Source organism: Gilliamella sp. CG13 (assembly GCF_046635805.1).
Lineage (GTDB): Bacteria > Pseudomonadota > Gammaproteobacteria > Enterobacterales > Orbaceae > Gilliamella > Gilliamella apicola_I.
In genome coordinates this window covers 57,672-115,342 of sequence record NZ_JBIDFM010000001.1, presented here as the reverse complement: position 1 = coordinate 115,342, position 57,671 = coordinate 57,672, and the positions used below count along the sequence as shown (strand labels likewise).

At 33.8% G+C, this 57,671-nt stretch carries 49 protein-coding genes, 1 tRNA gene, 1 other RNA gene and 1 pseudogene (2 of these 52 cut by a window edge); 27 read left to right on the top strand and 25 right to left on the bottom strand.

Annotated features, from left to right (window positions below):
* On the top strand, positions 1 to 5 hold the final stretch of the coding sequence (locus tag ACGH6R_RS00555; protein WP_411598592.1) for a metallophosphoesterase. It extends 1,138 nt beyond the left edge of the window; the window shows 5 of its 1,143 coding nt (coding positions 1,139-1,143); the start codon falls outside the window, past its left edge; the stop codon is at positions 3 to 5.
* Positions 6 to 15: 10 nt separating this feature from the next.
* On the top strand, positions 16 to 1,098 hold the full coding sequence (gene rnd, locus ACGH6R_RS00550; RefSeq protein WP_267359729.1) for a ribonuclease D: 1,083 nt from the start codon (positions 16 to 18) through the stop codon (positions 1,096 to 1,098).
* Positions 1,099 to 1,177: 79 nt separating this feature from the next.
* Here the strand turns inward: rnd and ACGH6R_RS00545 are convergent, their stop codons facing one another.
* Positions 1,178 to 1,870 (bottom strand): 5'-methylthioadenosine/adenosylhomocysteine nucleosidase, encoded by a 693-nt coding sequence (locus ACGH6R_RS00545; RefSeq protein WP_267350916.1) that lies wholly within the window; start codon positions 1,868 to 1,870, stop codon positions 1,178 to 1,180.
* Between the two features lie 98 nt (positions 1,871 to 1,968).
* Here ACGH6R_RS00545 and ACGH6R_RS00540 point away from each other — a divergent pair, with 98 nt between their 5' ends.
* Positions 1,969 to 2,739 (top strand): SDR family oxidoreductase, encoded by a 771-nt coding sequence (locus ACGH6R_RS00540; RefSeq protein WP_411598591.1) that lies wholly within the window; start codon positions 1,969 to 1,971, stop codon positions 2,737 to 2,739.
* Positions 2,740 to 2,766: 27 nt separating this feature from the next.
* Positions 2,767 to 3,636: a thioredoxin family protein gene (locus ACGH6R_RS00535; RefSeq protein ID WP_267350917.1), complete on the top strand. Its 870-nt coding sequence runs from the start codon at positions 2,767 to 2,769 to the stop codon at positions 3,634 to 3,636.
* Positions 3,637 to 3,694: 58 nt separating this feature from the next.
* Here ACGH6R_RS00535 and map read toward each other — a convergent pair whose 3' ends face one another.
* Positions 3,695 to 4,483 (bottom strand): type I methionyl aminopeptidase, encoded by a 789-nt coding sequence (map, locus tag ACGH6R_RS00530; protein ID WP_411598590.1) that lies wholly within the window; start codon positions 4,481 to 4,483, stop codon positions 3,695 to 3,697.
* Positions 4,484 to 4,701: 218 nt separating this feature from the next.
* Between map and rlmC the strand changes: the two genes are divergently transcribed.
* The 4 genes from rlmC to ACGH6R_RS00510 all read left to right on the top strand — a co-directional run bounded on the left by rlmC (position 4,702) and on the right by ACGH6R_RS00510 (position 9,199).
* Complete coding sequence (gene rlmC, locus ACGH6R_RS00525; RefSeq protein ID WP_411598589.1) at positions 4,702 to 5,850, top strand: 23S rRNA (uracil(747)-C(5))-methyltransferase RlmC; 1,149 nt, start codon at positions 4,702 to 4,704, stop codon at positions 5,848 to 5,850.
* A 211-nt stretch (positions 5,851 to 6,061) separates the two neighbouring features.
* Positions 6,062 to 6,586, top strand: a complete 525-nt coding sequence (locus ACGH6R_RS00520; RefSeq protein ID WP_411598588.1) for a HugZ family protein — start codon at positions 6,062 to 6,064, stop codon at positions 6,584 to 6,586.
* Between the two features lie 265 nt (positions 6,587 to 6,851).
* Entirely contained in the window at positions 6,852 to 8,411 is a 1,560-nt protein-coding gene (gene gshA / locus ACGH6R_RS00515; RefSeq protein WP_267359739.1) for a glutamate--cysteine ligase, read from the top strand.
* Between the two features lie 5 nt (positions 8,412 to 8,416).
* Positions 8,417 to 9,199, top strand: a complete 783-nt coding sequence (locus ACGH6R_RS00510) for an endonuclease/exonuclease/phosphatase family protein (RefSeq protein ID WP_411598587.1) — start codon at positions 8,417 to 8,419, stop codon at positions 9,197 to 9,199.
* On the opposite strand, the gene ACGH6R_RS00505 is transcribed toward ACGH6R_RS00510, so the two are convergent.
* From ACGH6R_RS00505 to rnhA, 3 genes are all read right to left on the bottom strand, one after another.
* The gene (locus ACGH6R_RS00505) at positions 9,177 to 10,433 is read right to left on the bottom strand and encodes a transglycosylase SLT domain-containing protein (RefSeq protein WP_411598586.1); all 1,257 of its coding nucleotides are present in this window, start codon (positions 10,431 to 10,433) and stop codon (positions 9,177 to 9,179) included. The genes ACGH6R_RS00510 and ACGH6R_RS00505 overlap by 23 nt on opposite strands.
* Before the next feature lie 42 nt (positions 10,434 to 10,475).
* Positions 10,476 to 11,204, bottom strand: a complete 729-nt coding sequence (gene gloB / locus ACGH6R_RS00500) for a hydroxyacylglutathione hydrolase (RefSeq protein ID WP_267378695.1) — start codon at positions 11,202 to 11,204, stop codon at positions 10,476 to 10,478.
* Positions 11,205 to 11,284: 80 nt separating this feature from the next.
* Positions 11,285 to 11,758: a ribonuclease HI gene (gene rnhA, locus ACGH6R_RS00495; protein WP_267350932.1), complete on the bottom strand. Its 474-nt coding sequence runs from the start codon at positions 11,756 to 11,758 to the stop codon at positions 11,285 to 11,287.
* 181 nt (positions 11,759 to 11,939) lie between these two features.
* Between rnhA and dnaQ the strand changes: the two genes are divergently transcribed.
* Both dnaQ and ACGH6R_RS00485 read left to right on the top strand, forming a co-directional pair.
* Positions 11,940 to 12,680, top strand: a complete 741-nt coding sequence (dnaQ, locus tag ACGH6R_RS00490) for a DNA polymerase III subunit epsilon (protein WP_267350934.1) — start codon at positions 11,940 to 11,942, stop codon at positions 12,678 to 12,680.
* Positions 12,681 to 12,792: 112 nt separating this feature from the next.
* A tRNA-Asp gene (locus ACGH6R_RS00485) sits at positions 12,793 to 12,869 on the top strand.
* Between the two features lie 64 nt (positions 12,870 to 12,933).
* On the opposite strand, the gene ACGH6R_RS00480 is transcribed toward ACGH6R_RS00485, so the two are convergent.
* Together ACGH6R_RS00480 and ACGH6R_RS00475 are read right to left on the bottom strand one after the other, a co-directional pair.
* Positions 12,934 to 13,797, bottom strand: a complete 864-nt coding sequence (locus ACGH6R_RS00480) for an HNH endonuclease (RefSeq protein WP_267378698.1) — start codon at positions 13,795 to 13,797, stop codon at positions 12,934 to 12,936.
* 1 nt (position 13,798) lies between these two features.
* On the bottom strand, positions 13,799 to 15,388 hold the full coding sequence (locus ACGH6R_RS00475) for an ATP-dependent nuclease (RefSeq protein ID WP_267350937.1): 1,590 nt from the start codon (positions 15,386 to 15,388) through the stop codon (positions 13,799 to 13,801).
* 277 nt (positions 15,389 to 15,665) lie between these two features.
* Between ACGH6R_RS00475 and ACGH6R_RS00470 the strand changes: the two genes are divergently transcribed.
* A complete protein-coding gene (locus ACGH6R_RS00470) occupies positions 15,666 to 16,034 on the top strand; it encodes a YbaN family protein (protein WP_267359753.1) in 369 nt (122 codons plus the stop codon).
* Between the two features lie 63 nt (positions 16,035 to 16,097).
* Here the strand turns inward: ACGH6R_RS00470 and ACGH6R_RS00465 are convergent, their stop codons facing one another.
* Complete coding sequence (locus ACGH6R_RS00465) at positions 16,098 to 17,150, bottom strand: dihydroorotate oxidase (protein WP_411598585.1); 1,053 nt, start codon at positions 17,148 to 17,150, stop codon at positions 16,098 to 16,100.
* A 504-nt stretch (positions 17,151 to 17,654) separates the two neighbouring features.
* On the opposite strand from ACGH6R_RS00465, the gene ACGH6R_RS00460 reads away from it, so the two are divergent.
* The 3 genes from ACGH6R_RS00460 to ACGH6R_RS00450 all read left to right on the top strand — a co-directional run bounded on the left by ACGH6R_RS00460 (position 17,655) and on the right by ACGH6R_RS00450 (position 22,953).
* Positions 17,655 to 20,426: a flavocytochrome c gene (locus ACGH6R_RS00460; protein ID WP_411598584.1), complete on the top strand. Its 2,772-nt coding sequence runs from the start codon at positions 17,655 to 17,657 to the stop codon at positions 20,424 to 20,426.
* 16 nt (positions 20,427 to 20,442) lie between these two features.
* Positions 20,443 to 21,408: an FAD:protein FMN transferase gene (locus tag ACGH6R_RS00455; RefSeq protein WP_411598583.1), complete on the top strand. Its 966-nt coding sequence runs from the start codon at positions 20,443 to 20,445 to the stop codon at positions 21,406 to 21,408.
* 81 nt (positions 21,409 to 21,489) lie between these two features.
* Positions 21,490 to 22,953 (top strand): DASS family sodium-coupled anion symporter, encoded by a 1,464-nt coding sequence (locus ACGH6R_RS00450; RefSeq protein WP_411598582.1) that lies wholly within the window; start codon positions 21,490 to 21,492, stop codon positions 22,951 to 22,953.
* An 80-nt stretch (positions 22,954 to 23,033) separates the two neighbouring features.
* Here the strand turns inward: ACGH6R_RS00450 and ACGH6R_RS00445 are convergent, their stop codons facing one another.
* From ACGH6R_RS00445 to ACGH6R_RS00430, 4 genes are all read right to left on the bottom strand, one after another.
* Positions 23,034 to 24,503 (bottom strand): exopolyphosphatase, encoded by a 1,470-nt coding sequence (locus ACGH6R_RS00445; protein ID WP_411598954.1) that lies wholly within the window; start codon positions 24,501 to 24,503, stop codon positions 23,034 to 23,036.
* A gap of 66 nt (positions 24,504 to 24,569) precedes the next feature.
* Positions 24,570 to 26,630 carry a polyphosphate kinase 1 gene (ppk1, locus tag ACGH6R_RS00440; RefSeq protein WP_411598581.1) on the bottom strand — a complete coding sequence of 687 codons (2,061 nt, stop codon included), beginning with the start codon at positions 26,628 to 26,630 and terminating at the stop codon, positions 24,570 to 24,572.
* A 125-nt stretch (positions 26,631 to 26,755) separates the two neighbouring features.
* Positions 26,756 to 28,168: a pyruvate kinase PykF gene (pykF, locus tag ACGH6R_RS00435; protein ID WP_267350949.1), complete on the bottom strand. Its 1,413-nt coding sequence runs from the start codon at positions 28,166 to 28,168 to the stop codon at positions 26,756 to 26,758.
* 334 nt (positions 28,169 to 28,502) lie between these two features.
* A complete protein-coding gene (locus ACGH6R_RS00430; protein WP_267359761.1) occupies positions 28,503 to 28,922 on the bottom strand; it encodes an META domain-containing protein in 420 nt (139 codons plus the stop codon).
* Positions 28,923 to 28,995: 73 nt separating this feature from the next.
* On the opposite strand from ACGH6R_RS00430, the gene hrpA reads away from it, so the two are divergent.
* Complete coding sequence (hrpA, locus tag ACGH6R_RS00425) at positions 28,996 to 32,877, top strand: ATP-dependent RNA helicase HrpA (protein WP_411598580.1); 3,882 nt, start codon at positions 28,996 to 28,998, stop codon at positions 32,875 to 32,877.
* Between the two features lie 46 nt (positions 32,878 to 32,923).
* On the opposite strand, the gene ACGH6R_RS00420 is transcribed toward hrpA, so the two are convergent.
* Positions 32,924 to 33,982, bottom strand: a complete 1,059-nt coding sequence (locus ACGH6R_RS00420) for a YdgH/BhsA/McbA-like domain containing protein (RefSeq protein WP_267350954.1) — start codon at positions 33,980 to 33,982, stop codon at positions 32,924 to 32,926.
* Positions 33,983 to 34,045: 63 nt separating this feature from the next.
* Positions 34,046 to 34,759: a helix-turn-helix domain-containing protein gene (locus tag ACGH6R_RS00415; protein WP_065557746.1), complete on the bottom strand. Its 714-nt coding sequence runs from the start codon at positions 34,757 to 34,759 to the stop codon at positions 34,046 to 34,048.
* Positions 34,760 to 35,791: 1,032 nt separating this feature from the next.
* Between ACGH6R_RS00415 and ACGH6R_RS00410 the strand changes: the two genes are divergently transcribed.
* A complete protein-coding gene (locus ACGH6R_RS00410) occupies positions 35,792 to 36,190 on the top strand; it encodes a phage/plasmid replication protein (RefSeq protein WP_267359769.1) in 399 nt (132 codons plus the stop codon).
* A gap of 288 nt (positions 36,191 to 36,478) precedes the next feature.
* Here ACGH6R_RS00410 and ACGH6R_RS00405 read toward each other — a convergent pair whose 3' ends face one another.
* The 10 genes from ACGH6R_RS00405 to thrS form a co-directional block, all read right to left on the bottom strand.
* On the bottom strand, positions 36,479 to 38,416 hold the full coding sequence (locus ACGH6R_RS00405) for a peptidase U32 family protein (RefSeq protein WP_411598953.1): 1,938 nt from the start codon (positions 38,414 to 38,416) through the stop codon (positions 36,479 to 36,481).
* A gap of 138 nt (positions 38,417 to 38,554) precedes the next feature.
* A complete protein-coding gene (gene htpX / locus ACGH6R_RS00400; RefSeq protein ID WP_411598579.1) occupies positions 38,555 to 39,424 on the bottom strand; it encodes a protease HtpX in 870 nt (289 codons plus the stop codon).
* A gap of 177 nt (positions 39,425 to 39,601) precedes the next feature.
* An RNA gene (gene ffs / locus ACGH6R_RS00395) (signal recognition particle sRNA small type) lies at positions 39,602 to 39,697 on the bottom strand.
* Between the two features lie 140 nt (positions 39,698 to 39,837).
* The gene (locus ACGH6R_RS00390) at positions 39,838 to 40,131 is read right to left on the bottom strand and encodes an integration host factor subunit alpha (RefSeq protein ID WP_065557741.1); all 294 of its coding nucleotides are present in this window, start codon (positions 40,129 to 40,131) and stop codon (positions 39,838 to 39,840) included.
* A 5-nt stretch (positions 40,132 to 40,136) separates the two neighbouring features.
* Positions 40,137 to 42,524: a phenylalanine--tRNA ligase subunit beta gene (gene pheT, locus ACGH6R_RS00385; RefSeq protein ID WP_411598578.1), complete on the bottom strand. Its 2,388-nt coding sequence runs from the start codon at positions 42,522 to 42,524 to the stop codon at positions 40,137 to 40,139.
* 16 nt (positions 42,525 to 42,540) lie between these two features.
* Positions 42,541 to 43,524 (bottom strand): phenylalanine--tRNA ligase subunit alpha, encoded by a 984-nt coding sequence (gene pheS, locus ACGH6R_RS00380; RefSeq protein WP_267350965.1) that lies wholly within the window; start codon positions 43,522 to 43,524, stop codon positions 42,541 to 42,543.
* Positions 43,525 to 43,740: 216 nt separating this feature from the next.
* Positions 43,741 to 44,094 carry a 50S ribosomal protein L20 gene (rplT, locus tag ACGH6R_RS00375; protein WP_024496189.1) on the bottom strand — a complete coding sequence of 118 codons (354 nt, stop codon included), beginning with the start codon at positions 44,092 to 44,094 and terminating at the stop codon, positions 43,741 to 43,743.
* 32 nt (positions 44,095 to 44,126) lie between these two features.
* Positions 44,127 to 44,324, bottom strand: coding sequence for a 50S ribosomal protein L35 (gene rpmI, locus ACGH6R_RS00370; protein WP_065557738.1), 198 nt, complete (start codon positions 44,322 to 44,324; stop codon positions 44,127 to 44,129).
* A gap of 85 nt (positions 44,325 to 44,409) precedes the next feature.
* Positions 44,410 to 44,949, bottom strand: a complete 540-nt coding sequence (gene infC / locus ACGH6R_RS00365; protein WP_065557737.1) for a translation initiation factor IF-3 — start codon at positions 44,947 to 44,949, stop codon at positions 44,410 to 44,412.
* 27 nt (positions 44,950 to 44,976) lie between these two features.
* On the bottom strand, positions 44,977 to 46,902 hold the full coding sequence (thrS, locus tag ACGH6R_RS00360; RefSeq protein WP_267350967.1) for a threonine--tRNA ligase: 1,926 nt from the start codon (positions 46,900 to 46,902) through the stop codon (positions 44,977 to 44,979).
* 244 nt (positions 46,903 to 47,146) lie between these two features.
* Between thrS and ACGH6R_RS00355 the strand changes: the two genes are divergently transcribed.
* Positions 47,147 to 47,602 (top strand): YaiI/YqxD family protein, encoded by a 456-nt coding sequence (locus tag ACGH6R_RS00355; RefSeq protein WP_411598952.1) that lies wholly within the window; start codon positions 47,147 to 47,149, stop codon positions 47,600 to 47,602.
* A 23-nt stretch (positions 47,603 to 47,625) separates the two neighbouring features.
* On the opposite strand, the gene recO is transcribed toward ACGH6R_RS00355, so the two are convergent.
* Positions 47,626 to 48,318, bottom strand: a complete 693-nt coding sequence (gene recO / locus ACGH6R_RS00350) for a DNA repair protein RecO (protein ID WP_267359779.1) — start codon at positions 48,316 to 48,318, stop codon at positions 47,626 to 47,628.
* A 159-nt stretch (positions 48,319 to 48,477) separates the two neighbouring features.
* Here recO and ACGH6R_RS00345 point away from each other — a divergent pair, with 159 nt between their 5' ends.
* The 10 genes and pseudogenes from ACGH6R_RS00345 to artQ all read left to right on the top strand — a co-directional run.
* Positions 48,478 to 50,106, top strand: a complete 1,629-nt coding sequence (locus ACGH6R_RS00345; RefSeq protein WP_065557733.1) for a Na+/H+ antiporter — start codon at positions 48,478 to 48,480, stop codon at positions 50,104 to 50,106.
* Positions 50,107 to 50,619 carry an SCP2 domain-containing protein gene (locus ACGH6R_RS00340; protein ID WP_267350973.1) on the top strand — a complete coding sequence of 171 codons (513 nt, stop codon included), beginning with the start codon at positions 50,107 to 50,109 and terminating at the stop codon, positions 50,617 to 50,619.
* Positions 50,620 to 50,896: 277 nt separating this feature from the next.
* Entirely contained in the window at positions 50,897 to 51,904 is a 1,008-nt protein-coding gene (locus tag ACGH6R_RS00335; RefSeq protein WP_411598577.1) for an alpha/beta fold hydrolase, read from the top strand.
* Between the two features lie 340 nt (positions 51,905 to 52,244).
* Complete coding sequence (sbcB, locus tag ACGH6R_RS00330) at positions 52,245 to 53,678, top strand: exodeoxyribonuclease I (protein ID WP_411598576.1); 1,434 nt, start codon at positions 52,245 to 52,247, stop codon at positions 53,676 to 53,678.
* Positions 53,679 to 53,758: 80 nt separating this feature from the next.
* Entirely contained in the window at positions 53,759 to 54,214 is a 456-nt protein-coding gene (locus tag ACGH6R_RS00325) for a CidA/LrgA family protein (RefSeq protein WP_267350977.1), read from the top strand.
* Entirely contained in the window at positions 54,211 to 54,900 is a 690-nt protein-coding gene (locus ACGH6R_RS00320) for a CidB/LrgB family autolysis modulator (RefSeq protein WP_267350978.1), read from the top strand. Before ACGH6R_RS00325 ends, ACGH6R_RS00320 begins: the two co-directional genes overlap by 4 nt.
* A 1-nt stretch (position 54,901) precedes the next feature.
* A pseudogene (locus tag ACGH6R_RS00315) lies at positions 54,902 to 55,537 on the top strand (vancomycin high temperature exclusion protein); the annotation flags it as partial.
* A gap of 173 nt (positions 55,538 to 55,710) precedes the next feature.
* Positions 55,711 to 56,439, top strand: a complete 729-nt coding sequence (artP, locus tag ACGH6R_RS00310) for an arginine ABC transporter ATP-binding protein ArtP (protein WP_411598575.1) — start codon at positions 55,711 to 55,713, stop codon at positions 56,437 to 56,439.
* 23 nt (positions 56,440 to 56,462) lie between these two features.
* On the top strand, positions 56,463 to 57,197 hold the full coding sequence (locus ACGH6R_RS00305) for a transporter substrate-binding domain-containing protein (protein ID WP_267350984.1): 735 nt from the start codon (positions 56,463 to 56,465) through the stop codon (positions 57,195 to 57,197).
* Positions 57,198 to 57,328: 131 nt separating this feature from the next.
* On the top strand, positions 57,329 to 57,671 hold the start of the coding sequence (gene artQ / locus ACGH6R_RS00300) for an arginine ABC transporter permease ArtQ (protein ID WP_411589893.1). It continues 389 nt past the right edge of the window; the window shows 343 of its 732 coding nt (coding positions 1-343); it begins with the start codon at positions 57,329 to 57,331; the stop codon falls past the right edge of the window.

The window sequence follows — 57,671 nt, the reverse complement described above, 5'->3', positions numbered from 1 at the left end:
AATAGGTAATTAATATTGACTTATCAATTTATTATAAATAATGAACAACTCGCTGATTATTGTTCAAAAATCAAAAATAGTGCAGCTATTGCATTGGATACTGAATTTGTTCGAACTCGAACTTTTTATCCTCATTTAGGCTTACTTCAGGTATTTAATGGTGAATTTGCTGCCTTGATCGATCCTATTGCAATCACCGATTGGCAATGTTTAATCGACATTTTTCGAAATGATGCCATTGAAAAATATTTTCATTCTTGCAGTGAAGATATTGAAGTATTTATGCATCATTTTGATTGTGTCCCAACGCCAATCATTGATAGTCAAGTCCTTGCATCTTTTTTAGATAATCCATTAAGTAGTGGCTATGCCAGTTTAGTTAAAAAATATCTCAATATTGATCTTGATAAAAGTGAAACCCGTACAGATTGGTTGAAACGGCCATTGACAGACAAACAGTGTCAATATGCGATTAATGATGTGATATACCTGTTTCCGTTAATGCAAAAACTTAAATCACAATTAATCAGCAACCATTATTTAGTTGCCGCTTATCAAGAGTGTCAAATGGTTATTGGTCGCAAATGTGAGGTGATCAATCCAGATGATGCTTACCTGAGTATTAAAAATAGCTGGCAATTGAAAGGTAAGAGTTTAGGGCAGTTATATAAATTAGCGAGTTGGCGCTATCAATTAGCTAAGCAGCAAGATATTGCTGTAAACTTTGTGGTCAAAGAAGAGGTGTTGTGGAAAATAGCTCGTTATTCACCCTCATCCTTGTCAGAACTCGATAAATTAGGATTGCATGGAAAAGAGATTCGGTTATATGGCCAACAGATTCTGAATATTTTATCGGAACCTATTCCAGACATTCCAGCAATACGTCGTATTAATAGTTATCCTGATTATAAGGTGATTACAGATCAACTAAAAAATGCAGTTGTCAAGATTGCCTCACAAACAGGGCTTAATGCAGATTTGTTACTATCCAGACGATTAATAAACCAATACGTGAAGTGGAAGATTGATAAAATAGGGCAGGATCCAGAAATTTTATCAGGCTGGCGAAAGCCTTTATTTGAACCCTATTGCCAATAAATGTTGCTAATGAGCAGATCATATCTGCTCATTTAATATGACATGTTTTTCAATTATCAATGTCTAAATTTGACAACAATTAAGCAAGTTCAGTTAGCATTGATTCGACAATCAATGAAGATTGTGTTGCAGCCAATTTTAAGAAAGATTGGAAATCAACGGCTGATTCACTATCACCATTATCCGAAATTGCTCTAACCACCACAAAAGGTATCTGATATAACCAACAAACATGACCAATAGCAGCCGCTTCCATCTCAACAGCGATAGCATTGGGAAATGTTTGCTTAATTCGTTCCAGATTGGTTTTTCCATTGATAAATGCATCACCACTACCGATCGATCCTTCAATAGCGTTGACCCCTTGTTTTTTAATACACTCTTTGGCTAATGTTTGGTAAGTTTCACTTGCCTCAAATGCAATCGGGCATCCTGACATTTGACCTGGTTGATAACCAAACGCAGTCAAATCCACATCATGATAAAATACATTTTTCGATACCACGATATCGCCAATGTTTAATGCCGTTGAAAGTCCACCTGCTGAGCCAGTATTGATAACCGCATCAACTTGATAATTATTTAATAATAGGGTGGTGCCTGATGCTGCTGCGACTTTTCCAATGCCTGATTGAAGAAGTACAATTTCACAATTGGCTATTTTTCCAAGATGAAAATCGCAATTTAGATGGCGTTCCACTCTATAATGGGTAATTTTACTTTTTAATATCGCAACTTCTTCTTCCATTGCGGCAATGATAGCGATTCTCATACGATCCTCATGACTAACGTTAAGTAACTTAAATTAAGATGTGATATCATAATTGCTATAGGCTAACTTGACAACATACAACTATCTGGAGAAGAGAATTGCGCACAATATTTATAACGGGCTGTTCAAGTGGAATAGGGCTGATTTCGGCTGTTGCACTCAAACAACGAGGATATCGTGTTATTACTTCTTGCCGTAAAGACGAAGATCAAAAAAAACTTATTGAGCAAGGATTTGAAGCAGTGATTCTTGATCTCAATAATCCTGAATCTGTCACTCAAGCTGCTAAGGAAGTGTTAGCATTATCCAATAACAAGTTATATGGTTTATTTAATAATGCTGGATTTGGTGTATATGGTCGATTAAATACAATCAGTCGTGAGCAGTTAGAATCTCAATTTGCAACTAATTTTTTTGGTGTTCATCAATTAACTCAACTGCTCTTACCCGCCATGATTGAACATAATGAAGGACGAATCATACAAACCAGTTCAATCGTTGGTATTATTGCAACACTGGGACGAGGTGCTTATTCAGCCAGTAAGTATGCTTTAGAAGCCTGGTCGGATGTATTAAGACTTGAATTAGCCAATACAAATATTAAAGTGTGTTTGATTGAACCCGGTCCATTAACAACAGCTTTTTCAAAAAATGTCAATCAAACAGAAAAAACACATCGGATTGAAAATCCGCTGATAGCTAAACGATTTACCTTACCGCCCGAGGCCGTTTTGCCATGTTTATATCATGCCCTTGAACATCGCAAACCTAAAATACGTTACAGGGTAACAAAAGTAACCCAGTTAGCGGCGATAGGCAAACGTTTGCTTCCGGATAGATTAATGGATAGAATTTTACTCAATAAATAATGAATCTCAATATTCATAGGACATAATATGCAAAACCCTTTTATTTTTGATGTTAATGAACAAAATATTCAAGAAATTTTAGAAAAATCAACTAAACAGCTTGTGTTATTTTACTTTTGGTCACCAAGAAGCCCAAATTATGAAGAAATGACACAAACATTGACTAAATTAGCTGATGAATATCATGGTCAATTTATTTTAGCGAGTGTCAATTGTGATGAGCAACAGATGTTGGCTGCTCAATTTGGGTTACGTGCCATTCCGACCGTTTATTTATTCCAAAATGGCCAACCTCTCGATGGTTTTCAAGGGCCTCAACCAGAAGAAAAAATTCGTGAATTACTTACTAAAGTGTTGCCTAATGAAGATGAACTTAAGTTAATTGAAGCACAAAATCTATTTAATGAAGAAAAATACGAAGAAGCTTTGCCATTATTAAGACAAGCATGGAAGAATTTAAAGGATCATTTAGGTAAACCAAGATCCGATATTGCATTCATGTTAGCCAAAGCACAGATAGCATTAAAGCAGCTAGCGGAAGCAAAAGATGTTTTAGCTTCTGTTCCATTGCAAGATCAGGATACTACCTATCATGGTTTACAAGCTGAAATTGAGTTATTGGAACAAGCTGCAAATTCTCCCGAATTGCAATTATTACAAGCTGAATTAGAAAAACACCCGGATAATGTAGAGTTGATGATCCAATTATCATCGCAATTAATGCAAGTAGGACGGCAAGAAGAAGCACTTGAATTACTATTTAAGCCTCTTACTCAAGATCTTAATGCAGGTGATGGACAAGTTAAGAAAACCTTACTTGACCTTTTAGCAGCGTTAGGCACAAGTAATCCGTTAGCGGCTTCTTATCGTCGTAAACTTTATACATTACTTTATTAAGATGAATTAGAGAAGATAATCATGATTCAACAATAAATTTATTGTTGAATCATCAGTTTTAGTGTTCGATTACTCGAGGGAAGTTTTCATTACTGCGTAGCGTTAATACTTCAACACCATTATCTGTCACTAAAATAGTGTGTTCATATTGAGCAGAAAGTCCATGATCTTTGGTTTTTACGGTCCAACCATCTTTCATTGTTCGAGTACGCCAATCACCTGTGTTTACCATAGGTTCTATAGTGAATGTCATACCCGGTTTTAAAATAACTCCACCGTCATCAGCATCATAATGCAGCACTTGCGGTTCATCATGATAAACTTCACCGATTCCATGGCCACAATACTCCCTAACAGATGAAAAACCAAATTTTTCTACATATTTTTGAATTGTTTTACCGATTTCTCTTAATCGAATACCTGGCTGAATAATTTTAATCGCTTCATACAAGCTATTTTGTGCCACTTCACACAACTTTTCGCCAGCAATGGTTGGTTTTCCTGCAATATACATTCTTGATGTGTCACCGTGATAACCGTCTTTGATAACAGTGACATCAATGTTAAGTATGTCACCATCTTTTATTTTTTTATCAAAACTTGGGATACCATGACAAACAACGTCATTGATTGAAATACAGCTTGTATGTTGATAACCGCTATAGCCGATATTTGCAGGGATAGCTTTTTGAACATTGACAATATATTCATAGCAGATTTTATCCAGTTCACCTGTCGTAATACCGGGCTTGACATAGGGTTCGATCATTTCTAATACATCGGCAGCAAGTTTGCCAGCGATACGCATTTTTTCGATTTCTGTTGGCGTTTTTAACTTAATAGACATTAAATTGTTCCTGTAATGTTAATGGCTATATCCTATCATATAGCGCTATGACGTCAAACCTTGGTAATGAAATAATTAAATATCTTTTTGATAAATAATTAATTTTTATTTTCAAAAAGTCAATATCAGGCTGTCTTTTGTGGTTTGGCTTAAAATAACTAATCTTTGAAACAATTTAATTATATAATAACTTATTATAAAACGAGGTTATGACTATAATGCAGTGTCGCTATTATCAGCAAAAAAAATGTTTATCATGTAACTGGATCAAGTATTCTTACGCCACCCAACTTCAAGAAAAACAGAGTAATTTATCAGAAAAAATAACGGAGTTTAACCCTAAAGAGGTTAAGCCGCCCGTAGCTAGCTCAGAAGTAGCTTTTCGTAATAAGGCAAAAATGGCCGTACTTGGCACTGTTGAAAAACCGATATTGGGTATGGTAAATGGTAATGAAGCTATTGATCTTTGCGATTGTCCGCTTTATACCACCAGTATGCAAAATATTCTTAAAATAGTACGAACGTACATCCGTAAACAAGGTTTAGTTCCTTATAATATTAATAAGCGAAAAGGGGAATTGAAGTTTGTCATCATTACAGAAAGTACCACCGAAGAAACAAATGGTTTTATGATTCGATTTGTGATGAGATCACACAAGTTTGTTGAGAAAATCAGAAATTCACTTCAACAGCTTCAAAACAAAATTGAAAATTTACAGGTTGTTTCAATAAATATTCAACCTAATCATTCAGCTATTTTAGAAGGTGAAGCAGAAATTGTTCTTACCCAAAATAGTTATTTGAATTTTACATTGAATCACATTCCCCTTTATATTAAAGCTAAAAGCTTTTTTCAAACCAATACCAATATTGCTAAGAATCTTTATCAAACAGCAAGTGATTGGGTAAATAATTTAAAAATAAGCTCCATTTGGGATCTGTTTTGTGGGGTAGGCGGATTTGGTTTACATTTAGTCAATTCTTCAGATAACAAGAATATAGAATTGACGGGAATAGAAATTAGCCAAGATGCAATAGAGTGTGCTTCACGCTCAGCACATGAAATGGGTTTTACTCATCTTACCTTTAAATCATTAGATGCAACCCGGTATAGCATTGGACAACAGAATATACCTGACTTAGTATTACTCAATCCACCCAGAAGAGGGGGAGGTGAAACATTAATGCAATTCTTAGCTCAAGTTAAACCTCATTATATTTTATATTCTAGCTGCAATTTATCATCATTAGTTGAAGATATACGCTTATTATCGGATTACCAACTTAATAAAGTTCAATTATTTGATATGTTTCCTCATACAGCGCATATGGAAGTATTAGTTTTATTGGAAAGAAAAGACGGATAGGGTATGATTAATCGCCTTTACAAATAGTTAACAACTTAATGCTAATTGAGTAATGCCTATAAAACAATAGGGCTACACAGTGCACCCAATAACAATGATTAAAGTTATGACTCTATATTCAATTGATTAACTGATTGATCAAATAACGATTAAACTTTAATCTATCGAACTAATTAATAAAAAATAAATTAAAAAGTTAAAGGAGATTTTTATGGCTGAGTCCAACATTGAGATAGTTCAAAATACAATAAATAGCCTTCATGAATCCGTTTTATCGGTCATATTGTCGACCATTAATTCAAATGGCGATGTCGAAACAAGTTATTCACCTTATTTTTTTGATGGTAAGAATTACTATATACTTATTTCTGATTTAGCCCCACATAGTCAGAATATCAAAGCTAATGCCCATATCTCAGCTTTTATTATTGAAGATGAATCTAAAACGAAGAACATTTATGCTCGTAAACGTTTAAGCTTTCAAGCCACTGCTAACATGATTGAAAAAGATTCCGAATTGTTTAATGCTATTATTGAGCAATTTGCTTTGCGAGTCAGTAAAATGGTTTATATGTTGTCAGAAATGAAAGACTTTAACTTATTTAAAATTTCACCAATGCAAGGCAGACTGGTTATTGGATTTGGTAAAACCTATCAAATCGATCATCAAACTAATAGTATAATACAAGTTGATGAAAGCTATATTGCCAATCAAAAAGCACAACAACAGAGTTAAAACTTTGTTAAATTGATGATATCTAATTGTTTTACATTAAAAGGAATGCGGATGATTACCCATTCCTATCCATGAAATAGACAAGATTATTAAATGTCGATTCATGACCTAACTATCAATAATAAATAGTATTATTGAGTGTTTTCATCTTTGAAATCAGTTCTAATCTGATAAAGCATGAGTGAAAAGCCAAAATTACCAATAGAAGCTTGTAAATTATGATAATATTGAATATATAAAACTCAATTTAGGATAAATAAAGATTATGATACCTGATGTTTCTAAAGCACTTAATTGGTTAGAAAAACATTATACTATCTTACAAGGTATTCAACGTGGACTGGAACGAGAGACCTTACGAATTTTACCCGATGGTTCTTTATCTAAAACGCCTTTTCCCAATAAAATTGGTTCAGCCTTAACACACCCTTGGATCACAACTGATTTTGCTGAGTCGATGCTTGAATTTATAACACCGGTCAATACGAACATTGATTATATGCTCACGTTTTTGCGAGATTTACATCGTTATGCCAGTATTAATATTGGTGATGAAATGATGTGGCCACTCAGTATGCCGTGTTTTGTTGCGAAAGAAGACGATATTATTTTAGCGCAATATGGTTCTTCAAACGAAGGGCGTTTAAAAACACTGTATCGTGAGGGATTAAAAAACCGTTATGGTGCAATGATGCAAACTATTTCAGGTGTCCATTATAATTTTTCTTTACCGACAGCATTTTGGCAAGCAAGAGACGGGGTAAAAAATACTGAAGAGGGTAAAGACGTTATTTCAGAAGGCTATTTCACTTTAATTCGTAACTATTATCGCTTTGGTTGGGTAATCCCGTATCTTTTTGGTGCATCACCATCAATGTGCTCTTCATTTATCCAAGATCCCGAAAAAGCGAAAGCATTCATTGAACAAACTAACGGCAACTGTTATTTACCTTATGCCACATCTTTAAGGCTTAGCGATATTGGTTATACCAATAATGCTCAAAAGCAATTGGGTATCACTTTTAATCATTTGAATACTTATGTCGAGGGATTAAAACGCGCAACTAAAACACAATCCCCCGAATTTAGTCGCTTAGGCATTAAAGTTGATGGTCAGTATCGTCAATTAAATGATAAAGTCTTACAAATTGAAAATGAGTTTTATGCACCGATTCGTCCTAAACGTGTTCCTAGGGCAGGGGAATCTCCTTCAGATGCATTGCTACGTGGTGGAATTGAGTATATCGAAGTAAGAGCTTTAGATGTTAATCCATTTTCACCAATCGGTATTACAGAAGAACAGATCCGATTTATCGATTTATTTTTAATTTGGTGTGCATTAGCACCGGCACCTGAAATGAGCAGTCAAGAGCTAGAGTGCGCAAAATTAAACTGGAATCGAGTTATTTTAGAAGGTCGGAAACCGGGGATTGAAATAACAATGGGGTGTGGAAGTTATCATGAACCAATGGCCAAAGTAGGTCATCAATTATTTAAGGATTTACTACGTGTTGCTGATGTTTTAGATCATCATGATGAAAAACAGCACTACCGTAAGGTTTGTGAGCGACTTGATGTTATGTTTGATTATCCAGAATTAACTTTATCAGCAAGAACATTACAGGCGATAAGTGATTTGGGAACAGCTAAATTTGGTTTAGCTTTAGCAAGTCAATATAAAAAACAGTTATTGTCAGAACCTTTAGCCGTGTTAACCGATAATGATTTTGTTCAACAGCGCTATATTTCACTCGAAAAACAGAAAAAATTAGAAGAAAATGATAAAGTATCGTTTGATGAATATTTAGCTCAACAAAATAAATAGTTAATATGTTTAAACATCGAGATTATACATTACGATATCGGGCAAATAATGAAGTAGAAATTATTTTGCCCAATAGTCAATTGATAGTAAATAAACCATTAATTGATAAAACTACTTTTACAATTATGGTTTGGAATATTTTTAAACAAAAAAGAGCCGACTGTATTCAAATTTTAGAACATTATGCAGATGAAACTAAATTGATATTATTACAAGAAGCGCAAACCACACCACAATTATTGAACTTTATTACCCAACAAAATAAGATAGCAGACCATGTGCCCGCTTACTGCTTCAATAATATTTATGCTGGTGTGATGACAATTACAGATACATTACCTATCTCTATCTATTCATTTAGAGAAAAAGAACCCCTTATTCGCGTTCCAAAATCCGCTTTAATCACGATATATCCTATTTATAACTCAACTCAACAATTGCTGGTTGCGAACATTCATGCCGTTAACTTTAGTATTGGTGTGAAAAGTTATCGGCAACAAATGCATATGCTATTAAATCGAATCAAGGAGCATAATGGACCGGTGATCTTAGCGGGTGATTTCAATGCTTGGAGTCAACAGCGGTTAAATCTTTTATATCATTTAGTAAGTACAATCGACCTCAAACCGGTGAATTTTTCAATTGATATTCGAAAAACATTTATGGGAAGACCATTAGATTTTATATTTTATCGAGGATTACAATTAGATACAGCAAAAATAATTAGTACTTCGGCATCTGATCATAATCCTTTATTGGTCAAATTTAGATTGGATTTGCAAGATTAATGGTTAATACATCACCTTCTTTGATATCCTGATCGGTCAAATTATTCCAAGTTAAAATATCTGTAATTTTAACACGATAATTTTTAGCTATAGTTACTAAATCATCACCTGCTTTAACTTGATAAGTGATCTGTTTATTGGATTTAGTATGAAGCGTTTTATTCTTATTATTTATTCCACTTGACACTTCGGACTTGATTGCTACTGTTTTGACTTCCAAAGGCATAGTGTTATGAGGCACATCTTGTAAAAGTTCTGTGATTTCGGCTGAAACAAGATTTTGTGCTTGTAGCTTTTTATGTAAATCTTCCGCATAAGAATACGGAACCAGTAAATGGAATGGTCCACTTACAGTTTGTTGTAAATAGCCTGCATTAAAACTTTTTAAGTCGTTAATTGGTATCCCGGTATATTGAGCAATTTTAGCTAATGAAATATTTTTAGACATATCAATTCTAACTAATGAGTTTTCATAGTTACAATCGGGTAATTTAATACCGTAACGTTCACTATTTTTTACAATATCAATAATGGCTAAAATCTTTGGTACATAGTGTCGGGTTTCAGTTGGTAAATCCAGCGCCCAATAATTTGTTGGTAAACCATTTGCTTTATTTTGTGCAATTGCTTTTCTAATGCGACCTTCGCCAGCATTATAAGCAGCAAGAGTTAATAACCAATCCCCTTTAAAACGACCGTTCAGATCTTTTAACAGCGTTATCGCTGAATTTGTTGATGCAATTAGATCACGTCTTGGATCAAATGAGTGACTTTTATTGAGACCATATTCTCTGGCCGTTATGGGTACAATCTGCCATAAACCGGCAGCTTTACCAGCCGATGTTGCTAACGGATCGTAGGCACTTTCAATCAGTGGAATTAAAGCTAATTCTACCGGTAAATTATTTTGACGTAGTTGATCCATTATGTAATATACATAAGGCTCAGAACGAAGCGCTGTAGTTTCAAAAGCTTTAGGGTTGCGTAATAAAAGCGCTCTTTCTTCTTTAATACGATTATTTTCAGGGACTTTCACATTCAGTTGGCTTATCATATAATGCCAAGGATTTTGAGTAATTAATTTATTATTAATTCCACTACTTTTTAAAAGTCCGCTGGTAACGATTGATTCTGAGTTATGTGCTGGATAGACACTACTATTATATTGAGATTGATGGTTTTGGCATGCAACCAAAAACGAACATAATGCTGTGAATATAAATAACTTTTTCATTACCTTAAAACATTAAACATTTATTAAAACCGTATATTATACCTAAAAAATATCCTTTTGGCTTCTAAAAAAAACAAATAAATCTAACTCATTGTTAAAATTTAATTTATTTTGTATGTTTTTTTCTTTACATCGTAGAAAAACATTAATTTGTTTTTCATTTCTTAAAGTAGATGGTAAAGTAATTGATTTATCGGAAATTAAATCATAATAGGCACTAATTTTAGTATCATTTGGTAACATATTGAGTGCAAAATCAAGATTAGATTTGGTATATTCATGACCAGCACAGACTAGGGTATCATCAGGTAATTGGGCTAATTTGTTAAGTGAATTTAGCATTTGCTGATAAGTACCTTCAAATACACGTCCACAACCAGCCGATAACAGCGTATCGCCACAAAAAAGATAAGGCTGACAATAGTAAGCCAAATGACCCAATGTATGACCTGGTACAGGAATTATCTCAAATTTAAAATCGGCAATAATTAATTTATCCCTATTTTCTACATATTGAATAGGTAAAGGAATCTCTTTGGGCCCATATACCTCAATAGAATTAAAATCATTTTGTAGTTTTACCACACCGCCAATGTGATCTATATGGTGATGAGTAAGCAAAATTGCAAGGGGTGTTAAATTATGTAGATGTAGATAGTTATAAACAGGTTCGGCTGCCCCTGGATCAATGATAATAACTTGTTTAGCATTATTTTCTAATAACCAGACATAATTGTCTTTTAAAACGGGGATTATGTGTAATTTATACATAAATGAAATCCATGCTATTAAGTGACATTTGATAACTATAATGGGTTGGTCTCATGTGAAATAATAGGGTTTAAAACTTATTACGCTGAATTTGATTCTTCAAAAAAAGTATCCACTAAAGTAGGGGACTCAGCTTTAGATTTGGCTATGATATCACATTGTTCATTTTCAGGATGCCCTGCATGGCCTTTAACCCAAATCCAATCGATTTTATGTGTTTGTACCGCTTTATCAAGCCGCATCCATAAATCAACATTTTTGACAGATTTGTTATTTGCGGTTTTCCATCCATTTTTTTTCCAGGTATAAATCCATTTTGAAATGCCATTTTTCAAATATTGGCTATCAGAATAGAGATCAATTTGACAAGGCTCTTTTAATTTTTCTAAAGCGACAATTGCAGCTAATAACTCCATTCGATTATTAGTTGTATTAAAATATCCTTCTGCTAATATTTTTTCATTGTGCTTATATCTTAAAATGGCAGCATATCCGCCAGGCCCAGGGTTTCCAAGACAAGAACCATCTGTGTATATTCTGATTTGTTTTAACATTTTTGCAAACTTTTCGGCAAACTAGGTTGATAACTCCCAAAATGTAACACAATTTAAAAATGGTAAGCAAATCTGAAGATTCTGCTTCCAATAGCGGGTAGGTATCAACATTAATAGTATTTAATGGTAAACTATATCACTAATTCGTAGTTTTCCCAATGTTTGATATAAAGAGAATAACGTGATAACTCATTCTACTCGCCAAATTGTACTCGATACAGAAACAACAGGTATGAATCAAGATGGAAATAATCATTATGAAGGACATAAGATTATTGAAATTGGTGCTGTTGAAATCATCAATCGCCGTTTAACAGGCAATCATTTTCATGTCTATATTAATCCAGAACGCTTAATTGATGAAGAAGCGTTTAAAGTTCATGGTATAAGCAATGAAGCTGTTAAAGATAAACCCATATTCAAAAATATTGCCCATGATTTTATTAAGTTTATTGATGGTGCTGAATTAATTATCCATAATGCATCGTTTGATGTCGGGTTTATGGATTATGAGTTTCGTCTTTGTGGTTTAGATTATAAAACTGCTGATCACTGTATTGTTACCGATACTTTAGCAATGGCAAGACGCCTGTTCCCAGGCAAACGTAATAATTTAGATGTGCTTTGTGAACGCTACCAAATTGATAATTCTCATCGTACACTTCATGGCGCATTACTGGATGCTGAGATTTTAGCTGAAGTATATTTAGCTATGACGGGGGGACAAACGACATTATCCTTTAATATGGATGAACATAGTCTAGCTAATGGTGAAAACAGCAATACTCTTCAAAGAATAGAGCGAGGATCGACCCCTTTAAAAGTCATAAAAGCCTCAGAATATGAACTTTCAGAACATGAAACTGTTTTATCAAAAATTGATAAAAAAAGTGGCGGAGCATTATGGCGTGCCAGTAAATGATTGTTTTCTATTCAATTGGTTGCATATTTTAAAATATCTATTGACGTCATCGAAAATAATCTTTAATATCACGCCTACTTCAGCAGTGATGCCTTGAAGTAGTCTAAAAAGCGGAGCGGTAGTTCAGTTGGTTAGAATACCTGCCTGTCACGCAGGGGGTCGCGGGTTCGAGCCCCGTCCGTTCCGCCAATTTAATCAGTTTTCCCATAATGTTTTTGTTCCAATCCTCTATATAAAATCAATAGTTATTTATTTATAATTCGCCTTTTTGAATTTTAATCAAATAATTGAGTGCTTCTTCGTTATTTTGTAATCCATGATAAAAACAGGCATCCCAATTATTGGGTGTTCCGCCATTATTCTCGTAAATTAATTGGATTTCATATAATTTTTTTATGATGTCTTCTAAATTAATTGCGTTTTTTATATATATCTTTGGTGATTCACATAATTTTGTCCATAAATAAGAGAAATGATTCTTGATTCCTGAAGGGATGACAATATTCTTGATGTGCCATTCAACTATAATTTTTTCTTCATCTTTTACATCTATGGCTATAGGAGTGATTAACGGTGCTCGCCAGTCTGGTTTAAAGTGAGATGACATGATTCTTTTTTCAATAAATTTATCAAAATAAGGGTGAATAGGCCTTTCATGTAATATATCTCCTTTTATTTTTAATGATCGTTCCTTATTGCATCTATCACAAGCAGGTATCAGGTTCTTGGAAAAAAAAGAGTATTCTGGAAAGATTGATTTAGGTAAATAATGATCGATTGTTCCATTGCCATGTCTCCCACACATTGGGCATGCACCTTGAATACTTTCTCTCAGCGATTTAATGAATTTAAGTGCTTGTGGCGGGTTATCATATAAAAGATTCATGTGTTGTTTAAATGCCGATAATGAAGGTATTGTTTCTTCTGACAATGAATTAATAAACCAAGGGTTACCATTATGCTTATCATAATGTTCGTAAGATTTTTTAATAATATCGATATAAGATGAAATAAACCGAATATGTTTTCCTTTTCGATTTTTTTGACAAAGTTCATCTAATTGACAGCTATCAATAATTTCTGCGCTATTATATTGTGGAAAATTTAATTTTCTCATATTAATATTCCATATTATTCCTTAGCTGTAAGAGGGCATCTGGACTTATTTCACCAATATACTTATCGAGAATTTCATCGAAGGTTAAATCATCTTTAATGTTATCAACTAATTCATTGTATAGATGGATTAACAGATCATCGCCAAAGATTTCATTTGAGATGCTGGTCACATTAGCGCCTAATGTTTGCATTCGCGGCTGCTTAATTTTGAAATCTACTTCGTCCTTTTCAATAATATGAACTTGTGCACTTTGTACTTCTCTGACAATGTAAGGAGAATGAGTAGCGATTATAGCGATGGATTTTGTGGTCTCTAATACATTATTAAGAATTCTCATAAATTGAGAAATAAGGTTAGGATGTAAAAAAGTTTCTGGTTCATCAATAAGCAGTACTGATGCCGGTCCGACATTGGCAAAAACGTTTAAAATGAAACGGATAAATGTTGATTGTCCTAAACTTGGATGATATTTTTCGTCATTTTTATATATAACGAGATTTTTTTCTCGGTCAATCGTCGCTATCCTATCAAGCCAACGTTGCTCACCATTGTATCGGGCAAAGTTTTTTATTGCGATTTCGTGGTGTTGATCTAGGTTAGCCGAATGATCCACTAAAAGTGGAACTTTTATTGTTAAATCATAAAATTCTTGGGAAATGATATTACATAATTCGGATATTCTATTGTTTCTTAACACATCTACCAATAAATGATTGTCTGTTTTTTCATTAAAAACCCTGTCGTTCTGAATATTAGGATCTAGCTGTGAAATAGAAACACTAGGATTATTGATAAGTTCTTTGTCAATTGAATTAAGTGTTGCATGATGAGCAAACAAAATAACTTGGTTAAAGTCAAGTTGTGGAACAATTGAGATATGTTTTGATTGCCTATCAGCAAGCGCTTTAACGAGTTCTGTCAGTATCGTTGTTTTTCCACATCCATTTTGACCTATTATGGTCGCAATGCGACCCCGTAATTTATTCTGATTGGTAAATTTAAATTCGAGTTGAAGAGAATCTAAATTTTTAAACGTAATGTTGAAGGTTTGTTTAGAGTCCGCATTTTCAATGACTTTACCTTGTATAATAGAATATCCATGCCGATAAGCAAAATACGCCTCACTCGTTCTAAGCATAGCTCTACTATACACATCGGTTTTATAAAAATCATCCCACTTTGGTATTCTAGAAGGTTTATCCACATATAAACAAATATCATTTATTTCTTCCAGAATGTTTATTGCTCTTTCAAAACCAATTAATCGGCTGATGGCGCTATAAGATTTTTGATTTGTGAATAAATGAGCAAAAGCTAAATCTATCGAAAAAAGATTTACAAATTTCTCTTTTTTTAGAATTGTAGAAACATACTTATAAGTATTATCTTGATCTTTGAAAGCAAATTTTGAATCAAACCATTCAATTGAATTATCATTTAATCGAATACCTATTTCTGTCGCTAATTGGTATCCAAAATCATTCCAATAACTATCTATTGGTTTTATAAAAACCGATCCTTCTGTTAAAAATTTTGTCGAACAATCAGGAGAACAAAGAAGTATAGTTAACTTTTCCTTTTTTTCCATATTAAAACTGATCCAAAACTAAAATTACCTAAATATGTAATTGTTTTTATATAACACATTTAACATAAATGCAAAGAAAAATGTAATTTAATCAATATGAAAAAATCGTGTTTCATAACATTTTTTTCTTTTAAAACTCTGTTATATACTTAAGTTGTCACACAATGAATAATTTACCCTAACTTTAGGCGTAATGATTAAGTTTTTTGGAATATTGAATTCATGCTTTGTTATTCGCAATCAAAATTTTAATAATTATCTATAAGTATACTTAGTTATGTTAAAAAAATGGTTATTTATTATTATAGGTAGTGTTTCATTTTTGCTGGGAACGGTAGGCATTTTCGTGCCACTTTTGCCAACAGTACCATTCTATTTGTTAACCGCATATTTGTGGCTTAATAGTTCAGATCGTCTTTATCGCTGTTTTACTCAAAGTCATTATTATCAAACTTATATACAAAAGATGCTTATTGAGAAAAAAGCATCTAAAAAAAGTTTGTTTAAAATGCTAGCTATGGTTTTTATCGCATTGTTCATCCCATTTATTTTCATTCATTCCTTGCATGTGCGTATTATTTTAGTAATCGTTTTTTTAGCGCATATTGTTATTGGCTTTTATTATTTTAGAAAAAAGAAAATTTAAAGAGAAAAGAAACGTAATTACAGGGTAAGTTACCCTGTAACAATTATAAATATTGCGAATAATCTAGTTCAGACTTTTCTTAATCTCTATAGCAAGTAACGGATTCCACATGGCTCCTGTCGCACTCATCACAGCATCAGCACCGTTTTTAATGAATTGGTGATAATGTTCACTGTTGCTAACTCCACCAACACCTATAATGGTAAATTTTAAATCCATTTGTTGACGATATTTATCAAGGCGACTCACCATATCTAATCCAGCCCAACGTATGGCATCGCCACAAATTCCACCTTCCTTTCTATTTTCTCCTAAAGCTGGCTGACCATTTGCGTTAACAGGTTTGGCTGATAAGGTATTAATAGCACTTAATCCATCAATTATCGATCCGACTTTAGTAAGTAATGAAATAATTTTTTCATCATCCGGAAAATAGGCTAGTTTCAATATAAGTGGACGATCGGGAACTGCATTTTTAATTTCATTTACAATGCGTTCTACTTTATCAACATCAAAACAGAGTAATTTACTCGCTCCTTCATTTGGGCAACTCAAGTTTGCTTCAAGAATTGGGGCATTAGTTTCTCTTACTAATTTAGCGGCTAACGCATAATCTTTTTCAATTTCGCCATGTCCTTGTGTTCCTTGAAAGCTACCAATAACATATTGACCTTGACCAGCGGCTTTTACCGCATCAGCCATATCAGGTTGCCAAACATCGGGAGCAAGAGAAGGAACACCAAACGAATTGGTAATTGATAGCGGTTGAGTATAATTTGTATCTGCTAAGACAGTATCAAGATTACTGGATAATTTACCGTTAGTATGAACAGATAGCACATTCGGCAATGGATGACATTTGTGAAATCTTGTTCTTACAGTTTTATAGACGCATAAGTCAAATCCATACGCAAATGCAGCTTTAATATAATTGGCATTTAGAAGGGGACCGGCAGGCATTCCAAATGGTAAATTAACATCAAGATTGAGAAATTGACTGGTTTGGGTTGCGACATGTTCAACGTGACTTAATTGTGTAAAAAGCCCAAAAGGACCGTTTGCATAATTATCTTCATAACTGATAGTGGGATCGTAAAAGGGCGTTAAAGATTTCATAATATCTCCTGTGATGAGCACTTAAAAAAATTCTGAGGAAAGAGGGGTAAATTTTTGATAAAAAAAATCCTCCATAAAGGAGGATCAATAAATTGAATTAAAAAAGAGTGATACTTAATTTTGGATAATAATTTTTCTTTTTTCACTCTAATCATTCTTAGGTTCTCTTGTACAAACTTGCATGCATTCTAGCTTAATCTATTCAAACTTCAAGCCAATTATAATGATAAATATGTAACTAAATGAAATAGTTGCAGTGTTTTTTTTTAGATTTTATCGTTGCAATATGACTATCTTGAAAACTGTTTTGCTTACTTAAGCTACAATGTTATTTGTTTAGATAAACAAATAGCACATAATACTTTAAAAAATATATAAAAATTTTTGTCTAAAAAATAATACATCGGTACATTAATAGTCTGTTTCGAAGTGGAGAATGATTATAAGTAATGCTATTATTAACAACAGTTAATAAATCTGAATAAAATAATTAGGTATATAATAATGAAAAAAGAAAATATTTTTAAACCCTTCACTTTACCCAATGGCGTTGAATTAAAAAATAGAATAATGATGGCGCCAATGACGACCTGTTCCGGATTTTATGACGGTTCAGTCACGCATGATTTAATCGAGTATTATCGAGACCGAGCAGGTGAAATAGGAACAATCATCGTTGAGTGCGGGTTTGTCGATAATAAAGGATTAGCGTTTCCTGGTGCAATAGGTTTAGATAACGATGATAAAATTGAAGGATTAGCTAAAATTGCGAAAGCAATTAAAGAAAAGGGATCGAAAGCAGTCATTCAAGTTTATCACGGTGGTCGAATGGTTGAGCCAAAACTCATTGGTGGACAATCTCCTGTTGGACCAAGTGCTATCGCAGCCCCTAGAGTAGGCGCAGCAACACCGATCGCATTAACGGCAGACGAAGTCGACGACATGATCGATAAATTTGGTCAAGCGGTACGTCGTGCTATTGAAGCCGGTTTCGATGGTGTTGAAATCCACGGTGCTAACACTTATTTAATCCAACAATTTTATTCTCCAAATTCAAATCAACGAACCGATAAATGGGGTGGAAGCCGTGATAATCGCTTGCAATTCCCTTTAGCAATCTTAGATATCACACATAAAATGGTTAAACAGTTTGCAACGCCAGAATTTATTGTTGGTTATCGTTTTTCTCCGGAAGAACTGGAAGTACCGGGTATTCGTTTTGATGACTCCATGTATCTACTTGAAAAGTTAGCAGACAAAGGTCTGGATTATATCCATTTTTCAATGGGCGCGATTTTAAGACCTTCAATTGTTGATACCCAAGATCCAACCCCGTTAATCAATAAATATGTGGCAATGCGATCTGCGACATTAGCTAAAATTCCGGTAGTAGGTGTAGGTAATGTGGTTAATCAAATTGATGTAGAAACGGCGATTGATAATGGTTACGATTTGGTCGCTGTTGGTCGAGCATGCATCGCTTATCCAGACTGGATTAGCCGTATTGAAAAAGGTGAACAACTGGAGCTGACTATCAGTAGTGACAAACGTGAAGAATTGAATATCCCTGAACCTTTATGGCGTTTTTCATTAGTTGAAGCATTAATTCGTGATGCAAGTCTAAATAATAAGAAATTCAAACCTGGTCAATATCAAGAAAAAGTTAATGATGAATCTTATGAATTTCTTATTAATGTCGAATTAGGCAAAGATTTCATTAAAGATATGCAACTTGTGAATGCCAATGAGTTTGATAACCAAGTTTTAGATAATTTTGCAGAAATTAAACAACGAATTATTAATTCAAACAGTCCACATGTGGATGCAATTTCTGGGGCTACATCACAGTGTGAAGCATTCAAAAAAGCCGTTACTAAGGCCATGACACAATCGAATAAAGAAGCCATTATTGCTGAAGGTGGTGATCCAAATGATAAATCTTACGATATTGTTGTTGTGGGAAGCGGGGGAGCAGGGCTGGCTTCTGCAATACGAGCTCATGATTTAGGGGCTAGCGTTGTTGTCGTTGAAAAAATGCCTGTTATTGGCGGAAATACCAATAAAGCGTCTGCTGGTATGAATGCAGCTGAAACTAAATTCCAAAAACTTAAAGGCATTGTTGACAGTAAGGATCTATTCTATAAAGAAACTTTGGCTGGTGGTAAAAATAAAAATAATCCGGAATTACTTCGTTACTTTGTTGAAAATGCCCCCGATGCGATTGATTGGTTAGATGAAAACGGTATTGAACTAAGTGGTATTACGACAACAGGTGGAATGAGTATCGACCGTACACATCGACCAGCAAGTGGTGCAGCTGTTGGCGGATTTTTGATTAGTGGATTGGTAAAAAATCTTAATAAACGTGGTATTGAAGTCATGTTAGATACCAATGTGACAGAAATCGTTACCGAAAATCATAAAGTTGTTGGCGTTAAAGTCATTGAAGAAGACGGCACAAATTATATCATTAAAGCGAAAGCGGTGGTGATTGCAACGGGCGGATTTAGTGCTAACCGTGAAATGGTTGAAAAATATCGTCCTGACTTAAAAGGTTTTGTGACAACCAACCATAAAGGGGCGACAGGTTCTGGTATCATGATCTTAGAAAAACTTGGGGCTGGCACTGTTGATATGGGCGAAATTCAAATCCATCCAACTGTTGAACAAACTACCTCATATTTGATCTCAGAATCTATACGTGGCGGTGGCGCAATTCTTGTTTCTCAAGAAGGAAAACGTTTTGTTAATGAATTAGATACCCGAGATAAAGTTTCAGCGGATATTATCAAATTACCTGAACACTATTCCTATATTTTATTCGATCAACAAGTTCGTGACGAAAACAAAGCTGTTGAAGAGTATGTTTCTAATGATCTCGTTGTTCAAGCAGATTCAATTACTGAATTAGCTAACAAACTTTCTATTGATGCTAATAATCTGTCAAAAACGATTGAACGTTATAATGAGTTTGTAATTAACAAACAAGATGAGGATTTTGGTCGAACGACGGGAATGCGTCATCCAATTAACACCGCACCATTTTATGCAATTAAAATTGCACCGGGTGTTCACCATACAATGGGAGGTGTAACGATAAACACTGAAACACAAGTATTAGATAATGATAAACATGTGATTAAAGGTGTTTTTGCGGCTGGTGAGGTTGTTGGTGGTGTGCATGGAGCAAATCGCATTGGTGGTAATGCTGTTGCTGATATCATTATTTTTGGTATACAAGCAGGTAAAAAAGCCACAGATTACATTAATAGTTAATTGAACTTTGCTAAAAATGGTAAGTTCTACCTACGACTATTCTCAAACATTGATGGGGATGACGGTAACATTGACGCTATTAGAGCAAAATGAAACCGTCGCAAAACTTGCTTTTGCTACCATTAAATTGCTTGAAGATAAATTGACTGTTAACCGCCCAGTTTCGGAGGTTATGTCAATCAATCTTGCAGCAGGCAAACATCCTGTTGAGGTAAGCTTACCTGTATTTTCACTTATTAAACAGGCTTGGCAACTGAGCGTGAATCCCTCAAGTTGTTTTAATATGGCTATCGGCCCTGTCGTCAAACTTTGGAAAATAGGCTTTAAAGGAGATAGTATTCCTGCCGATCATCATATCAAACAACAACTATTATTAACCGATCCATTTGATATAGAATTAAATGATACAACCCATTCTGTTTTTTTAAAAAAAGCAGGAATGGAGATAGATCTTGGTGCTATCGCAAAAGGTTATATCGCCGATGTCATTAAAAATCTGTTACTTGAACATCATATTCACCATGGCATCATAAATTTAGGTGGAAATGTACTAACGTTAGGAGCCTCCCCAATAGAAAAGTCAGGTTGTTGGTGTATAGGGTTAAGAAAACCCTTTTCTTTATCTGATGAGTTAGTAGGTATAATAAAAGTTAAAAATAAATCAGTCGTTACTTCGGGCATTTATGAACGTTATTTTGTGCAAAATAATCGGCTTTATCATCATGTTTTCAATCCTTTAACTGGCTATCCTCTTGATAATGAAATTGAAAGCGTTACCGTTATTTCAAATACTTCTCTTGAAGGCGATATTTATTCTACGATTTTTTATGGATTAGGCGTAAATGCCAGTGGTGAATATTTAAAAAAACATCCAGATATTTCAGCCATTTTTTTACTAAAAAATAAAACGATGACACTGATCAATCCGAAAAATTTTAATTTTGATCTAATTGATAAACACTATGAAATAAATCTGCATTAAGAACCAATGACAATGAAATTGCTAAACTTTTATTGTTTTAAATGAATTAATTACGTTTTTACATTAAAGAAGGAAATTATTATGAACGCAGTGAAAAAACCACCAGTAAAATGGTTACCGCTCATAATTATTGCTGCTATTTCAGCAATATTATGGCTATTTGTTTCGCCTCCACAAGGAATAAGTACAGAAGGTTGGCGAACAAGCATTATTTTTGTGGCAACGATTGCCTGTATTGTTGCAGAAATTATGCCAATTGGCGCAATTGGCTTATTAGCCATTACGGTTTTTGCTATTTTAAGACCATCTGGTGCAGCTAATGCAACTGAGTCTATCAAGATATCATTAAGTGAATTAAATAGTAGCTTAATTTGGTTGATCGTTGTTGCTTTTATGATTGCGCGAGGATTTATTAAAACTGGTTTAAGCAAACGTATTGCTTATTATTTAGTAAAAATTTTAGGTAAAAACACTTTAGGCTTAGCTTATGGTTTATCTGTAACAGATGTGGCATTGGCGCCTGCCATTCCAAGTACGACAGCTCGTGCTGGTGGTGTGATTTATCCAATCGCTGAAGCGTTATCGATTAACTTTAATTCTAATCCGAAGGATGAATCAAGAAATCGAATTGGCACTTTTTTAATGTTAACCATTAGTCATATCAATGATATTACCTCTGCAATGTTTTTGACTGCATTTACCGGTAATTTATTAGCCGCTAAATTAGTCACAGAAACATTAGGCGTGACATTGGGATGGGGACAGTGGTTTATTGCAGCTATCGTACCTTGTTTGGTTTCTTTTATTGTGATTCCATTAGTCATTTATTTCTTAACCAATCCAGAGCTTAAAAAGACACCTGATGCGCCAAGATTAGCCGTTGAAGAATTGAAAAAAATGGGACCAATTACCGCTAAAGAAATTATTATGGGTGGTACGGTAATTTTATTATTAGGTCTTTGGATTTTCGGTAAAGACTATTTAGGTATTGATGCAACAACGACTGCTTTTATTGGTTTAACGATTTTAATCTTAACTGGTGTACTAAGCTGGGATGATGTGAAAGGTGAAAAAGCGGCATGGGATACCTTAATTTGGTTTGCGGCTTTATTAATGATAGCAGGACAAGTCAATAAGCTAGGTGTTACAAAATGGCTAGGCGATACTATCGGTAGTGCAGTAAAGGGGCATTTAGGTGATAGTAGCTGGGTATTTGTTATCATTATTTTGTGTGTTGCCTATGTTTATTTACACTATTTCTTTGCTAGTGGCAATGCGCATATTGCGGCGCTATTTCCAGTATTCTTATCTGTAGCAGTGGCACTTCATGTTCCACCAATGATTGCGATATTTGCATTAGTTATTTGTACCAACTATTTTGGTTCCATTACCCAATTTGCCAATGCTCGAAATCCGTTGTTATTTGCTGAAGGTTTTGTTCAAGTTAAAACATGGTGGAAAGTAGGATTTATCTGTAGCGTTGTTAACTTAACCATTGTGTTTACCGTTGGTCTTTTGTGGTGGAAAATGTTGGAATTAGGTTAAGAAATAACGTATCTTAAACACTATTCAACAAAAAAACCGTCAGAAATTGGCGGTTTTTTTATCCTCTAATTATGATAATCTCATAACAACATAATCGATAAACTCCAATCATTAATGGCCTGCCAATATTTTTGTTCCTGCTCTAAATCTAATAAAATCAATTTATTACTTTCCACAAAATTAGTGTCAATTTCGAATGTCATTTTGGTCAATTTGTCTTTAACTAATTTTAATCGAAATGCATTCAAATTAATCTCTGTAGAGCGTTGATTATTGATTAGAATGGAGAGCCTGAGTATTTGTAATAATGAAATAATATGTTTAAATTCAAAAAGGCTAAAATAAGGAAATGCTTCAATATTAATTGATTTTCGATGATAACGAACGAGTGTCGATAACAACAGTTGTTGTTCTTCGTTAAATCCCGGCAAATTGCTGTTTTGCAGAATGTAACTTGAATGTTTATGCACAGACGAAAAATTAATTTTTAATCCTACCTCATGTAAAAGTGCTGCCCAATATAAAATGGATTCCACACAAATAGGAATATCGATTTGTGCTTGCTCTTTCCATTGTAAAAAAAAGTATTTTGCTGTTTTGACAACTTGCATAGCATGACGCTGATCGATATTGTAGTGTTTAGATAAAGATTCGGCGGTTGTTTGACGTATGTCTCGATAATTAGGACCACCGATTAATTCATACAAAACCCCTTCACGTAAAGCATTAGAACTATACTGCAACGAACTTAATCCCAATGCATTAAATACACCACAAAATATTGCCAGTCCACTCACAAAAACCTGTTTACGTTCATCAGATAGTGAAGGGTAGGTAATATCATCAAATGTTTCAAAGTCTAATACATAACTAACTAAATCATCTAATCTCTTCGGGGTAATAATACCGTCACTCACACCAAGATCTAATAGAATATGATGAATAGATTTAATGGTTCCTGATGTACCAAAAGCAACCGTAATATTCTGTTTTTTGATAGTACTAATCATGGTTTCAATTTGTTGCTCGGCTGCAAGTTTTGCGCGTTGAAATGACTCTTCATCAATCTTTTGTTGTGGAAAAAAACGTTTATTAAAGGTTACGCAGCCCATTGGACGACTAGCGACAATAATAGGTTTAAGGTCATTGCCTTTGCCAATCGCAATTTCAGTTGATCCTCCGCCAATATCAATAACAAATTTAGTATCAATTGATGAAGTGGGTTCAGCGGTCATAGTACCTAAATAGACTAAACGGGCTTCTTCTTGACCTGAAATAATTTCTATAGGGTAAGGTAATATTTTAGCTGCAGCCTTCAAAAACTTATGCCTGTTTGATGCAACACGAAGTGTGTAAGTTGCAACAATTCTCACATTTTCCGGAGGAAATCCATTTAAACGTTCAGCAAACAGTTCAAGACACTCTATTCCCCGTTTAATACTCGAGTCACTTAATTGATTATTTTCATCTAATCCAGTCGCCAAATGTATATTCTTTTTATTTTTATAAATTATCTGTGTTGCACCATTAATGATTCGTGCAATAATCATATGAAAACTGTTAGAACCGAGATCAATAACCGCATATTCATTAGATTTCTTCACGTTTAGATATCCTTATTGTTTGGCTTCTAATTGTTTTAAATAATCATAAATAGCGTGCTGTGCTCGAATTTTTTTCTTATTACCGCGTTGAACATAATTATTCATGTTTTCTTTATCAATAATTCGTGCTTTGACATTATCATTACATTGGATATTAAAAATATCATGAATAGTTGATTTTAAGATAGGATCAAATATCTTCACACCTACTTCTATGCGGTTATCCAAATTACGGGGCATCCAGTCAGCAGAGGAGATGAAAGTATCTTTTTTACCATCATTTTCAAATATATATACCCGTGCGTGCTCTAAATATTGATCGACGATACTAGTTACATATATATTTTCACTCAGATTGGGAATTTGAGGTTCTAAAACACAGGTTCCTCGAACAATCATTCTAATTTTTACACCTTCGCATGATGCACGGTATAACTGGTCTATCATCTCTTTATCAGTGATCGCATTAAGCTTTAAATAGATGCCTGAAGGTTTTCCTGTTTTGGCATTTTGAATTTCTCTTTCAATAAATTCATGAAAACGCAAACGCGTATTTTGAGGGGAAACAAGCAAATGATTGAACGAAACTGGCTTGAATGGATTTTCAATAAAATTAAACACTTTTATTACTTCGTCTGTAATGGCTGGATCGGCGGTTAATAATGAAAAATCTGTATACACACGAGCAGTTTTTTCGTTGAAATTCCCCGATCCAATATGTGCATATCGAACAATCTTGTTTTCTTCACGACGATCAATTAAAAATAGTTTGGCATGAATTTTGAGTTTGGGTTGTGAATAGATAACTTTGATTCCACTACTGAGTAGTCTTTTTGCCCATTTAATATTTGCTTCCTCATCAAATCGAGCCTGAAGTTCAACCACTACGGTGACTTTTTTACCGTTATTAGCAGCATTAATTGCTGCATGGATAAATCGTGAGTCTTTTGCTACCCGATAGATATTCATGCGGATATGGGTTACAGCCGGATCAAATGAAGCTTGTCGCATAATTTCTAATACATGTCCAAACGAGTAGTAAGGGTAATAAAGAAGTACATCACGATCTTTAATCGTCGCAAACGCATTTCTAAACTTTTTAAAGCGATTATAAGCCAAACTCGGTAATCGTTTATTTAAAAGGTTTTTTCCACCAAGATCAGGAAAGTTAGCCAGATCTTTAAAATTAGGGTAACGTCCACCTGGCATGGCATCTTGTTCAGTTAATCTTAATTTACTGATTAATAACTCAAATAATGCTTTAGGCATATCTTTTTGATAAGTAAAACGAACAGGTTGTGCCGTCAATCGCTGCTTCAATCCTTGAGACATTAATTCTAACAAACTGTCTAATTCTGTATTTAATTCATATTCTGCATCTCGATTGATATTGATTGAATATGCATTCAATTCTGTGGCATCAAAAAAGACTTTGAAGATATCAGATAAACAATAACGAAGGATGTTATCCAAAAAGATAATTGATTTATTTTTGGTTGATACTTCTGACGGCAAAAGTACAAATCGAGGTGCGTTGTCGGTTGGTAACTCAAGCAGGGCATAACTTATCTTTTCATCACAGATAATTTCAACGGCCAAATAAGCATGATCATCTTTTAAAAATTGGATCAGTTCTGTGTGACTATCCAGTAATATTGGGGTAATGTATTGTCTTAAATTCTGTTTATAATAGTTTTTTATCCAATCTTCCTGATAAGATGAAAGTTGTCTCTCATTAATTAAGAAAATTTGATTTCTTGCCATTTCAAGTAATAATTCGTTATACAGTTGATCAAACTGGAGTTCAAGTTGTATGACTTTTTGATTAACTTGCCTTAATAATAACTTTGCGTTAGAAGTAGCGGACTGTCCTTGTTCCTGTTCAATTAATACATATTTTTTCAAATTGGCGTATTGTACTTTATAAAATTCATCGAGATTGCTGGAATAAATGCCTAAAAATCGAACACGCTCAATAAGTGGATTACTTTTGTCTGCTGCTTCTTGTAAAACACGTTGATTAAAAGCAAGCCAACTAAGTTCTTTGGGAAAATACACTTTTTCTTGTAGCATTCTTTATCTCTTAAAATACAATAATGAAATTTAATACAGGATAACTTAACTTAAAAAAAAAGCTAGCATAACGCTAGCTTTTAATTTAAATATATTAAACAATTTTTGCTTTAAAGCAACTTTACCTAAATACGGTGAACTGAAGTGGTATTCGTTGTGCCACTTGGTACTAAAGCACCTGATACCATGACAATAGTATCACCTTGTTGTAAACCACAAATTTTTACAGCTAACTCTTTACCTAAACGGTAAAAATCATCTGTTGAATTAATAGCATCAATTAAAATTGGCTCAACACCTTTTGTTAGGGCTAATTGATTAACCGTTTTTTGACTTGATGATAATGCTAAAATACGCGCTCTAGGGAAATAATGACGGACTTCACGAGCAGATTTACCACTACGAGTTGCAACAACAATTAAAGGCGCACTTAGACGTTCAGCTATTTCTACCGCACCACAACAAACAGCCGCAGTAATACGTAATTTTTCTTCTTTGGCAGTAAGCTCTAAAGAAGCAGGAATGGTAATGTCTGTACGTTTACAGATAGTCGCCATAACATTAACGGTTTCTAATGGGTATTTACCTTTAGCACTTTCGCCTGAAAGCATGACTGCATCAGTTCCGTCAATAATGGCATTTGCCACGTCACCCGCTTCAGCACGAGTAGGGCGTGGGTTTTTAATCATAGAGTCAAGCATTTGAGTTGCAGTAATAACAGGTTTAGAAGCTTTATTACATTTTTGAATCATCATTTTTTGAGCAAAAATAACTTCTTCAACCGCAATTTCCACACCTAAATCACCACGAGCAACCATGATACCGTCAGATGCTTCCAAAATTTCATCAAAATTATCTAATCCTTCTTGGTTTTCAATTTTAGAGATAATTTTAATCTCTTCACCGCCATGAGATTTCAAATGTGCGCGAATATCTTCAACATCTGAGCGTTTACGAATAAATGACGCAGCGATAAAATCAACACCTTGTTCACAACCAAAAATAAGGTCATTTTTATCTTTTTCTGCAAGTGCCGGTAATTTTATTGAAACACCAGGTAAATTAATACCTTTGTTTTCACCTAAATCACCATTATTCAATACGGTACAGATGACTTCGTTGCCTTTTATTTCTTTGACTTCCATCGCAATTAAGCCATCATCAACAAGAACGCGATTACCCACTTTGAGATCTTGAGCAAAACCTTTATATGTTACAGCTACGCGCTCAGCGTTCCCAATGACTGTTTCGTCAGTTGTGAATGTGAATGTTTGACCTGCAACTAGTGAAACGTCATTCCCACCTTCCAATTTAATTGTACGAATTTCAGGACCTTTAGTATCAAGCATAATTGCTGCTTTTAAACCTGTTTCTTGCATGACTTCACGTAGGTTTTTGATACGATTTCCATGTTCTTCATAATCACCATGGGAAAAGTTCAAACGCATTACGTTCATGCCTGCATTTAATAACTTAGCTAGCATTTCTTTTGATTCTGATTTTGGTCCAATAGTACAAACGATTTTTGTCTTTTTCATAATATTATCTACTAGTTGTTAAGGTTGAAGTTTAATTTTAAATAAACTGTTTTTAATTATGTTCACGCAAAAAAAAACCAATGCCCATGCATTGGTATGTAATAAGTTAGCAGTAACCCAAAAAGTTACTTGTATTAACTGCAATCTTTGAAAAATTAAATATTTTCATCAAAAAATATATATCCTTAAAAATCTGTGTTTATTATAGTCTTAACCACACTTTAAATAAAGTTTTTTATCAAAAAAACTAGATTATATTTGACGAAAACAAAAGAAGAATCATCCTAATTAACGAATACAAATGGCAAGATGTTCTTAACGACATTCATTGCTATTACATCAGATCTTTAAGTTGATAAATGAGTTCATTGCTTTCATTTTTCAATGTCAATTGATCTTTGTTCAAGCTGACTTTTGCACCTTCTGTAATCATTTGGGTAATAATGCCATCTAACTTATCTAATTGTTCATCATTACAAAGCATCTTTGTCATACCAACGCCTGCACCTTTGATTGTTTCATTTTCTAAGGTGACTTTTGCGACAAATCGGTTACACATTTTTCCAGTAATATTCATATTTTCGCCAAACTCAAGTTCTGCAGCTTTATCTGAAGAAACATCTTGTCCATTCGCTTTTACCAATACAAAATGGTGATGTAACAAATCTTCAGCTTTAATTTTATTTGATTCTCCACATCCAGTTACTACTAAAGCTCCTACAAATAATGATGTTAATAGTAATGTCTTTTTCATCTTAACTCCTAATGATAGTTTAAATTTGTTATAATAGATTTAATTAAAATTACTTACAAATATTTTACTCTTTATGTTATCTCAACAGCAAATTAAATTTCTAGAATCAATGACTTTCTTAGACAAGCATAAAATATTGAAGCTTGCTAAGAATAATCAAGATCTAGCAAAAATCAATTTAGCGGTAACTCAAGCTGTTTCACATTATCAAGCAAGATTGACGTCTTTACCTGCACAGATTGAATATCCGTCTAATTTACCTGTGGCTGAAAAAAAATCAGAAATTTACCATGCGATTCAGCAGCACCAAGTGGTAATTATTGCAGGTGAAACTGGTTCCGGTAAAACAACACAAATTCCTAAAATCTGTTTAGAATTAGGTTTAGGTGTAAAAGGATATATTGGACATACCCAACCAAGGCGGCTTGCAGCCCGTTCTGTCGCTAATCGCATAGCGGAAGAGTTAAATACCGAAATAGGGCAGTTAGTCGGTTATAAAGTCAGATTTTCTGATCAGGTTAGTGATACCACATTGATAAAATTAATGACTGATGGCATTTTGCTGGCTGAAATTCAAAAAGATAAACTTTTATTGCAATACGATACTATCATTATCGATGAAGCTCATGAACGTAGTCTTAATATTGATTTTATTTTGGGATATCTGAAACAATTGTTACCTAAACGCCCTGATTTGAAAGTAATCATAACGTCTGCAACCATTGATGTTGAGCGATTTTCTAACCATTTTAATCATGCGTCTATTATAGAAGTATCTGGAAGAACCTATCCTGTCGAGGTACGATATCGTCCGCCAATATATGATAACGAAGATGATAAAGAGATTAACAAAAATAGTGATTTTCAACCTATCATTGATGCAATTGATGAGTTATCAAAAGAGAGTTCAGATGATATTTTAATATTTTTAACTGGTGAGCGAGAAATACGTGATTTAGCCGATACACTAAACAAGCTTGAATTACGTCATACCGATATATTACCGTTATACGCTAGGTTATCTGCTTCCGAGCAAAACCGTATTTTTCAACCACATTCTAAACGACGCATTGTGCTTGCTACCAATGTAGCGGAAACTTCATTAACCGTACCCGGAATTAAATATGTCATCGATCCTGGACAGGCAAGAATAAGTCGCTACAGTTATCGAACTAAAGTTCAACGTTTACCGATTGAACCCATATCGCAGGCTTCAGCTAATCAACGAAAAGGTCGATGTGGACGTACTTCAGATGGTATTTGTATTCGTCTTTATGATGAACAAGATTTTTTATCTCGCCCTGAATTTACCGACCCTGAAATCTTACGTACAAATCTTGCTTCTGTCATATTACAAATGACATCGTTAGGTTTGGGTGATATAGCTGCTTTTCCTTTTGTCGAGGCTCCCGATTCAAAATATATTCGTGATGGAATTCGTTTATTAGAAGAACTTGGTGCCATATTCACTAAGCATCATCAATATCATTTAACTCAAATAGGCAAAATTTTGGCACAATTACCGATTGATCCTAGATTAGCCAGAATGTTAGTTGAAGCAAGACGATTAGGTTGCACCAAAGAAGTTATGATAGTAACCGCAGCGTTGTCAATTCAAGACCCAAGAGAACGCCCTTTTGATAAACAACAGGCCTCAGATGAGAAGCACAAACGTTTTGCAGATAAAGATTCAGATTTTATTTCTCTTATTAATTTATGGAATTATATTCAAGAGCAACAAACCCTGTTATCGGGTAATCAGTTTAGAAAGTTATGCCCGAAAGAGTATTTGAATTATCTCCGCATTCGTGAATGGCAAGACGTCTATACTCAAATTCGTCAGACCATTAAACAATTATCTTTTCCAATCAATAGTCAACCCGCAGATTATCGATCATTACATGTGGCTTTATTAAGTGGTCTACTTTCACATATTGGTTTAAAAGAGATTGAAAGAAACGAATACCTTGGTGCTCGAAATATCAAGTTTGCCATTTTTCCAAATTCAGTGTTATTTAAAACTCAACCTAAATGGTGCGTTGCCAGTGAGCTTGTTGAAACCAGCCGACTATGGGGGAGAACAGTAGCTAAAATTGATGCAGAATGGATTGAACCCATAGCTAAACATTTAGTGAAATACAGCTATAGTGAACCTAGGTGGTCAAAAAAACAGGGCACTACAATTGCAAATGAAAAAGTGACATTATTTGGATTGCCTATAGTCCAAAATCGAATTGTAAATTACAGCCAGATAGATCCTGTGTTATCCCGTCACTTTTTTATAAGACATGCTTTGGTAGAAGGGGATTGGATTACTAATCATAAATTTTATAAACTAAACCAAAAGTTGATTAATGAAGTCGAAGATCTTGAACACAAATCCCGTCGTCAAGACATTTTAATCGATGATGATCAGTTATTTGATTTCTATGATCAGCGTATTGATAAATCAATTGTTTCAGTTAAACATTTTGACAATTGGTGGAAGCAAAAGCAAAAAACTTCACCTGATTTTCTCAATTTTGAAAAACAGATGTTAATTAACCAATCAGCACAATTGATTGATTTAACTCAGTTCCCTGATTATTGGTATCAAGATCAATTCAAACTGCCTCTTAATTATGAGTTTGATTTAGGTAATAACCGTGACGGTGTCACTGTTAGAATTCCTATTGATATATTGAATCAAATCAAAAATGATGGATTTGACTGGCAAGTACCCGGTTTTAGAAAAGAATTGATAGTATCCCTTATTAAATCATTACCTAAGTCTTTACGGCGCAGTTTGGTTCCTGCACCTAATTATGCTGAAGCATTCTTAAGTAGAGTAACATCGATCAAACATCCGTTACTTGAAACATTAGAGCATGAATTTCGAAAAATGACGGGGGTTCAAATTACTCATGAGGATTGGCAGTGGGATCAAGTTCCAAATTATTTAAGAATTACCTTTAGCATTATAGATAATCAAGGTAATGAAATTGCTCATGGCAAAGATCTTAATCTTTTAAAAGAGCAATTAAAAGCTAAAATACAATCAGCATTATCCTCATTGACTACTAAAAAATCAGCAAATCCAATTGAGTTAAATAACCTAACCGATTGGACATTTGGTACCCTACCGGCTATTTATGAAGAAAAACAAAAAAATTACACAGTCAAAGCATATCCAGCCATTGTAGATGATCATAAATCAGTCAGTATTAAGTTAGTCGATAATCAAATCGAGCAACAGCGATTAACTAAACTTGGTTTAAGACGTCTTCTCATGATAAATATTCCTTCACCAATCAAATATTTACATGAAAAGTTACCGAATAAATCTAAATTAGGTCTCTATTTTAACTCATTTGGTACTGTACTCGATCTTATTGATGATTGTATAGCCTGTGGCATTGACTATTTGATTGGAAAGAATAATAAACTTATTCAAACTGCTGAGCAGTATCAACAATTACTTGAATATACAAAAGCGAATATTAACCAAGTTGTGGTTGATATAGCCAAACAAGTAGAAGCCATCTTAACACTTCATTTTAATATTAATAAAAGGTTGAAAGGGCGTGTCGATTTATCTTTAGCTTTTGCCTTATCTGATATTAAAAATCAGCTTAATCATTTAGTTTATAAGGGGTTTGTTGCACAATCAGGTTACCACAGATTGAATGATATCTATCGATATTTATCCGCAATTGAAAAACGAATTGAAAAATTAATGCTTAATACGGCAAAAGATAGACAATCAATGAATATTATTGAGGAAATTCAGAATTATTATCATCACTTTTTAAGTAGCCTTTCAAAAAATCAGAAATTAGATAATCGTGTTCTTGAAATACGCTGGATGATAGAAGAGTTAAGAGTTAACTTATTTGCACAGCAGATGGGCACTCCTTATCCAATATCAGCTAAAAGAATTAAACAACAGATTGAGTTGATAAAATCAGAATTATAATAAATTAGCCTATTAGAGAAGGGCGCTAATGCGCCCAAATTAAAGATTAACGATATAAGTCAACAAACACGGTAATATTAGGGCCATTTGTATCTTGTGCAATTCTAGCAATATGATAATACTTGGCACCAGCTTCTATCGCTCTTTTACCTGCTTGATATGAAATTTCCTGATCTGTGACATAATAGCCACGGAATTTTATTGTATTGAAAGGAACCATTTTAGCTGCTGTTCCATCATTTAATTCTTGAATTTTACGACCATCCGAAAGAGTGACAGTGTAACGATTCACACGCTGTGGTTCGCTTATGACTTCAGGTTTTTCTGAAGTAGAAGTATTAGTTTGTGCTGTTGTAATAGTCGTTGCAGTCGAATTAGTAGAAGAAGCTGTATCGATAACTTTGACTTTGTTATTAAATTTATCAGCATAAAACTTTTCATTAAATGCAGATGGTGAATAATACCCCGGTCTTTCAACCTGCATTGCGGCTTCGCCACCTTGGGCTAAAGCTAATTGTCCTGCTTCGGAATCATAAGGGATTGCATTTTCAGGTTGAAGTTTACGTTCTGGTGCATCTTTCTTAAACAAATAGGCAACAACCTGCAAATTACTTCCTAATTCTGAACGATTATCAATATAGTAAGCATAAGCACCTTTGTTTAAAGCTTCTTTTGCAATTGATTGATTAATATCATATTCACTTGGGAAATAACCACGAATACGAACAATATCATAAGGTTCTAGGCGAATAGCTTTAGATTTAGGGTATTCGTAGACTCCACCAAATTGGCGAAAGTTGTCAGTTTTCTCTTCGGCTTTAGGTGCATTAGCTTTGTACAATTTAGCATAAACAATACGCAAAGTATCATTAGAAGGGCTGATATTTGTCGTTGTAATATAGAAAGACGCAGCACCTTCTTTGTCTGCAGCTTTAGACATAGCCAACACATAATCGCTATCAGTATAAAATGCACCTCGAACAGAAATTTGTTTGAAAGACTGCAAGTTGCTTGCTTGTTCTTCAGTTAACTGCTGAGCCGCATAAGAATACATAGGAACAAATGTAACCATAGCAGCAATAAGTGTTTTCTTTAAACTCGTCATATTCTATAAACCTTACAATTTTTAAATCGTATATTAAATATTTGTTATTTTAACATAAAAAAATCAGTTACCTAAACTTATTAGCGCATTTAAATTTTTAATGAAAATATATCTGCCTTTAACGTGTAAAATATCTTGTTCTTGTAGTTTCGACAAAATTCGGCTTACGGTTTCAATCGTTAAACCTAAATAATTTGCTATATCACTACGGCTCATAGATAACTTTATGTTTAGTGATGTGTGACCACGATTTTCATATCTTCTATAAAGAGAATATATAAAATAGGCTAGGCGTTCATCAGCCTTTTTCTGAGAATAACATAAAATTAATTTTTGATAGTTATAAATGTCATTACTTAATAACCTAAATATCATGCTTCTGACACAAGCATTTGATTCAACTAAAGACATTAGTTCTTCATAACGCAATTCACAAGCTAAAGTATTAGTAAGCGCTTTTATGTTGTTATTATATATTTTAGTTGATATAGAATCCAGTCCAACAATATCACCAGGTAGATAAAAGCCATTAATCTGTTCTTTATTGTCTGATGTTGTCACATAGGTTTTTACAGCACCAGAATGAATAATAAAAAACCGAGTAAAATCAGTGCTCTTGGATACTATGAGTTCATCTTTAGCATAAGTCTTTTTACGTTCCAAAACATTATTTAAAGTATTATTTAATAACATTGGTAGACATAAAGAGCCTATACTGCATAATTCGCAAGGAACTGAATAACTTTTTGATCGTATATTCTTATTGGTAGTTTGCATAATAAATTAATCATTAATCCAAGTTCAGTTCTAGCCAAGAGTAACATATTTTTATGATAAAACAACAATTGGCCAATTCATATAGTTTAAATTATTAATCAACAAAACGTTCATTTAGTTTAAATTAACAGAAGGCAAGCATTAAAATAAGCATAATAATGAAAAGTATTAATAGGTGTTGGCAATTATATACTAAAGATAATCGATTTTATATTATGATATTGACTATCACTCTAAAAGGTTAAATTACGGTTTGATCTGATAGTTAAAGAACTTTTAATCAATTTTGAATTGAAAGTAGGGTTTAGCAAAACGGAGATATAACTGAAAATCATTTTAAGTTCGTAATAATGATTGTATTTAACATAATATACATTATCCAAATCTTATCCAATTGATTAAAAACAATAAAATCTAATTTTTTTTCATTCATATGGCTACTTAATGTTCATGAAGAATAGGGCGTTATATAAGATTTATAAGTAGAAAATTAAATCTAGTTCAATGATTTATAATTACGAATTTAAGTTAATTTTTTTAAAATTCACTTATTAATAATAATTATTAATTTATTATAGAATACCCAACTGGCTAAATACAATCCGTTAAATCATAAAAAATAAGCCTTTATGTTTACCATCAAAAAAGACAAGTACAATAAATATCATGATAACAGCCAAAATAATTCTAAATTTTCTTTTTTTAAAAAGTTTTTCAATCTTGTTATTTAGATAAGTTCTATCAACATAACTCATACATAATATCAAAATAACCAATAAAACAGCTATTGGAACAGCTAAAACCATATCATTATTAATTGTCATATTTTTGTTTAACTCATTATCTATATCTAACTATAAATGCAATTACCCGGAATTCTTTTTCTTAAAAATAATTGAAACGGTTATCGTAAAATCACTGTCAAAATTACCAAACCTTAAAACGATTTAATCAAAATCCTAATCCTAATCATAATCCTAAATAATAATGTAACATTTATTATCTAGAACGCATAACAAAATTTATACAGATATGTTTTCACATTATTGGGGATTATCAAACTATGAACGATTAAATGAATTACATGATGAATTTTTAAATTTAGATAAAAAACTGGCGGTTAATGCGATGGATTTTGAAACTATCAGCGAACAATTAATAAGGTGTGGCGTAGTAGAAACCACACGTTCAGCAAATACTACTGCAATGTATGCGATTCAATGGGCGCATGGACAAACATTTGATTTTAACAAATCACAGGTTCAAATACACAGAGCACGTTTGAGAAAAATCGGCATCGACATTGCACAGCGTTGCAATCTGGCAAAATTCAGCCCAATTTCAGTTCGAGAAATTCGACAGGTGACGGTATCTGATTGTCCAATTCCTGATTGGTACAAAATGCCACAGATATTTAAATTAGCGTCGTAAATTGGTTAGCTGAATGATGAAAATTCACGTACGTTTATCGTGGTGCGGATAATGTATATTATGTTAAATAATATTTATTGTTTAGGAATCCATAAATTCTGTTATTTTATCTGATGATAATACTATTTATTGCCTTACTGAGTTATAACCTATTCCTAATTAACATCAACATTCATACTTTAGCATTTAATATTTTTTGCCAAAATTTCTAAAGTTGAATGTTTATTTGTCACCAAAAATTATTTGAAATAAATGTATTGAAATTTGAATGAACAAAACCAAAGCATTTTATTTAGATATGAAAATAATTTCGCTTCCTGACAATGGCATTTTTAAAACATGATTTTTAATTTTACCCCAAACTTGCATTTCACACGCTTTACAGTTAAATTTCAAAATGAGCTCTTCATTATTATTTTGTATTAATTTCATTGGTGTGACTTTTGTTTTGACACCTTGAATACCTTTAGCTTGTTTTGGACATAAATTGAACGCAAATCGCAAACAGTGTTTTGTTATCATCAAAGGAACATCATCTTTAATTTCATGAGCTTCATATGCGCTTTCTATTAATTGAACACCATGTTGTTTATAAAACTCACGGGCTTTATGATTATAGACATTAGCTAAATAAGTTAATTGATTATCGGGATAAATTGGTTTTGGATTAGTTTCAGGCTTACGCTTATTGGTTTGGTAGCTTGCTAACCTTGCTGAAGTTAATTTTTCAATAATGTCTCGTCTTAATTGATTAAGTTGACTGCTGGGAATAAAATAAATTATCGATAAATCGATAATAAGCTCAGACAAATAATAAATAGTTTGCCCAAGTTTAGATAGATTATCTTGAATATTTTTTAACGCTTTATCAGTTTGATTCGCCAAATCAAATTGACCAATCAGATCTAATTCGACACAAATACCCTCCTCACTTTTGGCTTTCAACTGAATTCCATTATCGATATTAGACAACACAAACGAAACACCAATACGACGATCGCTTGAATCTTTGAGTAAGTTTTGTTGCCATAAATGATCTAAATTACGATTAACAATAAAAGGCAATTTGATGGTATTAAGCGATTTAGGAATTTCATTAGGATAAACCCGATATTGATTAGCACCTAATTTATCGACTTTATCTGCTCGAAATCCAAACACTTCTCGTTTAATGAGGACATTTAGACCATCACCATTAGTTAACATTTTTTCAGATTTAATATCAATATACTGAGCGGTTACATTAGTTATTTCACCAATTTGTAATCCAATAAATTTTGGCGACTCAAAAGCACCAATGTCAGGTTTTCGACCAGTAACAAAATAGTCTGTATTACCACGGTTAAATGTTCGTTTGGGATCTGGTGTAAAAAAGTATTCTGTTTTGCCACTAGAAGCAGCCGTTAAATTCGATGAATTTGAAAGGATGTTATCCAATTTTTGTCGATAATGTGCAGTAATATTTTTTACATAAGTTAAATCTTTATAACGCCCTTCTATCTTAAACGATCTTACACCAGCTTGGATTAGCGATTCTAAATTATCTGATTGATAATTGTCTTTCATCGATAACAAATGCTTTTCGTAAGCAACAACACGTCCTTGATCATCTTTTAAAGTAAAAGGCAATCGGCAAGCCTGTGAGCAATCTCCACGATTAGCACTACGTCCAGTTTGCGCATGTGAAATATAGCATTGCCCGGAAAAAGCGACACATAACGCCCCATGAATAAAAAACTCTATTTTTGCATCTATTTGCTTAAAAATAGTCGTAATTTCATTTAAGTTTAATTCACGTGCTAATACAATTTGCGAAAAACCAACATCGGATAAAAACTTTGCTTTTTCTGGCGTTCGAATATCCATTTGCGTACTGGCATGTAAGTCGATTGGTGGAATATCTAAATTTAAAATACCCATATCTTGCACGATTAACGCATCAACGCCTGCATGATAGAATTGCCAAATTAATTGTCTTGCAGATTCTAATTCATTATCATGAAGAATCGTATTTAACGTAACAAAAACTTTAGCGTAATAACGATGTGCAAATTCAACTAATTTTGCAATATCACTAACCGAATTTCCTGCATTATGACGAGCGCCAAAACTAGGCCCGCCTATATATACAGCATCTGCACCATGTAAAATTGCCTTCATCGCAATTTCAATATTTTTTGCAGGACTTAGTAATTCTAATTGGTTTTTATTCTGATATTGATCCATCTGTGACATCGTTTATTCTCAAAAATACTTCAAATTTTAGTGTTTTAATTTATTGACAAGCGTTATAGTGAATTCACTAAGACTTGTCAATAATAACAGGGTAATACTTTTATTTAATAAAATGTTAATTTGTGATTTCTATTTAAGATAACGTCGTGCTTTTAAAGCCGCTATACGTTTGTCTAATGGCGGATGAGACATAAATAGTTCTGAAATTTTGGTTTTTTTCGCACCATTTATACAAAATGCCATTATCGATGAATCTTCTTTAGGTTCGTAACTTGTTTTCAACTTTTCTAACGCTGCAATCATTTTATTTGCACCTACCAATTTTGCCGAACCAGCATCAGCATGAAATTCACGGTGACGTGAAAACCACATAGTAATAATACTTGCCAAAATACCAAAAACGGTTTCAAAGACCATAACAATTAGATAATAAATCATTTGGAATGATCCTCGATTACGTTCATCCATGGCTTGACTTGCCAATGAAGCTAATAGTCTGGATATAAAAATAACAAATGTATTAATTACACCCTGTAATAAAGTCATTGTAACCATATCTCCATTAGCGATGTGACTCATTTCATGTGCAATGACAGCTTCTGCTTCATCCTGTGACATCGTACTTAATAAACCTGAGCTAACGGCAACCAATGAACTATTTTTACTTGCTCCTGTAGCAAATGCATTCATATCATTAGCTTCATAAATTGCCACATCTGGCATTTTTAAACCAAGCTGTTCTGCCTGATGATGAACAATATTTAATAACCATTGTTCTTGAGCATTGGCCGCACGTTTAATCAGTTTTCCTTTAACCGATTTTAATGCTATTGTTTTAGAGAATAAAAGAGATATATATGAACCACCAAAGCCAAATATACCTGCAAAAATCAATAATCCTAAAGTACTGTGAGCATCTACCCCCAATATACTTAGGATAATACCAAAGACAAACATTACTGCTAAGTTAGTCAGTATAAATAGCCCTACTCGCATCATAAATCTACTCCATATTGTTTTTAGCTTTTAATAAAAAAGCCTAGAAAATTGCCTATTATATTAATTCAACAAAAATACTTCTTTCTATTAGATAGGATGGCTATATGTTGTTATATAGAATGATCAGTTAGTTTTGTTTTTGAAAAGATTAAAGCATTGCAGATAGTTTGGAGGAGACCCTATCAGCCACATCCCACACACATATTTTTTACTTTGGCTGCTTCCTTCCGGACCTGACCTGATGAGCAAAGAAATGTTGCAAGAGGACCCATAGAGCCTCCATTGAGGAGGTCGTATTATGCTTGAATCAATTAATTAATACAAACATTTTTTTAATAAAAAAAATTGAACGACCTTTCTTTAATCAATCAAAAAAAGGTCGTTTAATTATCACACGAATACTTACCTAACTTTTAAAGCGTTAGGTTTTTTTCTACGCGATCTCTAAATTTAATTCCTGGTCTAAAGGTAACAACCCGACGAGCAGAGATATCTACACTTTCACCCGTTTTTGGATTTCGACCCGGTCGTGAATTTTTATCACGAATAGTGAAATTACCAAACCCAGATAATTTAACAGGTTCCCCTTTTTCTAAAGCCACTCGTATCTCTTCAAAAAAAAGTTCAACAAGGACTTTAGCTTCTTGACGATCAATATTAAATTTATCGGCAAGACGATCTGCAATATCAGCTTTAGTTAATGTCATAATTATTATTCTCTTAATAGGGCTTTGAAACGAATTTGTAAAGCAGTAACACACCTGCTTACAATGTTTGTTATATCTTCTTCTTCAAGTGTACGTGATTTGTCTTGTAAAATCAAACTGATAGCAAGGCTTTTTTCATCATCCTTAATGTTATCGCCTTGATAAACATCAAACAGATTAACTTTGATAAGTTGCTCACCACCAGCCTTTTTACACTCAGAAATAATATCTGCTGCTGGAATTGTATTTGAAACGACAATAGCAATATCTCGTTTATTTGACGGATATTTTGATACGTCCTGAGCCGACGGTACCTTTTTGTTATTAATTTTAGCTAAATTTATTTCAAAAACAAGCGTTTTACCATTTAAAGATAATTTTTTTTCAATTTCTGGATGCAAAACACCTAAATAACCAATAATTTCATCATGTACAAAAATAGCGGCACTTTGTCCAGGATGTAAAGCAGACAAATTAGATTTTTCATAGCGTACGTCTTGAGCACATCCTAGAATCGAAAATATTGACTCAATATCCCCTTTTAGATCATAAAAATCAACAGCTTTTTTAGGTAATGTCCAATGTTCTTCATATAAATTACCCGTAATTACACCCGATAACATTTGTTCCTGACGAACACCAAATTCACTTTTATCGTCTGGAATAAAGCGTAAGCCAGTTTCAAACAATCTAATTCTTGATTGTTGTCGGTTTTGATTATATAACACTGTGCCTAATAATCCAGTCCATAATGATAAACGCATAACTGACATTTCACTTGAAATAGGATTAGGTAAGTGAATTTGGTTTAAATTGGGATGCAAAATTTGTTGTACTTTTGGATCAACAAAACTGTAAGTTACAGCTTCTTGATAACCTTTATCAACTAATAAATCTTTTATTCTAGCTAATGAAATTTGACCTTCTGGTTTTGGCTGCATGACAGACTCAATGTTTAAGTTGGCGTTTGGAATATTGTTATATCCATAAATACGCGCCACTTCCTCAACGAGATCTTCTTCTATCTGTATATCAAAACGCCAACTTGGTGCTTCAACTGACCAAATTTCATTTTTATAATTAACTTTACATCCAAGTCTTTCTAAAATATCAGTGATTTTTTGTGTATCAATTGTATAACCAATTATGCTATCAATTTTATTACGGCGTAGTTGTATGTTAGCTGATTTTGGCAATTCAGTTGAACTGGTTTTGTCAACAATCGGTCCGACCTGACCGCCACAAATATCGAGGATAAGTTGTGTTGCTCTTTCCATCGCAATGCTTTGTAAAGCTGGATCAACTCCTCTTTCATACCGATGAGACGCTTCAGTATGCAGACCATATTCACGAGCTTTCCCGGTAATAGCTAATGGTGCAAAGAAGGCCGATTCAAGAAAAATATCTTTCGTCGATTGAGTCACACCAGATTTTTCTCCGCCCATAATACCGGCTAAGGCAAGTATTTTATCATGATCCGCAATCACTAAAGTTTGATCATTCAATTCAGTTTCATTGCCATTAAGTAAAACAACTTTTTCACTTTTTCGAGCATATCTTACAATAATGCCCTTTTCTATTTCGGCAAGATCAAATGCATGCATTGGATGACCAAGCTCTAACAAAACAAAATTTGTTATATCGACAACCGCATCAATAGACCGTATTCCACCACGACGTAATTTTTCTTTCATCCAAAGTGGGGTTAATGCGTTTACATTGATATTTTTGATAACACGCCCTAAATAACGAGGCGCAGCTTTAGGCTCATCAATTTGGATTGATAATGTATCTGAAATTGTTGCAGGCACGCTTTCAACTTGAAGTGATTTCATTGGAATATTGTTCACTGCTGAAATATCACGAGCGACACCAATGATTCCAAAACAATCAGCTCTATTTGGCGTTACACTGATGTCAATTGAAACATCGTTAAGATTCAGGTATTCACGAATATCTTGCCCTAAAGGAGCATCATCAGGTAATTCAATTATGCCATTATGATCGTCCGTTATTCCAAGTTCTGAATAAGAGCAGAGCATCCCTTCTGATGGTTCACCTCGCAATTTTGCGGCTTTAATTTTAAAATCACCGGGTAAAATTGCACCAACAGTTGCACAAGCAACAGTTAATCCTTGACGACAATTTGGAGCACCACAAACAATATCGAGTAATTCTGGTTTTCCAATATCTACTTTGGTAACTCTTAGCTTATCTGCATTTGGATGTTGCTTACATTCAACAACTTTCCCGACAACAACTCCCGAAAAGTTACCTGCCACTTCCTCAACATCATCAACTTCTAAGCCTGCCATGGTTAATTGATCGGCTAAGGTATCGCTACTTATTTCTGGATTGATCCATTCACGTAGCCAACTTTCACTAAATTTCATGTTTTGATCTCCAGAATTAATTAAATTGCTTTAAAAAACGTAAGTCATTCTCAAAGAAAGAACGTAAATCAGTGACACCGTAACGTAACATAGTTAATCTTTCGATTCCCATACCAAAGGCAAAACCACTATATACGTCTGGATCGATACCTACATTTCGTAATACATTAGGATGTACCATTCCGCACCCTAATACTTCTAACCATTTACCATTTTTAGCTTTAATATCAACTTCGGCAGAAGGTTCGGTAAACGGAAAATAAGCGGGTCTAAAACGAATTTCCATATCATCTTCAAAAAAGCAGTGAAGAAAATCATGTAATAGCCCTTTCAAATGGGTAAAACTAATATTTTTATCAACTAATAGCCCTTCCATTTGGTGGAACATTGGTGTATGAGTTTGATCGTAATCATTACGATAAGTTCTGCCCGGTGCAATGATTCGAATTGGTGGTTTTTGATTTTCCATGGTACGAATCTGTACGGTAGAAGTTTGAGTACGTAATAAACGTTTAGCATCAAACCAAAAAGTATCATGATCTGCTCTAGCAGGATGATGAGCAGGAATATTTAATGCATCAAAATTATGATAATCATCTTCAATTTCTGGACCTGTTTCAACAACAAACCCGAGTTCGCCAAAAAACTCAACTAAACGATGAATCGTTTTGGTGACAGGATGTAGGCCGCCGAGTTCAAGTGTTTTACCTGGTAAAGTGATATCAATTGTTTCATTGGCAAGCTTCGCATCAAGAGCTTGACGCTCTAAGAAACTTCGCTTTTGATTTAATAATTCGACAACTTCTTGTTTAGCATCATTAATTTTTTGACCTACAGCTGGTCGCTCTTCCGCAGGAACATCACGTAATGAAGCCATTTGTAACGTAAAATAGCCTTTTTTACCAAAATATTCCACTCGGATCTGTTCGATCATATTAATGTCATCAGCACTTTCAATAGCGGATTTGGCATTGCTTACCAGTTCAACTAATTGAGACATAAAATTCTCCTGCTTATTGTTCATTACATAAAAAAAGCCTCTTTCTGAGGCTTTTATAATTATCTTTCGTTTTTCATTTGCCTCACGAATGCATATCGTCATTAAAGCTAAAAAAGAAACGAAAAATAATTAATATCATCATTAATTCACTTTGTTAAAATAACTATTGCTATCCATAACGATAAAAGCCGAGATAACTCGGCTCTTATAAAGCAATTATAGTGCAGCTTTTGCCTTTTCGACTAATGCAGCAAATGCATTTTTGTCGAATACAGCAATATCAGCAAGAATCTTACGATCGATTTCAATTGATGCTTTCTTTAATCCATTGATGAAACGGCTATAAGAAAGACCACATTGACGAGCTGCGGCATTGATACGTACAATCCATAATTGACGGAATTGACGTTTACGTTGACGACGGTCACGATAAGCATATTGTCCAGCTTTGATTACCGCTTGGAAAGCAACACGATATACACGTGAACGAGCTCCGTAATACCCTTTTGCTTGTTTTAAAATTTTCTTGTGACGTGCACGAGCAATAACACCACGTTTAACACGAGCCATAAATAATATCCTCTAAATAATTAACCAATAAATTAAGCGTATGGAACACACGCTACAACTAAACCTAAATCACCTTTTGACACAGTTGTCAAACCACGTAAATGACGTTTACGTTTGGTTGATTTTTTAGTTAGGATATGACTCTTGTTAGCTTGCTTATGCTTAAAGCCACCAGAAGCTGTTTTTTTAAAGCGCTTTGCTGCGCCTTTTACTGTTTTAATTTTAGGCATTTTACTAATTCCTACTTCGCATTGTTAATGACAATGAAAAAATGGTGTAATTCTCAATAAAATTAAGAATTAGCTTGATGAACCATTATTTCTTCTTCGGCGCAAGCACCATGATCATTTGACGACCTTCAATCTTAGTTGGATAAGATTCAATCGTTGCCAAATCAGCTAAGTCTTCTTTAATGCGATCAAGCATTTCAGTCCCTAACTGCTGGTGAGCCATTTCACGTCCACGGAAACGTAGCGTTACTTTAGCTTTATCGCCATCTTCAAGAAAGCGTATCAGGCTGCGGAGTTTTACCTGATAGTCGCCTTCGTCTGTACCAGGTCGGAATTTAATTTCCTTAACCTGAACAACCTTTTGCTTCTTCTTCTGTTCTTTTGTTGCTTTACTTTTTTCATAGAGGAACTTGCCATAATCCATAATTCGACAAACAGGTGGTTCTGCATTAGGGCTTATTTCAACTAAATCTAAAGCAGCTTCTTCAGCTTGTTTTAAAGCTTCATCCAAGCTAACAATACCGAGCTGTTCACTATCGACGCCGGTTAATCTCACCTCGCGAGCAGTAATTTCATCATTGATTTTATGCGCACGTGTTGACTGAATTCGTTTACTGACTTTAATATCTCATTCCTCCAAATTAATTTATCTTTAATTCATCTGTTCTAATGAACGACTATGAATTTCGTTAAGCAACAATTCTATAACATGTTTCACTTCAAAGCTACCAAGATCTTTACCTTGACGCGTTCGAACTGATATTTTACCTGATTCCATCTCTTTGTCACCACAGACAAACATATAAGGAACACGTTTTAGAGTATGCTCGCGGATTTTAAACCCAATTTTCTCATTTCTCAAGTCTGCTTTTGCTCTAATTCCAACTTTTTGCAGTTTCTCGGTCAATTGTTTAGCATATTCAGCTTGATTATCGGTAATATTGATAACTGCAACTTGCAATGGTGCTAACCAAGTAGGGAAGAATCCCGCACAGTTTTCTGTCAAAATTCCCATAAAACGTTCCATTGATCCTAAAATTGCGCGGTGAATCATGACAGGAACATGACGCTCATTATCTTCACCCACGTAAGTTGCATCTAAACGCTCTGGTAACATAAAGTCAAGCTGAACTGTTCCGCATTGCCATGCACGACCTAAACAATCGTGTAAAGTAAATTCGATTTTTGGTCCGTAGAAAGCACCTTCACCCGGTAAATATTCAAATTCTATGCCATTTTCAGTTAAACACTCAGCTAAGTCTTTTTCTGCTAAATCCCATGTTTCATCTTTACCAATTCGTTTTTCCGGACGAGTTGATAATTTTACAGTTATGTCTGTAAAGCCAAAAGTACTATAAGTATCATAAACCATTTTGATACAACTATTTACTTCACTACGAATTTGACTTTCTGTACAGAAGATATGGGCATCATCTTGGGTAAAACCACGAACACGCATTAAACCATGTAAAGATCCAGAAGGTTCATTACGATGACAACTACCAAATTCAGCCATACGTAATGGTAAATCACGATAAGATTTTAAACCTTGATTAAAAATTTGAACATGTCCCGGACAGTTCATTGGTTTAATACAGTATTCTCGATTTTCAGAAGAGGTAACAAACATTAATTCTTTATAGTTACCCCAATGTCCTGTCTTTTCCCATAAAACACGATCCATCATAAAAGGTCCTTTCACTTCTTGATAATCGTATTCTTTTAATTTGGTACGAACAAATACTTCAAGCTCACGGAAAATAATCCAACCGTCATTATGCCAAAACACCATTCCTGGCGCTTCTTCTTGCATATGGTAAAGATCAAGCTGTTTACCGATTTTACGGTGATCCCGTTTAGCTGCTTCTTCTAAAAATTGCAGATAACTATCTAATTGTTTTTTATCTGCCCAAGCTGTGCCATAAATGCGTTGTAACATTTTATTATCACTGTTACCACGCCAATAAGCGCCAGCAACTTTTTGTAATTTAAAATGGTGGCAAAAACGCATATTAGGAACATGAGGACCGCGGCACATGTCAATATACTCTTCATGATGATAAAGTGCTGGAGTAGAATCTTTAGGAATATTTTCATCTAAGATTGCAATTTTATAAGGTTCACGTCGTTCCCAAAAAACTTCTCTTGCTCGTTCCCAGCTCACCACTTCTTTTTTTACTTCATAATCTTTTTTGGCCAATTCATGCATACGTTTTTCTAATGCATCAAGATCTTCCTGAGTTAAAGAGTGATCTAGATCGACGTCATAATAGAAGCCATTATCAATTGTGGGGCCGATTGCCATTTGCGTATTTGGCCAAAGTTGTTTTATTGCATGACCTAACAAGTGAGCACATGAGTGACGAATTATTTCAAGTCCATCTTCATCTTTTGATGTGATAATCGCTAGAGTTGAATCATGCTCGATCAAATCACAAGCGTCTTTACGTTCACCATTAACTCGCCCAGCAATACACGCTTTGGCAAGGCCTGCTCCGATACTTTGAGCAACTTCTAAAACACTAACAGGCTTATCAAATTGACGTTGACTTCCGTCAGGAAGAGTAATAATTGGCATATAAAATCCTTATAACAGTGGTGCGCCACACGAAAGCGCACATGCGTACATAAAAAATTGACCGTGTATAATACCATTTATGTGCTATTTTTCAAATAGACATATGCTTTATCTTGTCACTGTTTTATCAACTCATTATGAGAACAATAAAATTGATTAACTCAATTAAAAATAAGTTACTTTGTAGAGTGATTAAAGTTTATAATTTTCTGCCTATAAATGAAAAATTTGATTGTGAAAAATGATGAAAATATGGATTGATGCTGATGCCTGCCCTAACCCTATTAAAGAAATCCTATATCGGGTAGCGAATCGTAAATCAATAATTATAACTTTAGTTGCAAACCAATGGTTAACTATTCCCACGTCTCCGTTTATAAAAAGATTACAGGTAGTAAATGGCTTTGATGAAGCTGATAATAAAATAGTTGAATTAGTTGAAAAAAATGATTTAGTAATCACGTCTGATATTCCATTAGCCTCTGATGTGCTTCATAAAGGGGCTTTTGTGCTAACACCACGAGGTGAACCTTTCACATTAGAAACCATAAAAGAGCGACTTGTGATGCGAGACTTTATGGAAACTATGCGGGCTAGTGGTATACAATCTAAAGGTCCTTCTGCATTTTCAAACAAGGATAGAGAAAAATTTGCCAATCAACTTGATAAATTAGTTCGTGAATTATCAAAAGAAGGGTAATCATTTTTTATAGTGCATAATTCTTAAATTTTCAGAAACAGCTCTCTACTTTTGAATGGTTTTGAACCAACATAAGGCTTTAATGCCATTCGAGTAAACCGTTTAGCCGCTTTTAATGTATCCTCATCACAAAATTGACGATAACCTAATGCCAATACTTCTTTACCCGTAAAGCTGGTACTATTTTCAAGTAAACTACTGATAAAGCCCTTTTCTGACTGATATTGATAATACATCGATTCGATAATTTCATCCCCCGTTGCACTACAATGAAAAAAATCAATGTGATAGCCTAAACTTTCTAATAATGCTAATTCAAATGAACGTAACACATTTTCAGCCGGAACTAGCTGCGCTAATTGTTGCAAGCTTTTAAGATAGTGTTCAAAAAGTGTAGGTACGCCAACTTCGGGAACTAAAACTCGATGCAATAACTCATTCAAATAAAAAGCACTGTATAACGATACAGAAAAAAGCGGCAACGTTAGCGCTATACCTTCAACTTGTCGTAAAGTTTTTATTTCACCCATACCAGAATATTGAACAATAATGGGGGTAAAAGGTTGTAAAATGCCCTTCAATGAAGATTTTTTACGTCTAGCCCCTTTGGCTAACACCGTTATTTTGCCTGCATTTTCAACAAATAAATCGACTAATAGACTTGTTTCACTATAAGTACGAGTATGTAAGACAAATGCCCTTTGCCAATTTTCCATTTAAAATGCCTTTTATCATATAACTATAATTTTGATTAAAAAGAGTGCTTGATTAAAAAATGAATAATTTTTTTAAATTTTCAACTGAAATTAAACTAAATTTCCGATATAATCAATAGCTAACTAATGAGATGATTATAGGATAACTAATAGAAAACCATGGAACTTTTTTCAACAATATTACTTATAGTGCTAATTGTATCACTTTCAGGTGTGGTAATAAAATTACTACCATTCCAAATTCCGTTACCACTTATGCAAATACTACTGGGTTGTGTTTTAGCTGCTTTTGGTATTTATGTAAAATTTGACCCTGAACTATTTCTGGTATTGTTTATACCTCCATTGCTTTTTGCAGATGGACGAAAAACATCAGTCAAAGACTTTGTACATAATGCCAGAGAAATTGTTGGATTAGCACTCGTTCTTGTCGTTATTTCTATAATTGCATTAGGTTACCTTCTAAATTGGATGTTACCAAAAGTTGAATTAGCTGCCGCACTCGCGTTAGCTGCAGTACTATCACCTACCGATGCCGTTGCACTAGGTGGAATAGTCGGTAAAGGGCGTATAGAAAAAGAAAAAATGGAGATTATTGAAGGCGAAGCTTTAATGAATGATGCATCTGGTCTGGTATCATTGAAATTTGCTATTGCAATTGCAACGGGCTTGCTTGAATTTAATTTATTACAAATTAGTCTTTCTTTCTTTGTTGTCGCTCTTGGTGGCTTAGCTGTTGGTGTTTTATTTACTTGGTTATATGCACGTATTTTACGTTTAATTAATAAATTAACCCACAATGATCCCGCCATCCAAATTGTTTTACTATTCTTACTTCCTTTTGCTGCCTATATCCTTGCTGAAGAATGTCACTGTTCAGGGATTTTAGCCGCTGTGAGTGCTGGTATGACCGTTAACCATTCTGGTATGATGCGCAACGCCCCTTTGACCGCTCGTTTACAATCAGATAGTACATGGTCGATGTTAACATTCGTATTCAATGGATTTGTCTTTATTTTATTAGGTATTCAATTACCAAGTATTTTAAATAATACTTTTGCTGAAAACCAAACAGACTCCTCTATTGAAGTATGGCAATTATGCTTTATCGTCGTGTTTGTATTTATCGTATTAATGGGAACACGATTTGCTTGGTTATGGGCTATGAAACATATGCCTACTTTACCATTTGGAACAAAACGTCCACTTGCATTCCGTTCTTATACTACACGCGATCTTTGGATTTCCACTTTTGCTGGTGTTCGCGGAGCTATTACCCTAGCGGGTGTATTATCTATTCCAATGACAATTGGTGGTCGTTATCAACTTGTTTTTATCGCAGCTGGCATTATTTTAATTTCATTAATTACCGCGGTTATCGTCTTACCTATTTTATTACGTGGTAGTGTTATTTTAGATAACTCTCAACAAGATAATGAAATTTTGACAGTTAAGGGGCAAATGGCGGAAGAAGCTATTGTGAGTCTTGAAAAAATGCAAAACAATTTACTTCAAGAAACGTCTGAAGCTGGTTTAGATCAAGAAATAATACATGAAGTGGGTTCACGTGTTATCGGTTCTTTAAGACGTCGAACAGGATTAAAAGATTTAGAACAAAAAGCAATGGAAGCTGAAAATCTTGAAAGACGTATGCGTCTTGTGGCAATTGGTGCAGAACGCACAGCTTTACTACAAATGAAAGTTCGTAATGAAGTGAGTGAAGAAACATTTGAACATTTAAATACTGACCTCGATATTTATGAAAAAATGATATCTGGAGATTCATAAATGATAGCAAACAAACATCAGTTTTTAGGCCATATTCATTCACAGTTTGTTGACAAAGCCCCTCATGTTTTGGGGCTAACTTTACGTTGTATTCCGTTTAATTTGAAAAAACAGGCAATTGAACAACTATTACAACTACAATTTAAACATTCTTTAGAAGATGGTGATCTCGATTTTTTAGAAAATCGTTGGTTAAAAATTGAAGTTACCGATCTTCAACTTACTTGGTTTGTTAGCTTAATTGATAATAAACTCGTAGTGAGTCGAGAGGAAATTGCTGATGTAAGTTTTATTGGTAATGCAAACGATCTGATTATGATAGCAACTCGGCGCCAAGATCCAGACACCCTATTCTTCCAACGGCGACTAATCGTTGAAGGTGATACAGAATTAGGACTGTATGTAAAAAATCTAATGGATTCCATTGAACTTGATTCAATGCCTAAACTTTTAAGGCTGACCCTTGAAAAAATGGCCAACATTATAGAATCTGCGCCGAAAAATACATTTTAAACTGATAACAGCTATGGGGGATTATATTTCCCCCTTTTTTATTGATTATATCATCCCCCTATCTTACTTTTTCTTACCTATACTATTAAAAAAACAGGTATGAATTCTCTAGAAAAGATTGTTTAAATAGCCTATTTATCTGTTACTTAAAAAAATAGTATCATCACATTGTGATTAAAATCACAATGTGGCAAAAACTTGATTTTCCTATCTGGTTCATTGTGGCTTAATGAATATTCCTTATCTTTATGGTGCGTATAGAAAATGGAGAAAAATTATGCTCAAAAGAAAGACTAAATTCTTCATGTTTGTTTTTTTGACAATACCTTTTTTTGGGCATTGTTTAGGTTTTCATAACAAAAAAGAGTCGGATTATGTGATTGAACATTTCAAATTTAATAATGGAAAAACTGAAAGTATAAAAATACATTACACTACTCTTGGCAATCCTGACAACAAACCAATTTTAATATTGCATGGTACAACTGGAAGTGGTAGCGCAATGTTAAATAATAGCTTTGGTCATGCATTGTTTGATAAAGGAATGCCATTAGATGCTGAAAAATATTTTATTATCCTCCCCGACGCAATAGGCACGGGTAAATCGTCTAAACCATCTGACGGTTTAAAAGGCGATTTTCCTCATTATGATTATACCGATATGGTTAATGCTCAATATCAACTATTAAAAAATAAGCTAAATATTGAGCATATAGCATTAATCATCGGTAACTCAATGGGAGGAATGAATACATGGAAATGGGTAACGATGTATCCTGATTATATGACAGCCGCTATTCCTATGGCTGCTACCCCTGCGCCAATGTCCAGCCGTAACTGGATTATGCGTAAAATGGTTATCAATGCTATCAAAGATGATCCCGACTGGAACAAAGGTTTTTATACCAAACAACCCGAACAGTTTCAATTAGTCTATAATTACTACAATATCGCAACTAATGGCGGTGACATTGCATGGCAAAAGCAAGCATATAATACGGAAGAAACAGAAAAAATATTAAAAGATAAATTAAACGAACGTGTTACGATGGATACTAACGATTTTTTATATCAATGGGATGCGGCAAGAAATTATGATCCAACCAAAGATTTAAATAAAATCAAAGCACGAATTTTAGCTATCAACTCTGAGGATGATGAAAGAAATCCAGCTTCGACCGATTTAATGGAAAAAGCCATACAGAAGATTCCCAATGCAAAGTACTACTTGATTCCAGCTTCTGAAAAAACTACCGGACATGGCACAATAATGATAGCGGACTAATGGAAAGCCCAATTGATTCTTTTTCTAGAAGAGAATAATTTAAATTAATAGTTGATATTATTTACTTATGAAGTGAATAAATACGCTTAACTATTCACTTCTTTCTTATTAAAAAACTCACAATTAACTAACCTAATATTATAAATAATATAACCATTTTTTAAACTTGTAATCTTTCTAATTTTTATCCGTGGATATTAAACGAATAAAGCCATTTGTTTCAACAAAAATTACTTACTTATATGGCAAAATAAATACGTTTAAATAATTTAAATTAAGTAAAATATTGTATAATTTAGGTAAGTGACAGATCAAAAATCATCAAGAGTAAAACGATAAAATGAAAAATAACGCCAAACAACCTACTTTTTACTTTCACGATTATGAAACATTTGGTATTAATCCAGCTCTTGATAGACCCGCTCAATTTGCGGGTGTTCGAACTGATGTTGAGCTTAATATTATTGAAGAGCCTTTAGTTATATATTGTAAGCTAGCACCAGACTATCTACCTAATCCTGAAGCGGTTCTCATTACGGGTATTACTCCACAACAAGCAAATCAAAAAGGAGTGAATGAAGCTCAATTTACCAAATTAATTCATCAAGCATTTAGTGAACCCAATACTTGCATTTTAGGCTATAATAACATTCGTTTCGATGATGAAGTGACCCGCAATATCCTTTACCGTAATTTTTACGACCCATACGCCTACTGTTGGCAAAATGGTAATTCAAGATGGGATCTTCTTGATGTAGTAAGAGCGTGTTATGCCTTACGACCTGAAGGTATTCATTGGCCAACCAACGATTCGGGTTATCCCAGTTTTCGGTTAGAACATTTAACCAAAGCAAATAATATTACGCATGAACATGCTCATGACGCAATGTCAGATGTGTATGCCACTATCGCCATTGCAAAATTAATTAAAGAAAAACAACCTAAATTATTTAACTACTTTTTTACATTGCGCAATAAAAATAAAGTTGCCGAACTTATTGATATAATCAATATGACCCCTCTGGTACATGTTTCGGGTATGCTGGGTAGTTATCGAGGAAATATGTCATTAGTATGCCCTATCGCTTGGCATCCACAACAAAATAATGCCGTCATTGTTTGTGATCTCACTGGCGATATTGATTCAATTATTGATTTACCAGTGAATATAATACGCGAAAAACTCTATACTAAAACTGAAGATCTTGAACTTGATGAGACTCGCATTCCATTAAAACTCGTCCATATTAACAAATGCCCTATCCTTGCACCGATAAAAACTTTACTGCCTGAAAATGCTAAACGATTTTCCATTAATATTGAAGAATGTTTAAACAAACAACAAAAGCTATTACAAAATCAAATTTTGTTGCAAGATAAAATGCGAGAATTATTTAGCTTAAGTCATGATTATCCGGCTAATACGGATGTAGATGCACAAATATATAATGGATTTTTGAGTAATCAGGATAAACTTTATTGTGAAACAGTACAAACAACGCCAGTAAAGTTATTAGATAGTTTATCTCTTAAATTTGAAGACCCTCGCTTAAGTACACTCTTTTTTCGATACAAAGCTCGAAACTTTCCTCAAACCCTAACTCATCACGAACAGATGATTTGGCAAGATTATTGTCGTGATAAACTAAATACGCCTAAGATTCAAGATTACATTTTAACTTTAGAATTACTTGCTGAAACTTATGTTCAACAACCCGAAAAATTAGCTTTGATAAAACAGCTTTATCATTACTGCCATTATTTAGTTGGATAATTAAAATTGAGGGGCGTATTATAGACGCCAAATAAAGCAGTCTGTTATTAACAATCAAACAAGTTATTAAATTTTAGACTATGAAACATTTTTTAGCTAAACACGCCACAATCAAACATCGATTATATTCTTTATACTATTCGTTGTTTAGTTATGGTCGCGGATTATTAATTTTAACGTTAAGTCTTTGGGTGGGTAATTTCATCTCTCAGCTCTTACCCATTATGATTCCTGGTAGTATTATCGGTCTTTTAACCCTATTCTTTTTATTAGCTTTTCAAATTATCCCTACTCGTTGGATAAAAAATAGCTGCAATTTATTTATGCGTTATATGACATTACTATTTATTCCTGCTGCAATGGGGATAATGGATAATTACACATTGTTATTAAATAATTGGTTACCCATCATTTTTGGAAGTATTGGTAGTTCACTGTTGGTATTACTATTAACAGCTTGGTTGACAGAAAAACTTCATAAAAAAACAGCCAAAAATTTCGATTTATCAGATAATAATGAGGAAAAACCACTATGATCTGGATGTTACCTTTAACTGTTTGTGTATTTCTGATTATTCGAAAAATTGCTTTCAAAATTAAAACACCATTATTTAATCCGTTAGTGATTTCGGTGATAGTACTTATTCCAATTATGATAATAAGTCAAACCAGTTATTCAGAATATGTTAGTAATGTCGATATTATAAATAAATTATTACCTTATTCTGTTGTCGCTTTAGCCTTTCCGCTCTACGAACTCATTCCACAAATTAAAGCCCGTTGGAAGTCAATTATCATTATTACCTTTAGCGCGTCAATTGCTTCAATGATAACTGGCGTCAGTATTGTATTTTGGTTAGGTGGAAATACCGAAATAGCTGCGTCGGTTTTACCAAAGTCAGTCACTACGGCTATTGCTGTGACGATTGCCAACAACGAAGGCGGTGTTCCATCAATCGCAGCCCTTTGTGTTATATTGGTTGGCACATTAGGGGGAATTTTTGGTCATCAAATATTAAATATAGCAAAAATAAAATCCGCTTCTGCTAGAGGATTATCAATAGGTGCAGTCTCGCACGCAGTTGGTACTGCTCGGTGTATAGAAGTTGATTATAATGAAGGCGCATATAGTTCTTTATCATTAGTATTATGTGGTATAATGACGTCTTTAATAGCTCCATTTTTATTTCCAATTTTAGTCTTTATTTTTAACTGGTTCTAACATGAAATTAAAAAAAATAATTAAAAGTTTATTTAGTCTTTGCTTCTTACTCATATGTGTAATTGCTGGCTTGGATTATTGGATAAGCTATGAAACCGCACCTTATATATACCACGATGTAAATAAACTGCCCTATCAAAACGTAGGAGTAGTACTTGGTACCTCCAAATATGTTCGAGGTGGTGGTAAAAATGTTTTTTATCAAAATCGAATTAATGGCGCAATATCCCTTTATAATCAGCATAAAGTCGATTATCTATTACTCAGTGGTGATGGTGAAGATTCTTTTCAAAGCTACAATGAACCCGTCACGATGAAAAAAGATTTAATTAAAGCGGGAATCCCTAGCGATGCAATCGTATTAGATTATGCCGGATTTAGAACATTGGATTCAGTTGTCAGAGCCAACAAAGTTTTTGACGCTAAAAGTTTTACAATTATTACGCAAGAATTTCATTGTGAACGAGCAATATTTATTGCATTAGCCCAAAACATTCAAGCACAATGTTTTGCTGTTCCTGCACCAGATAGTATGAAATTAGTCAGAATTCGTGAAACATTAGCTCGTGTTAGTGCCTTCATCGATCTCTATATTTTGAATAAAGAACCTAAATATTTGGGTCCTGTAATTCCTATCATATCTGAAAAATAATTAATTTTTAAATTTGAATATCATTAAATTTTCAAATTTTATCATAAAGATAAATACTAGATTCATTTAGAATACTATTTGTCTCATATTTTAGATTGCATTTTTATGCAAAAAAAAGTAATATTTAGTCAATTTTTTTAATTTAGCCAACATTTATAATGAATATTGAATTAAGCCATATTAACTGTTTTTATGGTACTCATCATGCATTGAAAGATGTTTCACTTAGTTATCCTCTAGGTGAAACCATTGTATTATTAGGTCAAAGTGGAGCAGGAAAAAGCTCTTTACTAAAAGTATTTAATTTACTTGAAATACCAACATCAGGTGAAATGACAATAGCTAATTCCCATTTTGATTTTTCCAAAAAAATCAGTGATACCACTATCAGACAATTACGTAAAAATGTGGGTATGGTTTTCCAAAACTATAATTTATGGCCCCATTTAACGGTACTTGAAAACTTGATTGAAGCACCTTGCCAAGTACTAAATTTATCTAAAAAAGAATCGACTGATAAAGCAATGTTGATATTACAACGTTTGCAAATTGACGAAATGGCAAATCGCTATCCTCTGCACCTTTCGGGTGGTCAACAGCAACGAGTAGCAATTGCCAGAGCATTGATGATGGAGCCACAAATTTTGTTGTTTGATGAACCTACAGCAGCATTAGATCCGGCTATTACATCACAAGTTGCTGAAATTATTAACGAACTTTCGCAAACAGGAATAACGCAGATTATTGTAACTCATGAAGTCGATTTTGCTCGTAAAGTCGCTTCACAAGTGATTTATATGGAACACGGTAAAATTATTGAGCAAGGACAATTAGAATGTTTTGCTCATCCTAAAACCGAAGAATTTAAAGCTTATTTATCACATTAATGATTATAAAATTGGGTGGAGATATGAAAAAAACTTTATTTGCTATTTTGCTTGCCAGCGTTGCATTGACGTCTCAAGCATCTGAAAATTTAACTATCGGTACAGAAGCCACTTATGCACCATTCGAATTCACCAATGACAAAAACGAAATTGTCGGGTTTGATATTGATGTGATCAACAAAATCTGTGAAGAAATTAACGCTTCTTGTAAAATTGTTAATCAATCTTTTGATGGATTAATTCCTAGTTTAAAAACGCGTCGAATTGATGCAGCAATTGCTGGGATAGACATCACGCCTGAACGTCAAAAACAAGTTGATTTTACAAAGATTTATTACGATGATAGCTCAATTCAATTTATTACATTGAAAGACACTTTAACAGATTTGGAACAACTAAAAGGTAAACGAATTGGTATTCAAAAAGGGACAACCTATTTGAAATATTTAAATGAAAAATATCCTGACGTTAAACCTGTTAGTTATGATAGCTATCAGTATGCGTTTTTAGATTTAAAAGCTAAACGAATCGATGCGATTGTAGCCAGTTCTTTCGTCGCGGGTGATTGGTTAAGCAAAGAAACGGATATTGTTGCTTTAGGTGACAAAATTACCGATCATGATTTTTTTGGAGAAGGCTTAGGTATTGCCTTACGTAAAGGCAATGATCAGTTAAGAGAACAGTTTAATCAAGCACTTGATAAATTAAAATCAAATGGTGAACTTGACGCCATCTATAAAAAATGGTTTAACAAATAGCTAATAAACTATCAAATTTGATATTATTGTGATCTCGCCGCTTAAAATGCGGCGAATTTATTTTTTAATTTAAATACGGTTTTTTTATGTCAGACTTTTTAGCATATGCAATGAACTGGATAATGTCCTCAATGGACGGTTTTATCGTGCCTTTAACAAAAGCAACATCCATCACATTGTCATTAGCTTTTGTATCAATGATTGTTGGTATAGTTTTTGCTTTTATTTTCACAATTCTAGAATCCGTTCCATTTAAACCTGTTGCATGGCTAATGTCTTTAATTAGCCTTACGATTCGAGCACTACCTGAATTATTAATTGTCGTTGCAATCTATAATGGTTTACCATTTCTTTTAATGGCACTAGATGATGGATTTGATATGTCATTGATATTTACCTCAGTTCATATCCAAATGCATATTGCCAATACTCAGCCCGATCCGTTTTTATGTGGTGTCATTGCATTATCGCTAC

What these genes read in the sequence shown, in the direction of transcription:
- ACGH6R_RS00545 (WP_267350916.1), bottom strand. Translation starts at nt 1,870, where the DNA reads ATGAGAATCGCTATCATTGCCGCAATGGAAGAAGAAGTTGCGATATTA.
- ACGH6R_RS00535 (WP_267350917.1), top strand. Translation starts at nt 2,767, where the DNA reads ATGCAAAACCCTTTTATTTTTGATGTTAATGAACAAAATATTCAAGAA.
- map (WP_411598590.1), bottom strand. Translation starts at nt 4,483, where the DNA reads ATGTCTATTAAGTTAAAAACGCCAACAGAAATCGAAAAAATGCGTATC.
- rlmC (WP_411598589.1), top strand. Translation starts at nt 4,702, where the DNA reads ATGCAGTGTCGCTATTATCAGCAAAAAAAATGTTTATCATGTAACTGG.
- ACGH6R_RS00520 (WP_411598588.1), top strand. Translation starts at nt 6,062, where the DNA reads ATGGCTGAGTCCAACATTGAGATAGTTCAAAATACAATAAATAGCCTT.
- gshA (WP_267359739.1), top strand. Translation starts at nt 6,852, where the DNA reads ATGATACCTGATGTTTCTAAAGCACTTAATTGGTTAGAAAAACATTAT.
- ACGH6R_RS00510 (WP_411598587.1), top strand. Translation starts at nt 8,417, where the DNA reads ATGTTTAAACATCGAGATTATACATTACGATATCGGGCAAATAATGAA.
- ACGH6R_RS00505 (WP_411598586.1), bottom strand. Translation starts at nt 10,433, where the DNA reads ATGAAAAAGTTATTTATATTCACAGCATTATGTTCGTTTTTGGTTGCA.
- gloB (WP_267378695.1), bottom strand. Translation starts at nt 11,204, where the DNA reads ATGTATAAATTACACATAATCCCCGTTTTAAAAGACAATTATGTCTGG.
- rnhA (WP_267350932.1), bottom strand. Translation starts at nt 11,758, where the DNA reads ATGTTAAAACAAATCAGAATATACACAGATGGTTCTTGTCTTGGAAAC.
- ACGH6R_RS00480 (WP_267378698.1), bottom strand. Translation starts at nt 13,797, where the DNA reads ATGAGAAAATTAAATTTTCCACAATATAATAGCGCAGAAATTATTGAT.
- ACGH6R_RS00475 (WP_267350937.1), bottom strand. Translation starts at nt 15,388, where the DNA reads ATGGAAAAAAAGGAAAAGTTAACTATACTTCTTTGTTCTCCTGATTGT.
- ACGH6R_RS00470 (WP_267359753.1), top strand. Translation starts at nt 15,666, where the DNA reads ATGTTAAAAAAATGGTTATTTATTATTATAGGTAGTGTTTCATTTTTG.
- ACGH6R_RS00465 (WP_411598585.1), bottom strand. Translation starts at nt 17,150, where the DNA reads ATGAAATCTTTAACGCCCTTTTACGATCCCACTATCAGTTATGAAGAT.
- ACGH6R_RS00460 (WP_411598584.1), top strand. Translation starts at nt 17,655, where the DNA reads ATGAAAAAAGAAAATATTTTTAAACCCTTCACTTTACCCAATGGCGTT.
- ACGH6R_RS00455 (WP_411598583.1), top strand. Translation starts at nt 20,443, where the DNA reads ATGGTAAGTTCTACCTACGACTATTCTCAAACATTGATGGGGATGACG.
- ACGH6R_RS00450 (WP_411598582.1), top strand. Translation starts at nt 21,490, where the DNA reads ATGAACGCAGTGAAAAAACCACCAGTAAAATGGTTACCGCTCATAATT.
- ACGH6R_RS00445 (WP_411598954.1), bottom strand. Translation starts at nt 24,503, where the DNA reads ATGATTATTGCACGAATCATTAATGGTGCAACACAGATAATTTATAAA.
- ppk1 (WP_411598581.1), bottom strand. Translation starts at nt 26,630, where the DNA reads ATGCTACAAGAAAAAGTGTATTTTCCCAAAGAACTTAGTTGGCTTGCT.
- pykF (WP_267350949.1), bottom strand. Translation starts at nt 28,168, where the DNA reads ATGAAAAAGACAAAAATCGTTTGTACTATTGGACCAAAATCAGAATCA.
- ACGH6R_RS00430 (WP_267359761.1), bottom strand. Translation starts at nt 28,922, where the DNA reads ATGAAAAAGACATTACTATTAACATCATTATTTGTAGGAGCTTTAGTA.
- hrpA (WP_411598580.1), top strand. Translation starts at nt 28,996, where the DNA reads ATGTTATCTCAACAGCAAATTAAATTTCTAGAATCAATGACTTTCTTA.
- ACGH6R_RS00420 (WP_267350954.1), bottom strand. Translation starts at nt 33,982, where the DNA reads ATGACGAGTTTAAAGAAAACACTTATTGCTGCTATGGTTACATTTGTT.
- ACGH6R_RS00415 (WP_065557746.1), bottom strand. Translation starts at nt 34,759, where the DNA reads ATGCAAACTACCAATAAGAATATACGATCAAAAAGTTATTCAGTTCCT.
- ACGH6R_RS00410 (WP_267359769.1), top strand. Translation starts at nt 35,792, where the DNA reads ATGTTTTCACATTATTGGGGATTATCAAACTATGAACGATTAAATGAA.
- ACGH6R_RS00405 (WP_411598953.1), bottom strand. Translation starts at nt 38,416, where the DNA reads ATGGATCAATATCAGAATAAAAACCAATTAGAATTACTAAGTCCTGCA.
- htpX (WP_411598579.1), bottom strand. Translation starts at nt 39,424, where the DNA reads ATGATGCGAGTAGGGCTATTTATACTGACTAACTTAGCAGTAATGTTT.
- ACGH6R_RS00390 (WP_065557741.1), bottom strand. Translation starts at nt 40,131, where the DNA reads ATGACATTAACTAAAGCTGATATTGCAGATCGTCTTGCCGATAAATTT.
- pheT (WP_411598578.1), bottom strand. Translation starts at nt 42,524, where the DNA reads ATGAAATTTAGTGAAAGTTGGCTACGTGAATGGATCAATCCAGAAATA.
- pheS (WP_267350965.1), bottom strand. Translation starts at nt 43,524, where the DNA reads ATGTCTCAATTAGTTGAACTGGTAAGCAATGCCAAATCCGCTATTGAA.
- rplT (WP_024496189.1), bottom strand. Translation starts at nt 44,094, where the DNA reads ATGGCTCGTGTTAAACGTGGTGTTATTGCTCGTGCACGTCACAAGAAA.
- rpmI (WP_065557738.1), bottom strand. Translation starts at nt 44,324, where the DNA reads ATGCCTAAAATTAAAACAGTAAAAGGCGCAGCAAAGCGCTTTAAAAAA.
- thrS (WP_267350967.1), bottom strand. Translation starts at nt 46,902, where the DNA reads ATGCCAATTATTACTCTTCCTGACGGAAGTCAACGTCAATTTGATAAG.
- ACGH6R_RS00355 (WP_411598952.1), top strand. Translation starts at nt 47,147, where the DNA reads ATGAAAATATGGATTGATGCTGATGCCTGCCCTAACCCTATTAAAGAA.
- recO (WP_267359779.1), bottom strand. Translation starts at nt 48,318, where the DNA reads ATGGAAAATTGGCAAAGGGCATTTGTCTTACATACTCGTACTTATAGT.
- ACGH6R_RS00345 (WP_065557733.1), top strand. Translation starts at nt 48,478, where the DNA reads ATGGAACTTTTTTCAACAATATTACTTATAGTGCTAATTGTATCACTT.
- ACGH6R_RS00340 (WP_267350973.1), top strand. Translation starts at nt 50,107, where the DNA reads ATGATAGCAAACAAACATCAGTTTTTAGGCCATATTCATTCACAGTTT.
- ACGH6R_RS00335 (WP_411598577.1), top strand. Translation starts at nt 50,897, where the DNA reads ATGCTCAAAAGAAAGACTAAATTCTTCATGTTTGTTTTTTTGACAATA.
- sbcB (WP_411598576.1), top strand. Translation starts at nt 52,245, where the DNA reads ATGAAAAATAACGCCAAACAACCTACTTTTTACTTTCACGATTATGAA.
- ACGH6R_RS00325 (WP_267350977.1), top strand. Translation starts at nt 53,759, where the DNA reads ATGAAACATTTTTTAGCTAAACACGCCACAATCAAACATCGATTATAT.
- ACGH6R_RS00320 (WP_267350978.1), top strand. Translation starts at nt 54,211, where the DNA reads ATGATCTGGATGTTACCTTTAACTGTTTGTGTATTTCTGATTATTCGA.
- artP (WP_411598575.1), top strand. Translation starts at nt 55,711, where the DNA reads ATGAATATTGAATTAAGCCATATTAACTGTTTTTATGGTACTCATCAT.
- ACGH6R_RS00305 (WP_267350984.1), top strand. Translation starts at nt 56,463, where the DNA reads ATGAAAAAAACTTTATTTGCTATTTTGCTTGCCAGCGTTGCATTGACG.